54 protein-coding genes (2 of these 54 cut by a window edge) are annotated in these 56,203 nt (G+C 68.4%); 18 read left to right on the top strand and 36 right to left on the bottom strand.

The window, feature by feature from the left end:
* Nucleotides 1-888: the 5' portion of a glycoside hydrolase family 6 protein gene (locus AB0I34_RS14170; RefSeq protein WP_360444831.1), read on the bottom strand. It extends 96 nt beyond the left edge of the window; 888 of the gene's 984 nt are visible here — the first part of the coding sequence; it begins with the start codon at nt 886-888; its stop codon lies beyond the left edge, outside the window.
* Nucleotides 889-961: 73 nt separating this feature from the next.
* Nucleotides 962-1,366 (bottom strand): ribonuclease, encoded by a 405-nt coding sequence (locus AB0I34_RS14175; RefSeq protein WP_360444834.1) that lies wholly within the window; start codon nt 1,364-1,366, stop codon nt 962-964.
* A gap of 214 nt (nt 1,367-1,580) precedes the next feature.
* Here AB0I34_RS14175 and AB0I34_RS14180 point away from each other — a divergent pair, with 214 nt between their 5' ends.
* Both AB0I34_RS14180 and AB0I34_RS14185 read left to right on the top strand, forming a co-directional pair.
* A complete protein-coding gene (locus AB0I34_RS14180) occupies nt 1,581-2,513 on the top strand; it encodes a GNAT family N-acetyltransferase (protein ID WP_360444837.1) in 933 nt (310 codons plus the stop codon).
* Nucleotides 2,514-2,635: 122 nt separating this feature from the next.
* The gene (locus AB0I34_RS14185) at nt 2,636-3,091 is read left to right on the top strand and encodes a hypothetical protein (protein WP_360444840.1); all 456 of its coding nucleotides are present in this window, start codon (nt 2,636-2,638) and stop codon (nt 3,089-3,091) included.
* Between the two features lie 18 nt (nt 3,092-3,109).
* Here the strand turns inward: AB0I34_RS14185 and AB0I34_RS14190 are convergent, their stop codons facing one another.
* From AB0I34_RS14190 to AB0I34_RS14255, 14 genes are all read right to left on the bottom strand, one after another.
* Entirely contained in the window at nt 3,110-4,306 is a 1,197-nt protein-coding gene (locus tag AB0I34_RS14190; RefSeq protein ID WP_360444843.1) for an epoxide hydrolase, read from the bottom strand.
* 66 nt (nt 4,307-4,372) lie between these two features.
* Nucleotides 4,373-5,242, bottom strand: a complete 870-nt coding sequence (locus AB0I34_RS14195; RefSeq protein ID WP_360444846.1) for an NADP-dependent oxidoreductase — start codon at nt 5,240-5,242, stop codon at nt 4,373-4,375.
* Entirely contained in the window at nt 5,154-5,843 is a 690-nt protein-coding gene (locus AB0I34_RS14200) for a Crp/Fnr family transcriptional regulator (RefSeq protein WP_360444849.1), read from the bottom strand. Before AB0I34_RS14200 ends, AB0I34_RS14195 begins: the two co-directional genes overlap by 89 nt.
* A 57-nt stretch (nt 5,844-5,900) precedes the next feature.
* Entirely contained in the window at nt 5,901-6,638 is a 738-nt protein-coding gene (locus AB0I34_RS14205; RefSeq protein ID WP_360444852.1) for an FHA domain-containing protein, read from the bottom strand.
* Nucleotides 6,635-7,912 carry a VWA domain-containing protein gene (locus tag AB0I34_RS14210; protein ID WP_360444855.1) on the bottom strand — a complete coding sequence of 426 codons (1,278 nt, stop codon included), beginning with the start codon at nt 7,910-7,912 and terminating at the stop codon, nt 6,635-6,637. The genes AB0I34_RS14205 and AB0I34_RS14210 overlap by 4 nt, the downstream gene beginning before the upstream one ends.
* Nucleotides 7,913-7,927: 15 nt before the next feature.
* On the bottom strand, nt 7,928-8,995 hold the full coding sequence (locus tag AB0I34_RS14215) for a PP2C family serine/threonine-protein phosphatase (RefSeq protein WP_360444858.1): 1,068 nt from the start codon (nt 8,993-8,995) through the stop codon (nt 7,928-7,930).
* Nucleotides 8,980-11,361, bottom strand: coding sequence for a tetratricopeptide repeat protein (locus AB0I34_RS14220; RefSeq protein WP_360444861.1), 2,382 nt, complete (start codon nt 11,359-11,361; stop codon nt 8,980-8,982). Before AB0I34_RS14220 ends, AB0I34_RS14215 begins: the two co-directional genes overlap by 16 nt.
* The gene (locus AB0I34_RS14225; RefSeq protein WP_360444864.1) at nt 11,358-12,482 is read right to left on the bottom strand and encodes a hypothetical protein; all 1,125 of its coding nucleotides are present in this window, start codon (nt 12,480-12,482) and stop codon (nt 11,358-11,360) included. Before AB0I34_RS14225 ends, AB0I34_RS14220 begins: the two co-directional genes overlap by 4 nt.
* A complete protein-coding gene (locus tag AB0I34_RS14230) occupies nt 12,479-13,468 on the bottom strand; it encodes a glutamate ABC transporter substrate-binding protein (RefSeq protein WP_360444867.1) in 990 nt (329 codons plus the stop codon). The genes AB0I34_RS14225 and AB0I34_RS14230 overlap by 4 nt, the downstream gene beginning before the upstream one ends.
* Entirely contained in the window at nt 13,465-14,805 is a 1,341-nt protein-coding gene (locus AB0I34_RS14235) for a hypothetical protein (RefSeq protein WP_360444870.1), read from the bottom strand. Before AB0I34_RS14235 ends, AB0I34_RS14230 begins: the two co-directional genes overlap by 4 nt.
* Nucleotides 14,802-16,196: an AAA family ATPase gene (locus AB0I34_RS14240; RefSeq protein WP_360444873.1), complete on the bottom strand. Its 1,395-nt coding sequence runs from the start codon at nt 16,194-16,196 to the stop codon at nt 14,802-14,804. Before AB0I34_RS14240 ends, AB0I34_RS14235 begins: the two co-directional genes overlap by 4 nt.
* Nucleotides 16,193-16,768: a hypothetical protein gene (locus AB0I34_RS14245; protein ID WP_360444876.1), complete on the bottom strand. Its 576-nt coding sequence runs from the start codon at nt 16,766-16,768 to the stop codon at nt 16,193-16,195. The genes AB0I34_RS14240 and AB0I34_RS14245 overlap by 4 nt, the downstream gene beginning before the upstream one ends.
* Nucleotides 16,769-16,807: 39 nt before the next feature.
* On the bottom strand, nt 16,808-18,079 hold the full coding sequence (locus tag AB0I34_RS14250; RefSeq protein ID WP_360444879.1) for a toxic anion resistance protein: 1,272 nt from the start codon (nt 18,077-18,079) through the stop codon (nt 16,808-16,810).
* 147 nt (nt 18,080-18,226) lie between these two features.
* Nucleotides 18,227-19,018 carry a thymidylate synthase gene (locus AB0I34_RS14255; protein WP_360444882.1) on the bottom strand — a complete coding sequence of 264 codons (792 nt, stop codon included), beginning with the start codon at nt 19,016-19,018 and terminating at the stop codon, nt 18,227-18,229.
* Nucleotides 19,019-19,080: 62 nt separating this feature from the next.
* Here AB0I34_RS14255 and AB0I34_RS14260 point away from each other — a divergent pair, with 62 nt between their 5' ends.
* Complete coding sequence (locus tag AB0I34_RS14260; RefSeq protein ID WP_360444885.1) at nt 19,081-19,719, top strand: peptidyl-tRNA hydrolase; 639 nt, start codon at nt 19,081-19,083, stop codon at nt 19,717-19,719.
* On the opposite strand, the gene AB0I34_RS14265 is transcribed toward AB0I34_RS14260, so the two are convergent.
* Genes AB0I34_RS14265 through AB0I34_RS14280 form a run of 4 tightly spaced genes read right to left on the bottom strand, consistent with a single transcriptional unit; the run spans nt 19,698 to nt 21,755 of the window.
* Complete coding sequence (locus AB0I34_RS14265) at nt 19,698-20,288, bottom strand: dihydrofolate reductase family protein (protein ID WP_360444888.1); 591 nt, start codon at nt 20,286-20,288, stop codon at nt 19,698-19,700. The two genes, AB0I34_RS14260 and AB0I34_RS14265, sit on opposite strands and share 22 nt — an antisense overlap.
* A gap of 2 nt (nt 20,289-20,290) precedes the next feature.
* Nucleotides 20,291-20,896 (bottom strand): dihydrofolate reductase family protein, encoded by a 606-nt coding sequence (locus tag AB0I34_RS14270; protein WP_360444891.1) that lies wholly within the window; start codon nt 20,894-20,896, stop codon nt 20,291-20,293.
* A 3-nt stretch (nt 20,897-20,899) separates the two neighbouring features.
* Nucleotides 20,900-21,367: an SRPBCC family protein gene (locus tag AB0I34_RS14275; RefSeq protein ID WP_360444894.1), complete on the bottom strand. Its 468-nt coding sequence runs from the start codon at nt 21,365-21,367 to the stop codon at nt 20,900-20,902.
* 49 nt (nt 21,368-21,416) lie between these two features.
* A complete protein-coding gene (locus AB0I34_RS14280) occupies nt 21,417-21,755 on the bottom strand; it encodes a metalloregulator ArsR/SmtB family transcription factor (RefSeq protein WP_360444897.1) in 339 nt (112 codons plus the stop codon).
* A gap of 124 nt (nt 21,756-21,879) precedes the next feature.
* Between AB0I34_RS14280 and AB0I34_RS14285 the strand changes: the two genes are divergently transcribed.
* Both AB0I34_RS14285 and AB0I34_RS14290 read left to right on the top strand, forming a co-directional pair.
* Nucleotides 21,880-22,104 (top strand): hypothetical protein, encoded by a 225-nt coding sequence (locus AB0I34_RS14285; RefSeq protein ID WP_360444900.1) that lies wholly within the window; start codon nt 21,880-21,882, stop codon nt 22,102-22,104.
* Nucleotides 22,104-22,601 (top strand): Clp protease N-terminal domain-containing protein, encoded by a 498-nt coding sequence (locus AB0I34_RS14290; RefSeq protein ID WP_360444903.1) that lies wholly within the window; start codon nt 22,104-22,106, stop codon nt 22,599-22,601. Before AB0I34_RS14285 ends, AB0I34_RS14290 begins: the two co-directional genes overlap by 1 nt.
* 34 nt (nt 22,602-22,635) lie before the next feature.
* Here AB0I34_RS14290 and AB0I34_RS14295 read toward each other — a convergent pair whose 3' ends face one another.
* From AB0I34_RS14295 to AB0I34_RS14320, 6 genes are all read right to left on the bottom strand, one after another.
* Entirely contained in the window at nt 22,636-24,159 is a 1,524-nt protein-coding gene (locus tag AB0I34_RS14295; RefSeq protein WP_360444906.1) for a multicopper oxidase domain-containing protein, read from the bottom strand.
* Nucleotides 24,156-24,581 (bottom strand): hypothetical protein, encoded by a 426-nt coding sequence (locus tag AB0I34_RS14300; RefSeq protein ID WP_360444909.1) that lies wholly within the window; start codon nt 24,579-24,581, stop codon nt 24,156-24,158. Before AB0I34_RS14300 ends, AB0I34_RS14295 begins: the two co-directional genes overlap by 4 nt.
* The gene (locus AB0I34_RS14305) at nt 24,578-24,973 is read right to left on the bottom strand and encodes a hypothetical protein (protein WP_360444912.1); all 396 of its coding nucleotides are present in this window, start codon (nt 24,971-24,973) and stop codon (nt 24,578-24,580) included. The genes AB0I34_RS14300 and AB0I34_RS14305 overlap by 4 nt, the downstream gene beginning before the upstream one ends.
* 168 nt (nt 24,974-25,141) lie before the next feature.
* A complete protein-coding gene (locus AB0I34_RS14310; protein ID WP_360444915.1) occupies nt 25,142-25,486 on the bottom strand; it encodes a hypothetical protein in 345 nt (114 codons plus the stop codon).
* A gap of 174 nt (nt 25,487-25,660) precedes the next feature.
* Nucleotides 25,661-25,876 carry a hypothetical protein gene (locus AB0I34_RS14315; protein WP_360444918.1) on the bottom strand — a complete coding sequence of 72 codons (216 nt, stop codon included), beginning with the start codon at nt 25,874-25,876 and terminating at the stop codon, nt 25,661-25,663.
* Between the two features lie 115 nt (nt 25,877-25,991).
* Complete coding sequence (locus AB0I34_RS14320; protein ID WP_360444921.1) at nt 25,992-27,029, bottom strand: LacI family DNA-binding transcriptional regulator; 1,038 nt, start codon at nt 27,027-27,029, stop codon at nt 25,992-25,994.
* Between the two features lie 185 nt (nt 27,030-27,214).
* On the opposite strand from AB0I34_RS14320, the gene AB0I34_RS14325 reads away from it, so the two are divergent.
* The 5 genes from AB0I34_RS14325 (at nt 27,215) to AB0I34_RS14345 (ending at nt 33,840) form a co-directional block, all read left to right on the top strand.
* On the top strand, nt 27,215-27,961 hold the full coding sequence (locus AB0I34_RS14325; protein ID WP_360444924.1) for a copper homeostasis protein CutC: 747 nt from the start codon (nt 27,215-27,217) through the stop codon (nt 27,959-27,961).
* Nucleotides 27,958-28,215: a DUF4031 domain-containing protein gene (locus AB0I34_RS14330; protein WP_360444927.1), complete on the top strand. Its 258-nt coding sequence runs from the start codon at nt 27,958-27,960 to the stop codon at nt 28,213-28,215. The genes AB0I34_RS14325 and AB0I34_RS14330 overlap by 4 nt, the downstream gene beginning before the upstream one ends.
* Nucleotides 28,216-28,454: 239 nt before the next feature.
* Nucleotides 28,455-33,395 (top strand): DUF6531 domain-containing protein, encoded by a 4,941-nt coding sequence (locus AB0I34_RS14335; protein WP_360444930.1) that lies wholly within the window; start codon nt 28,455-28,457, stop codon nt 33,393-33,395.
* Nucleotides 33,337-33,519, top strand: coding sequence for a polymorphic toxin type 50 domain-containing protein (locus AB0I34_RS14340; protein WP_360444933.1), 183 nt, complete (start codon nt 33,337-33,339; stop codon nt 33,517-33,519). The genes AB0I34_RS14335 and AB0I34_RS14340 overlap by 59 nt, the downstream gene beginning before the upstream one ends.
* A gap of 6 nt (nt 33,520-33,525) precedes the next feature.
* Entirely contained in the window at nt 33,526-33,840 is a 315-nt protein-coding gene (locus tag AB0I34_RS14345; RefSeq protein ID WP_360444936.1) for a hypothetical protein, read from the top strand.
* 39 nt (nt 33,841-33,879) lie between these two features.
* On the opposite strand, the gene tuf is transcribed toward AB0I34_RS14345, so the two are convergent.
* Complete coding sequence (gene tuf, locus AB0I34_RS14350; RefSeq protein ID WP_360444939.1) at nt 33,880-35,067, bottom strand: elongation factor Tu; 1,188 nt, start codon at nt 35,065-35,067, stop codon at nt 33,880-33,882.
* Between the two features lie 293 nt (nt 35,068-35,360).
* The gene (locus AB0I34_RS14355) at nt 35,361-37,742 is read right to left on the bottom strand and encodes a hypothetical protein (RefSeq protein WP_360444942.1); all 2,382 of its coding nucleotides are present in this window, start codon (nt 37,740-37,742) and stop codon (nt 35,361-35,363) included.
* Between the two features lie 178 nt (nt 37,743-37,920).
* Here AB0I34_RS14355 and AB0I34_RS14360 point away from each other — a divergent pair, with 178 nt between their 5' ends.
* Nucleotides 37,921-38,790 carry a Gfo/Idh/MocA family oxidoreductase gene (locus tag AB0I34_RS14360; RefSeq protein ID WP_360444945.1) on the top strand — a complete coding sequence of 290 codons (870 nt, stop codon included), beginning with the start codon at nt 37,921-37,923 and terminating at the stop codon, nt 38,788-38,790.
* 18 nt (nt 38,791-38,808) lie between these two features.
* Here AB0I34_RS14360 and AB0I34_RS14365 read toward each other — a convergent pair whose 3' ends face one another.
* Complete coding sequence (locus AB0I34_RS14365) at nt 38,809-41,070, bottom strand: PQQ-binding-like beta-propeller repeat protein (protein ID WP_360444948.1); 2,262 nt, start codon at nt 41,068-41,070, stop codon at nt 38,809-38,811.
* Between the two features lie 96 nt (nt 41,071-41,166).
* Nucleotides 41,167-41,478 (bottom strand): helix-turn-helix domain-containing protein, encoded by a 312-nt coding sequence (locus tag AB0I34_RS14370; RefSeq protein WP_360444951.1) that lies wholly within the window; start codon nt 41,476-41,478, stop codon nt 41,167-41,169.
* An 89-nt stretch (nt 41,479-41,567) separates the two neighbouring features.
* On the opposite strand from AB0I34_RS14370, the gene AB0I34_RS14375 reads away from it, so the two are divergent.
* The 3 genes from AB0I34_RS14375 to AB0I34_RS14385 are packed head-to-tail and all read left to right on the top strand — an operon-like array spanning nt 41,568 to nt 45,227.
* Nucleotides 41,568-42,758: an MFS transporter gene (locus AB0I34_RS14375; RefSeq protein WP_360444954.1), complete on the top strand. Its 1,191-nt coding sequence runs from the start codon at nt 41,568-41,570 to the stop codon at nt 42,756-42,758.
* A 34-nt stretch (nt 42,759-42,792) separates the two neighbouring features.
* A complete protein-coding gene (locus AB0I34_RS14380) occupies nt 42,793-43,815 on the top strand; it encodes a hypothetical protein (protein ID WP_360444957.1) in 1,023 nt (340 codons plus the stop codon).
* Nucleotides 43,812-45,227 (top strand): hypothetical protein, encoded by a 1,416-nt coding sequence (locus AB0I34_RS14385; protein ID WP_360444960.1) that lies wholly within the window; start codon nt 43,812-43,814, stop codon nt 45,225-45,227. The genes AB0I34_RS14380 and AB0I34_RS14385 overlap by 4 nt, the downstream gene beginning before the upstream one ends.
* On the opposite strand, the gene AB0I34_RS14390 is transcribed toward AB0I34_RS14385, so the two are convergent.
* The 5 genes from AB0I34_RS14390 to AB0I34_RS14410 all read right to left on the bottom strand — a co-directional run bounded on the left by AB0I34_RS14390 (nt 45,204) and on the right by AB0I34_RS14410 (nt 51,667).
* On the bottom strand, nt 45,204-47,228 hold the full coding sequence (locus tag AB0I34_RS14390) for an AAA family ATPase (RefSeq protein WP_360444963.1): 2,025 nt from the start codon (nt 47,226-47,228) through the stop codon (nt 45,204-45,206). The two genes, AB0I34_RS14385 and AB0I34_RS14390, sit on opposite strands and share 24 nt — an antisense overlap.
* 39 nt (nt 47,229-47,267) lie before the next feature.
* Nucleotides 47,268-48,065, bottom strand: coding sequence for a phosphatase PAP2 family protein (locus tag AB0I34_RS14395; protein WP_360444966.1), 798 nt, complete (start codon nt 48,063-48,065; stop codon nt 47,268-47,270).
* A 123-nt stretch (nt 48,066-48,188) separates the two neighbouring features.
* Nucleotides 48,189-49,106, bottom strand: a complete 918-nt coding sequence (locus tag AB0I34_RS14400; RefSeq protein ID WP_360444968.1) for a carbohydrate ABC transporter permease — start codon at nt 49,104-49,106, stop codon at nt 48,189-48,191.
* The gene (locus AB0I34_RS14405) at nt 49,103-50,044 is read right to left on the bottom strand and encodes an ABC transporter permease subunit (protein ID WP_360444970.1); all 942 of its coding nucleotides are present in this window, start codon (nt 50,042-50,044) and stop codon (nt 49,103-49,105) included. The genes AB0I34_RS14400 and AB0I34_RS14405 overlap by 4 nt, the downstream gene beginning before the upstream one ends.
* Nucleotides 50,045-51,667 carry an extracellular solute-binding protein gene (locus tag AB0I34_RS14410; protein WP_360444972.1) on the bottom strand — a complete coding sequence of 541 codons (1,623 nt, stop codon included), beginning with the start codon at nt 51,665-51,667 and terminating at the stop codon, nt 50,045-50,047. It lies immediately after the preceding gene.
* A gap of 47 nt (nt 51,668-51,714) precedes the next feature.
* On the opposite strand from AB0I34_RS14410, the gene AB0I34_RS14415 reads away from it, so the two are divergent.
* The 4 genes from AB0I34_RS14415 to AB0I34_RS14430 all read left to right on the top strand — a co-directional run bounded on the left by AB0I34_RS14415 (nt 51,715) and on the right by AB0I34_RS14430 (nt 55,521).
* Nucleotides 51,715-52,791, top strand: coding sequence for a sialidase family protein (locus AB0I34_RS14415; RefSeq protein ID WP_360444974.1), 1,077 nt, complete (start codon nt 51,715-51,717; stop codon nt 52,789-52,791).
* Nucleotides 52,792-52,805: 14 nt separating this feature from the next.
* Nucleotides 52,806-53,741, top strand: a complete 936-nt coding sequence (locus AB0I34_RS14420) for a dihydrodipicolinate synthase family protein (protein WP_360444976.1) — start codon at nt 52,806-52,808, stop codon at nt 53,739-53,741.
* 25 nt (nt 53,742-53,766) lie between these two features.
* Nucleotides 53,767-54,477, top strand: a complete 711-nt coding sequence (locus tag AB0I34_RS14425; RefSeq protein ID WP_360444978.1) for an FCD domain-containing protein — start codon at nt 53,767-53,769, stop codon at nt 54,475-54,477.
* Nucleotides 54,478-54,633: 156 nt separating this feature from the next.
* Nucleotides 54,634-55,521: a hypothetical protein gene (locus AB0I34_RS14430; RefSeq protein WP_360444980.1), complete on the top strand. Its 888-nt coding sequence runs from the start codon at nt 54,634-54,636 to the stop codon at nt 55,519-55,521.
* Between the two features lie 111 nt (nt 55,522-55,632).
* Here the strand turns inward: AB0I34_RS14430 and AB0I34_RS14435 are convergent, their stop codons facing one another.
* Nucleotides 55,633-56,203, bottom strand: partial view of a DNA repair helicase XPB gene (locus AB0I34_RS14435; RefSeq protein ID WP_360444982.1) — the 3' portion only. Its footprint extends 1,070 nt past the window's final position; the window shows 571 of its 1,641 coding nt (coding positions 1,071-1,641); its start codon lies beyond the right edge, outside the window; its stop codon occupies nt 55,633-55,635.

A 56,203-nucleotide genomic window follows, 5' to 3' on the forward strand; every position in this document is an offset into this window, starting at 1 on the left:
TGTGGTGAGCCAGAGCAGCAGATCGGCGGGGGTGCCGGTTGTCGGGCTGGACTCGTCTGGTGCGGCGCCAACCTGCGGCGGGGCGCCCAGCTTTCGGCCGGTGGGGTTGCACCAGGTGCCGTTGGAGCCGTTGCCGTTGCGGCTGGTGTCGATGACGAACTCACCGGCGCCGCCAAGCGCCGCCTTGATCGCGGTGCCCCTCGCCGCGGATTCCTCGGTCGTGTAGTAGTTCGACGTGTTCAGCGCGAAGCCGCGGATCTTGCCGATGTCGACCAGCCGCAGCCGCCGTGCCATCTCCTTGGTCTCGAGCGTGGTCGCCGTACCGGCGTCCATGTAGGCCCAGGTGTTCGGGTTCTTCGTCGCGAACTGGTTGGCGGCGTACTTGAGCAGCGCGATCCGCGCCGGCCGGTCCTTCCTCGACAGGCAGTCGAGCCGTGCCAGCGCGTCCGGCTCAATCACCACGATCGCCGGCCGGGCACCGATCCCGTCGGAGAACTGGCTGATCCAGGTCCGGTACGCCGACGGCGACTCGGCCCCACTACTCCAGCGACCACCGCAGTCGCGGCCCGGGACGTTGCCCGCGACAAGCACCGGCAGCTTGTCCAGCGTGTCGGCGGCCGCGGTGTACGCCGTCACGGCCTGCTTGACGTCACCGCTCGTACGACCGAACCACCGCGCACCCGCCTGGTCTGCGATCCTGGTCTTGATCTCGGTCGCACCTGGGTGCCGTCGTACGTAGCCGGCCGCGCTGGAATCCGGATCGACGAAGAAACCGCTGGTCAGCTTGAGTGGGTTGCCGGTCGCGACGGCCAGCCCGGGTGCGGGCCGGCCGCCGGCGACCAGTCCGACGGCGAGCAGGCCGATCACGACCGTGCGCAAGGTCGACATCGAGGATGAGTCCTTCCGTCAGGGGCGGGATGGTTACTCAACGTGTCGACGACAGTACCGTCGCAGGTGGGGACTAGCTCTCTTCGTCGACCTCGCAGAACGACGCGTAGTGGTCGGCGGTGTAGTAGACCTGCGCGGGGTCGGTGGTCGCGCCGCCACCGATCAGCCGGCGCGCGCCGCGGTCGGGCGATCCAGGCGTCTTGACGGTGTACTCGTGGTAGTAGCCGGTCGACTCGTCCGGCAGGATGCCTTCCCGGTTCTGGAACACGGTGCCGTCCTGGCTGTACGGGAACGGCCCACCGGAGTGGATGAGTTCGAGCGTGTCGGAAGCCTGCGACGGCAACGAACTGAGCGCACAGTCCGGAACAGCGGCGACGGACTGCGCAGGGACGGTCTGGGAGTGCGTCGGTACGGCGTACGCCGTGGAGCCGAGGGTGGTCGCGGCGACGAGGGTGAGGGCGGCGATGAGGGTTCTCATGCCCGGAGGCTTCCCTGCTCAGGCGACCGCGGTACATCCCAACTGTGAATAACAGTTGGACTATGACCCCGTACTGGCTCTAGTGTCTGGCCCGGCGAGAGTACATTCCGCAGCGGAAGGAGCGACCGATGAGCACACCGACTTGTTTCCCGGCGCGACCGATCCGCTCGCACAGCTCGCACTGAGCGGAAGCGCGCCTCCTGCTGGAGGATCTGTGACCATCCGCACCATCGTCGAGGCTGACCTCGACACCATCCGCACTCTGATCGAGCAGAAGTCCGTCAACACCGTGACGGCCGAGCGCTACGGCGAGTACGTTGCCGAGGGCATGTATCGCGACGACTGGACCTGGGTCGCCGAGGAGAACGGCGAGATCCAGGCGCTCGCCATCTGGTGGGGCGCGCCCGACGAGGACCACCCGTTCAGCATCGACGGCCTGTACTACGCCGGCGACGGCGACCCGGTGCCGGTCTGGACGGCGCTGATCGAGCAAGGCATCAAGGCACGGCCGGCCGATGCCGAGCCGCCGGAGTACCACTTCTTCCTGGACAGCGACTGGCAGGACCAGCCCGACGTCGTCGCCGCGCTGGAGCCGCGCTCGCGTGCGGTCGCCGCGGTCGGGCTGACTCAGATCACCGACCGGCTGCGGTACGAGTGGAAGCCGGAGTACGGACTGCCTGAGCGGTCTACCCGAGTGCGGTTCGAACCGGCCGATGACGAGGCGTTCGTCCAGGTGTTCGCCCGCGTCAGTGAAGGCAGTCTCGACGCCGCGACCGCGCGGGAGATCGCCCGGCTCGGGGTCGAGGGCGCGGCCCGCGACGACCTCGCCGTGTACAAGTCGATGCCGGGTGAGCGGAGTTGGTGGCGGCTCGCGTACGACGCCGACGGCAAGCTGATCGGGTTCGCGATCCCGTCGGCCAATGCGGGCGGCCCGGTCGTCGGCTACCTGGGTGTGGTGCCCGAGCACCGGGGGCACGGGTACATCGATGACTTGCTTGCCGAGATCACCCACCTGCTGGCCGAGACCGGCGCCGAACACATCCGCGCGGACACCGACTTCGGCAACGTCCCGATGGCCAAGAGCTTCGAACGCTTGGGATACCGGAACTTCGCGGTCCGCAGAGTCCTGTCCTTCCCGGAGGTCTGAGCGCTGCCCCTCGGCGCTCCCAACTGGGTGAGCCGAGGGGCAGACGGCCGCCGTTCCGGCCCCTATGCTCCCTGACATGTCAGAGAGCCCCGGTGCCTGCCCGGAGTCAGGGAGGCCCGGCGATGCGTGACATCGCGCTCATCCTGCACGTCGTCGCGGGAGTGGTGGCGGTGGTGTTCGGCCCGCTCGCGATCGTGCTCACGTTGCGGCGGCATGGGCTGACCTGGGCCGGTGAGGTCTACCACTGGGCGATCGCAGTGGTCTGCCTGACCGCACTCGTGCTGGTGCCGTACGACTGGTCGCAGTTGTGGGTGTTCTGGCCGATCTCGGTCGCGACGTACCTGTTCGTGTACCTCGGCCAGCGGGCCGCCGAAGCACCCGGCGGACTGTGGTACCGCGGTGTGCTGCGCGGCTACGGCGGTGGCTGGATCGCCTTGTGGACAGCGATTGTGGTGGTGAGCCTGCCGCATCAGGCCTGGTCCTGGGTGCTCCCGATCGTGGTCGGCTCCGCCGTCGTCGAATGGCTCTGCTTCAAGCCGTCGCCGGGCTGGACCCACGAGGCCCAGCCCGGCAACTGAAGGCGTCTTCCAGCTGCTTCAGCGAAGTGGTGTGAAGAACGATTGCAGGTCGGAGGTCAGGAGGTCGGGGACCTCCATCGCGGCGAAGTGGCCGCCGCGCTCGTACTCGTTCCAGTGCTCGATCTTGCCGGCCGGGTCCGCCAGGCCGCGGATCGCGCTCTCGGCACCGAACACCGCGACTCCGGTCGGAGGCCCGCTGACCTCGTGGCCACCCCAGCCTTCCGAATCACCTTGTGCCTGCTGCGCGACCATCGCCTTCCAGGCCCGCATGCCGTCGTACACCGCATGTGCCGACGATGCGCCGGAACCGGTGAACCAGTACAGGCTGATGTTGGTCAGCAACTGATCCCGGTCGACCGCCTCGGTCGGCAGCGGGTGGATCGGGTCGGTCCACTCCGCGAACTTCTCCACGATCCAGGCGAGCTGCCCGATCGGCGAGTCGTTCAGCGAGTACGCCAGCGTCTGCGGCCGCGTCGACTGCAGCACCAGGTAACCGAAGCCCTCGTCCAGCATCGTGTTGAACCGCTCAGCCCGCGCTCGGTCCGACTCCGACAACCCGTCCAGCGGCAACGGGTCCCCAAACGGCGTACCCGCGGTAACTCCCGCCAGGTGTACGCCGACCACGTGCGCCGGATCCACCATCGCCAGCATCCCCGCAACACCCGATCCGGCATCCGTGCCGTGGGCGCCGTACCGCTCGTACCCGAGCCGGCTCATCAGCTCGGCCCACATCTGCGCTACCCCGAACAGGTTGAATCCACCGGGTCCGAGGGGAGTGGAGAACCCGTAGCCAGGCAGCGACGGTACGACGACGTGGAACGCGTCAGCCGGATCACCGCCGTACGCCGCCGGATCGGTCAGCCGCCCGATCATCTGCTGGAACTCCACCGGCGACCCCGGCCACCCGTGGGTCAGGATCAGCGGCAACGCATCCGGCGACGCGGACCGCTGGTGGAAGAAGTGGATCCGCTGACCGTTGATCTCGGTCGTGAACTGCGGAATCTCGTTCAGCGCAGCCTCGGCGGCCCGCCAGTCGTAGTCGTTGGCCCAGTACTCGGCCAGCTCCTTCAGGTAGCTGACAGGAACCCCGCGGCTCCAGTCGTCCACCGGCGGCGTCGCGGGCCATCGTGCGTTGGTCAGCCGCGCCTTGAGGTCATCCACCTCCGCCTGCGGAATCTCGATCCGGAAGGGCCTGATGTCCGTGTTCGTCGTCATACCCCCACGCTACGAACCATTGCGGCGAGTTCCCTTCCGCAATAGAAGACCTTCTGAAGAAGAAGATCAGGGGATCAGGACCAGCTTGCCGCGGACGCCTCCTGCTCTCAGCAGGTCAAGGGCAGCGGCGGCTTCGGTGAGGGCGAGGGTCTTGGCGACGGTCGTGGTGATGCGGCCGGCGTCGGCGGCACGCGCGATCCCATCCAGGCGCCGGCCGTCGGGCTCGGCCCGGACGATTGTGGGCTCGATGCCACGCGCCGGGGTGAATTGACCGCCGGGGACCCAGAACTCCGGGACTGCCGTGACATACCTGCCACCGTCGCGGACAGCCCCGAACGCCGCACGGGCCCGCGGGCCGCCGACGACGTCCAGGGCGGCGTCGGCCGAGGCGGGCGCGGGCGTGGTCGTCGAGTCCGGCGTGTGGACGGTGATTCCCCGAGCGACAGCGAGTTCGGCCGCGAACCGTCCGACCGCACCACGCGCTCCGTTGACCAAGAGCGTCTGGCCGGCCCCGAGATCGAGGAGGTCCAGCGCCTGGTGTGCGGTGAGTGCGGCCAGCGGCAGCGTGGCGGCCTCGACCCAGTCCAGGTTCGCCGGCGCCGCGGCCACGTGTCCTGCCGGGAGCGTCACGTACTCTGCATAGCCGCCGACCTGCGTCCGGGAATGACCGGTGCTCGCGATCACCGCGGCCCCGGCCTCCCAGTCGCCCGCCTCGACCACACCGGCCACGTCGTAACCGGGGACGAGCGGCAGCCGGAGTTCGTCGTACCAGCGGTAGTTCCCGGCCACCATGCCGAGGTCGGCCTGGTTGACCGCCGCGGCCATGACCTTGATCAGGACCTCGCCGTCAGCCGGTCGCCTCACCGGAAGGGCGTGCGGCCGAAGGGCCGCTCCGGGGCCGACTCGATCGGTCGCCATCACGCGCATCGTCGTCATGTTCCCGACCGTAGGCACTGCCGGGCCGGTCGTCGTTGATCGAGATCAATCGCCGCCGGATCCGGCTCAGGGCCTCGGGTGTGACACCGACGTACGACGCGATCTGGCGCTGCGTCAGCCGGGTCGCGAGGGCGCCGTGGTCGGCCAGGAACTGCCGGTACCGTGCGGTCGCGTCGGTCAGCAGCAGCTCGCTCTGCCGCTGTTCGACGCGAAGGTAGAGCTCCTCGGTGAGCCGGGCGACGAGCCGCTGCCAGCCCGGGTTCGCCGCGACCATCGCGTCGTATCCGGACCGCGGGGCGACCATGAGCTCGGCCGGCTCGAGCGCCTCGATCGTGAGCTGCGAGGCCTCCTTGCGCAGCGCCGCGCTGTAGGCGCAGACAAGCTCGCCCTCCGCACGGAATCCCATCGTCCGCTCGGTCCCCGCCGGGTCGGAGGCATACAGCCGGAAGAGCCCTCGCTCGACGAATCCGACCCGGTCGGGCCGGTCGCCGGCCCGGACCATCAGCTCACCGCGTTCGACCCGCGCAGGCCGGAACACCTCGCGACCGCGCGCCGCCTCGGCCGCCGGGAGCTGAGCCAGGAAGCGCTCGAATTCACTCATGCGTTCACAACACCACCCACCCGCCGCACCCGACAAGCCAGGCGAGCACGAGCACCCTCAGGCTTGGCCGGCTTTTTCTTCCGGGGTGGACTTGCGGACGACGAGACGTGTCCAGGCGCCGACGTACACGCGGTCGTCCGGGTTCAGCTCACGTCGCTGCCCAGGGGAGATCGGGTCCTCGGGAAGCGGTCCGGACGCAGGCCCTACGTAGGTGCCGTTCGAGGACTGGAGGTCCTCGACCCACCAACGCTGACCGTCGGTCGTGAGTTGCGCTTGCCGGCGGCTGACGCCGGTGTCGTCTCCGCAGTCGACCTCGGGCGTGATGCCGCGGCTGCGGGATGGGCGGCCGACCAGCACGCTCTTGTCGTTCAGCGGGATCACGACCGGCAGGCCGGGCGACGGACACGGGTCGTCGCTCTGCTGTACGGCGTACCAGTCCGGATCGACCCACCGCTCAACGACCCATTCGGCGACCTCGGCAGGCGGCGCCGGGGGCATCGGCGGCACCGGCGCGCCAGGCGCGGACAGGTCGAGTGAGGAGGCAGCGCGCGGCATGGTGCCGGTGGTGAAGTCGTAGCCGCAGCTCTCGCAGAACAACGCGTCCGTGGCGGCCGGCTCCGAGCAGTTCGGGCAGGTCTGGGCGGCCGAAGCGGGCGCAGGCGCCGGCGCGGCGACGGCCGGAGCCGGCACCGAGGCCGCTGCCGGGGTTGCCGCGGTGCCGATCGGAAGACCGCAGACGTCGCAGTAGTCGGTCGAGGTGGACGGGTGTCCGCTCGGACAGTTGACCGTCGTCATTTCTTCACCCGGGTGGTCTTGGTGGAGGCCGTATCGAGTGCCATCTCGTCGGCCTTCTCGACGGTCCGCTTCAGCCGCACGGTCCCGGCCTCCTGGTCGTCGATGTCGACCACCTTGCGCAGCCGGGTCGTCGCTTCCTCGTTGCCGGTCTGCGCGGCCAACTGGACCGCGCGGCCGAGCTTGGTGGTCGCGGTCTCGGTGTCGCCGGCGGCCTTCGCGGCCAGGCCTTCCTGGATCGCGTCCGCCAGCTCGGTCTGCCCGGTGTAGTGCGCGACCTCGGGGCTGATCCGCGTGGTGAGCGCCTCGTCCGCGGACCACAGCGCCTTGACCAGGCCCTGTGCGACCACGTCGTCACCGATCACCAGCTGCACGCGGGCGGCCAGCTGCTCCTGCCCGATCCCCTTGGCGGCCAGCCGGATCGCCACGTGGTAGTCACGCGACTCGTCACCCCACGAGCCGGTCGGGTACGACCCGGTCAGCGGATTGATCACCGTACGGCGTGACGTCAGGTCCTCGACGGTCGGCGCGACCTGCCGGACGAACAGCACCTCGGCACCTTGCGGAGCCCAGACCCGTAGGTCGGCCTGTGCGACACCGCGGCTCATCGCATTCTGGATCAGCTTGGAGAACTCGGCCGCGAGTTGGTCCGGCGCCGGGATGATGTCGACCGTGCCGAGCAGCGCTTGAGCGATCCGCCGTACCTCGTCGACCTGCCAGGCCACGCCGACACCGCGGGTGTCGCACTGGAACTGGCCGGTGACCGCTTTGATCGTCTCGGTCAGTACCTCGGGCGTCTCGTGCTGGTTCTCGCCGTCGGTGAGCAGGATCGCGTGCTTCTGGGTCAGCGACGGTACGGTCGCGAACAACCGCGACGCGAGTCGCAGCCAGGTGCCCATCGCCGTCCCGCCATCGGCGTAGAACCGGGCCACCGCGTCCTTGGCCGCCTGCCGGGTGAACTGGTCCATCTTGACCATCACCGGCTCCGGCGACGGCGGGAACGCCAGCTGGGCCCGGTCGTTGCCGGAGATCACCGCGAACCAGACACCGTCGAGGATCTGGTCGAGCGCGGTCTGCGCGGCGAACCCGGCGGCCCGGACGCCGTCGGCGCCCATCGAGCCGGAGGTGTCGACGATGATGATCTCGCCGGCGTCACCGCTGCCGGACTGCCCGGCCGCACCGGCGCCGCTGCAGTTCACCGTGACGATCGCGTGTACGTCGGTTCCGCCGTCGGGCAGGAACTCGTTCTGGTAGACGGTGGCGGAGAACTCTGCCATCTCGGCGTCCTTTCCTTAGATCCGTGCGAGCGCGACGGTGATGTTGTCCTGACCGCCCTGGGCGTTGGCCCAGTCGACCAGGGCGGACGCGGTGGCCAGCGGCTCGCCACCGTGCGCCGCAGCGGTCTGACGTACGAGGTCGGCCAGCGGTGCCGCCTCGGAGCAGTAGTTCCACAACCCGTCCGAGCAGACCAGGATCCAGCCCGGTCCGGCCGGGCGGATTGTGGTGGTCCGGGGTGTGTGGTCTGGTGCGTCCTTGCCGAGCCAGCGGGTGATCGCGTGCGCGTGCGGACCGGATTCGGCCTCGGCACGGGGGATACCGGTCGCGATCAGCTCCGCGGCCCACGAGTCGTCCACGGTCAGTGGGACCGCTTCGTCCTCGTCCGGGAACCAGTACGCGCGGCTGTCCCCGACCGTGCCGGCCACCAGCAGACCGTCCTCCAGCGCGGCCGCCACGAACGTGCACGACGCAGGGTTCGGACTGTCCGGACTGGTGTTGTCCAGTACGGCGTCATTGGCGGCGTCGGCAGCCGCTTTGAGCCTGGCCACGATCGCATTGCTGTGCGACGACTCGGTGCCGATGCCCTGGGCGTGCCCGGCCACCAGCACCTCGCGTGCGGCGCGTGCCGCGGCCAGACTGGCGACGTCTGAGTCGAGTGACGAGCTCACACCGTCACAGACGACCAGTAGTGCCCGGCTGCCCGGCTCCGCGTCGGCCGCGATGGCCAGTGCGTCCTCGTTGCGGCTGTGCCGGATGCCGCGGTCGCACACTCCGGCCACCCACGGTGCGGGATGCTCGTCGAAGTGGTCGCGCGGCTTGCTCGCCTTCGTGCCGCAGGTCTCGCAGTACCCCTCGGCACCGATCGCACCACCACAGGACCGGCACGGCCCGACCGGCTCGGCCGCAGGGGCGGTGCTGATCTCGATCGTGGGCTCGGTGTCGGTGTCCAAGGCAGGACTGGCGGGGGCGGCCGTCGGGTTGAGCTCGGCGCCGCAGGCCTCGCAGAAGCGATCGGCCTCGGACACTTGCCCGCCACAGCTGGGGCAGACCGTCTGGGTCGTACTCGTCATCGCAACGTCCATCCTCGAACCTCGTTGGCCTGGTCGACCAGGGCGATTCGTTCCGGCCGGCTCTCGGCCTGGTCGGCCAACTGCCGGTAGGTGGTCTCGAGCCCGTCCCGCAGGGCCGGCTCGGTAGCCTCCCGTCCGTCGATCCGCAGTCCTTCCTGCGGACCGGACTGCTGGACCTCGGCCAGCGCGGTCCGGAACACGTCCGCGGCCAGGTTGGCCCGGTCGACCGGGTCGATGGTCAGCGCGTCGATGCTGTCCATCGCCTGAGCGAGCGCGGGCAGGCCACGCCCCGATCCTGCCAGCAGACCGGCCCGCTGGCGACGGGCGCGCACGTACGCGCCGCTGGTTCGCGGCACCAGGTCAAGTGCGGCCAGGGCTCCGTCGAGGTCGTTCCGCTGTGTGCGGATGGCGGCCAGACCGAACGCCGAGGGCGCGATGTAGTTGGCGTCCGTGCGGGCGCAGGTGAGGTAGAGGCCCTCGGCAACGTCGTACTCGCCGCTCTGCTGGCAGGCGATCGCCAGCGCCAGCTTCGGCCCGAGCTCACCCGGTACCTGGCCGTAAACGGCGTTGAAAGCCGACTGCGCACCGGGCGCGTCGCCGCGGGCCAGAGCGACCAGTCCGGCCATCCAGACCGCCCGCCACTCCCACGGGTCCTCGGCGAGCAGGTCGGACACCGCGGTGTCGACCATGTCGTAGCGCTCCTCGCCCACCTCGAGCGCCGCCTCCGCGATCTCCAGCAGGATCTGTGGCGACGACTCCGGCGCGTCCACCAGCACTTCGAGCCGCTTGGCGGCGTCCGGAACGCTCACAGTCTTCAGCCAGCCGGCCATCTTGTCGCTGTCGTCCGGCGCCAGCGACGGCAACTGCTGCCAGGGCTCAGCCTGGTCCACCAGCCCTGCCGACTTGTCACCAGGCGTGCCGAACAGCAGCGACGACGCCGAGTGCTGCGCCGCCTTGTCGCCCTGCTTGTCCGCGACGACCTCCCGCAGTACGCCGAGCAGCTGCACGCGGAACTCGTCGGCCGACTGGAACCGGTCCGCCGGGTCCTTCGCGCACGCCTTGGCCAGCAGCCGGTACACCGAGTCGTACTTCTGGAACAGCGGTACGTCGTTCACCGGCGGCAGCGAATCGACATACCGCGACTGGTAGCCGCGGAACTCCATCGCCAGCACGCACAACGTCCGGCCGAGCGTGAAGATGTCGGACGCGACCGACGGGCCGACCTCGGCCACCTCGGGGGCCTGGAAACCGACCGTGCCGTAGATCGCCGAGTCGAGGTCGTCGATCCGCCGGACACCGCCGAGGTCGATCAGCTTGACCGCGTCGCCGACCTGGATGATGTTGTCCGGCTTGAAGTCGCAGTACAGCAGTTCGAGGTCGTGCAGGTACGAGAACGCGGGCAGGATCTCCAGCAGGTACGCGATCGCCTGGTCGATCGGCAGCGCGTCGTACTGCCCGTGGTTCGCGGCCATCCGTTGCTTGAGCAACGTCTTCAGCGAGGTGCCGCCGACGTACTCCATCACGATGTAGCCGGCGCCGTCGTGGGTGACGAAGTTGTAGATCTCGACGATCAGCGGGTGCTCGACGCGGGCCAGGAACTGCTGCTCGGCGATCGCGGCGGCGACCGCGTCCGGGTCCTCGGAGTTGAGCAGGCCCTTCAGCACCACCCACCGGTCGGACACGTTCTTGTCCCGGGCCAGGTAGATCCAGCCGAAGCCGCCGTGCGCCAGGCAGCCGGCCACCTGGTACTGGCCGCCGACCAGGTCACCTGCGTGCAGCTTCGGCGAGAACGAGAACTTGCTCCGGCACTTCGGGCAGAAGCCCTCGGTCCGGCCGGGCTGGTCGCCGCGAGCGCGGCCGACCTCATGGCCGCAGCTCGGACAGTTCCGGCGGTCCTCGGGGACCATCGGGTTGACCAGGATCGCTTTGCTGGCGTCGATCGCGGGGATCGACGGCACCTGGGTCAGGCCGGCCCCGAGTCGCGCTCCGCGCAGCCGGGTGGACGACGTACCCAGTTTGCGGGTCAGCTTCGAACCGGCCGCGCCCGCGCGGGCCGAGCCGAGCGGGGTTGATGCGAGCCGGTTGGAGGCGCGCGAAACCGTTGAAGGGCTGCTGATCGGGTCCGGCATGTCCGGCGTGGTGACGCTAGCGGCTCCGGCAACAGCGGACGGGCTGACCGCACCAGAGGGTGCCGGTGTGCCACAGACGTCGCAGTAGCCGTCCACGAACGTGCCGGTGCAGCCGGGCTGTGTGCACGCGCCGGTCGACGGGGTCGGACTGGTCGCGGCTGCAGACGCGGGCGAGCCGCACACGTCGCAGTACCCGTCCTGGATGCTCCCGGTGCAGCCGGGCTGCGTACAGGCAATGGTCGTCGTCATTTCGTCCCTCCTGTGGCTTCCAGGTAGGCCTGATAAGCCGTCACCAGTGCACCCAGCCGGGCCAGCTCCACCGGTTCCGACTCGATTACCGCACGGCCGCGCCGGTACAGCTCGGCGAGATCTTCATTGCCTGGAGCAACACTCGCCGCCTTCACCTGGTACGCGTCCAGCCGGGCGGCCAGCTCGTCCCGACGCTCCAGTACGGCGCCGTACGCCGCCTGTGCCTGACCGAGCGCACGTCGTACGGCGTCCAGCCGGGCCAGGTACTTCTCCAGCTCGGACGGCGTGTTCGGCACCGGTCCGAGCGCAGTCACATCAGGTACGGCGAGACGCGGGGCCGGGGTGACCGTGGCGACCGCTTTGTCGGCGAGACCGCGCACCGCCTGGCCCTGTGCCTCCAGTTCGCTGCGCAGCGACCGTGCACGCGCGACATCGGCGGCGCGCTCCTTGCGGGTCGCCGCACCGACGATGAGGTCCCGCTCGCTCCGGGCCAGGTCGATCTCCAGCGGGCCGATCAGCCCGCCGATGTCCGCGCCGCGCTTGTTCCGATCGACCAGGTCGGTCACCCGGCGATCGAGGTCGTGGTGCTCCGCGATCGCGGCGTTGCGGGTGCCGGCCGGTTCGAGCTTGACGAGGTCGTTGATCCGCTCGACCTGGGCGCGCAACTGGCGCAGCCGGGCGGCCAGGTCGGCGTCACCCGGCTCCAGCGCCAGCTTGGCTCGCAGGCTGGACGCCAGTGCGTCGGACAACTTGCATGCCTCGGGCAACGAAACCGCGAGTGACCCGCCCGCGCCGCCGGTGTCCAGACCGCCCCAGATCAAGGTGCTGATCCGCTCGGTCTCCTTCGACCCGACCCGGCCGGAGTCCCAGGTGATCAGGATCAGCTCGTACCGATCCGACACCGCCTTCCAGACCGCCATCGCGAGTACGACGTCCGCACTCAGCGCGTCGGACTCGGGGGAGTGCAGCGCGGCCTGGTCGAGCTCATCCAGCTCGGCCTTCCGCCGGTCACGCCACGTCCCGAGCGCGTCGAGGAACGAGAGCAGCTCCGTCGCCGGAACGCTGCTCCCCATCTTCCCCGGCGGCGCCGGCGCCGAGGCAGTCGGCGTACGAACGGTCATGACAGGCCCTGGGTCCGGCCGTAGATCGGTGCCGGCGGATTCGTCTTGCCCAGCTTGCCGAGCCACTTGGTGTACGACTGCTGCCAGCGGCCGTCGGCCTTCATGTCCGCGAGCGCCTCGTTCACCAGCCTGACGAACTCGGGGTGCCCCTTCTGGAAGCCGAGACCGTACGGCTCGTCGCTGAACCGCTCCGGGAGAATCTTGGCGTACGGGTCCTGCGCCGCATCGCCGGCCAGCACCGTGTCGTCGCCGGAGATCCCGGCCGCCTTGCCCTGCTGGAACAGCACCAGGCAGCCGGTGTCGGAGTCGGCGGTGATCGGCTTGACCGCAGGGTTCTTGCGCTTCAGGTTGTCCAGACTGGTCGACCCTGCCGGCGCGCAGATCGTCTTACCGGACAGGTCGGCGACGCTCTTCGCCGTCGAGTCGGACTGCACCAGCGTCTTCTGGCCGGACCGGTAGTACTCGGCGGAGAAGGCGATCTGGTCCCAGCGGGCGCAGTTGATGGTCATGTTCCGGGCGACGATGTCGACCGCACCGTCCATCAGTAACGGGATCCGCTGCGGGCTGGAGATCACCCGCAGCTCGACCTTGTGCGGCTGGCCGGCTGCCGGCGGGCCGAAGATCGCGTCGGCGACCATGTTGATCATGTCGATGTCGAAGCCCTCGATCTGACCGGTGATCGGGTTCCGCGAGCCGAGGTTCAGGCTGTCCGCGGACACTCCGGCGATCAGGCGACCGCGCTTCTGGATCTTCTCCAGGATCGTCCCGGCCGGCATCGGGCTTCCGGGCGCGGGCACGTTGGCGTCCGGTGCGTACGACGCCAACGGGTCCTGGCCGTCTGCGCACGGCTTGGGCTCCGCGGGCGGTGCCGCGGTGGTGGCCTTCGGGGCGGGCTCGGCGGGGATCTGGGTGGCGTCGTAGTTGCCGGAGCTGCAGGCGGTCAGGAGGAGAGCGGCCACGACCACGACCGGGGTGAGTTTCTTCATCGGTACTCCTCCAGTCGCTGCGACATGCCCCACACGACCAGCAGTGCGGCCGCGATGCCGATCGGCAGGCCGAGCCAGCCGATCGGCGGCAGGCCGTTACGGGAGTCAGACAGGTTGGACGTGACCGCCGCACTGGTGTTCGTCAGTTCGTCGGCCGAGCCCTGGTCGAAGGCCTGGAAGGTCTTGACCGAGTTCGTCGGGTCCTTCGACGTACCGATGGCCAGGTCCACGGCGCTGTCCCACTGGCCGGCCGTGTCCCGCTTCCGGACCTCGGCGTGGACAGTCCGGTAGGCATCCCAGTCGGTGCGGATGCCGTCGGCGGCCGTACCCGAGAGCTTGCTCAGTTGCTCCTCGACCCGGCCGGCCGCGGCCTGGTACGCCTTGTCGAAGGCATCACCCGAGCCGCGGGCGATCAACGTGAGGCTCTCGTTCGATCGGGCGTCGTACGCCGCGATCCGGGCCCGGGACAGCGCCAGGGTGTCGGCGTAGGCATCGGCCTCGGTGTCGGAGGCGTCGCCGGCCGCGGAAGACAGGGCGACGCTGCCGACGATCACGGTCACCAGGACGAGGAGGGCGCCGGCCGCGATCGGCACGTTGATGTAGCGGTGCGTACGCCGGGCCAGCCAGCGGAGGGTGAGGCCGAACACGAGGAGCGTGAGGACGCCGCTCACGAGGACCCAGATGGTGCCGTCGCTGACGGCGCCGAACTCGTCGGCGGTCCGGTCCTCGTTGGCCTGGACCAGCGCCTGGACCAGCGGGAGCGAGTCGTTCTGCAGGACCGCGTTCGCGTCCCTCAGGTACTGCGATCCGATCGGGAGACCCTGGCGGTTGTTCGCCCGCGCCTGCTCGATCAGACCCTGGTACGTCAGCAGCGTCTTGTTGAGCGCGCCGAGCGCCTCCTGGTCCGCGGGTTGCGCGGTGGCAGCCTCGGCGATCAGGCCCGCGGCCGACGCCATCGAGTCGACGAAGTGCTGGCGCTGCGCCGGTGGCTCGAGGCCGCCGACCAGGAAGGCGTTCGTCGCGTCGGCGTTGGCGCTGACCAGGTTGGTGTGGATCTCCTGGATCCGGACGAGTTGGGCGGCGTTCTCCTCGGCGCGCTTCAGGGCACCGTCGGACTGACGGAACCCCTGCGCCGCGCACAGGCCGAAGACGACGCTGATGACCGCGGCCAGGATCAAGATGGCGCGCATCCGGCCGGGCGTGCCGTCGAACCACCGGGCGATCGCGTTCCGCCGGCTCGCCGTCTGAGAGGCCGGCGGCTGCACAGCCGGCGTACCGGACTGCTGGGCCGGCGGCGACCAGGTCGCGGGCTGCGGCGCACTCTGTGTCTGGGTCACGCCTCGTCTCCTTGCTCGTCCTGCTCGACCTGCTCAGGTACGTCGGTGTGGTCCTCGGCTTCGTCGCTGAGGTCCTCGGCGAGGATCTGACGCAGTTGGTCCTTGGTGGGTGCCGTCACGTCGCGCAGCCGCCAGGCATGCCGGCCGATCGCTGCCTCCAGCACGTTCCGGGCGAACCGCCCGTTGCCGAACGAGCGATCCCGCGGCGTGCCGGCCAGGATCTCCCGGAACCGTTCGAGTGCTTGCGGCACCAACTCGTAGTCGGCGCCCTCCGACAGCCCGGTCAGGATGTCGGTCAGCTCGTCGTCGCTGTAGTCGTCGAACGCGATCGTGGTCCGGAACCGGCTGGCCAGTCCGGGGTTCGCGGCGATGAAGGTCTCCATCGGCTCGGGGTAACCGGCAACGATCACGACCAGGTCGTCGCGCCGGTCCTCCATCTCCTTGACCAGTGTGTCGACCGCCTCACGCCCGTACTGATCGGCGCCGGTGTCTCCTGCGGTCAGGCTGTACGCCTCGTCGATGAAGAGCACCCCGCCCGCCGCGGACGCGACCACCTCGGCGGTCTTCGTCGCGGTCTGGCCCAGGTACCCGGCGACCAGCTCGGACCGGTCGACCTCGACCAGCTGCCCCTTCGACAGCAGGCCCAGCGCCTTGTAGATCCCGCTCACCAGCCGCGCCACTGTGGTCTTGCCCGTGCCAGGGTTGCCGACGAACACGAGATGCCGCGTGATGGTCGGACTCTTCAGCCCTGCCTCGGTCCGCAGCTTCTCCACCCGCAGTACGGCGACCTGCCGGTGCACCTCCCGCTTGACCCGCTCCAGACCGGTCAACTCGTCCAGCTCAGCCAGCAGCTCTTCCACTGTCTTCGGCGGCTCGGCCTCCTCCACAGCCGGCTGCGTCGCCGTCTGCGCAGCTGCCTGTGCTTGGCCCGCGGCGGGCGACGCCGGATTGCCGGTCGGGGGACTGGCCGGCGTCATGCCGACCTGCAGCGGGCGAGCACCTGCTGCCTGCAGCTGTGCCGCCGCCGCGACCGAGGCGTTGCCCACGACCCGCATCGTCGGCTCGCCCAGCGTGCACGCCGCCGATGCCACCCCCGCGAGTGCCTCCGCGTAGGCGACCTTCTCTGCCGAGCCGTCGGCGATCAGCTCGCTCAGCGCGCCGGTCGGCGCACCGCGCCAGCGACGGCCGCGGACTGCGGCGTCGAAGAAGTCCTGTGTCGTCGCGCCCTCGACCACCTTGCCCCAGTCAGCCGGTGCGCCCGGCGCCGACTCGGCCAGCGCGGCCGCGAGCGACAGCGCCTCGGAGCGGGCGCGGTCCTCGGCGACACCGGCCCGGCCGGCCACGGCCAGCAGCTCGGTCAGCGCCTCGCGGAGTCCCCCCTCGCCGCTCATGCCTCTCCTCGTCCGGATGGTGGTTGTAGTGGTCCGGTGATGTCAGGTGGCGGGGTCGAGGCCGTCGGACCGAGGGCCAGGCCGCCGCCGGTGGAGCCGGTGCCGAACTTCTCCTGCAGGAACCGGCCATGGGCGATCAGCGCCGCCGCGTCGGCCCGGTTCACTGCGTCGAACACCTTGTCCATCGTTGCGCCCAGGAGGTCCAACTGGTCGATCAGGATCATCAGCGACGTCTTGCCGCGGTCCACCGGCCGCGTATCCGCCCACTGCCGTGGCAGTCGTAGGTAGCCGCCGATCGCCTCCGGCAGGTAGTCCGTCGCGGTCGCCATCACGGAGTACGCCTGGGCGCTCCCACCGAGGTTCCCCAGCCGCGGGATCGTCTCCCGCACCACACGGACCACCCGTCCGACCCGCGACGCGACCACAGCTGGTACGGCGCCGTCCGCAACCAACTGCTCGACGCGGACCAGCGCCGCCAGCAGATCGTCGTTCGTCGGTGCGCGGGGGGTCGGGGCAGGCTCGGGCTCCTGCTTGCGGCCGGTCAGCCGCGCCAAGAAGTCACCGAGCGCCATGCAGTCCCCTCGCTAGCTGTCGTCCCCGGCGGCCGCGACTCAGCGGCCGAGGTCGAGATCGAGACTGCCGTGAACGACTCGCTGGTCCTGCTGGGCGACCCGCTCCAGGTAGCTCCGGGACTTGGTCACCTCGGTCTCCAGCGTGCCGATGGTGGCGGCCATGTTGTCCAGCGCCTCCACCTTGAACGTGTCGATCGCGTCCATGGTCGCGTAGATGTTCGCGAACGCGGCCTGCAGCTGCGGCAGCCCGATCGTCGCCGACGCGGCCTGCTGCTGGATCGCCACCGAGTTGTCCTTCATCATCTGCGAAGTGCGCTCGATCATGTTGCTGGTGGTCGTGTTCAGCGCACTGATCTGGTCCAGCACCAGCTTCTGGTTGCTCAGGGCCTGCGCCACGATGACCGCCGTACGTAGCGCCGAGACGGTGGTGGTCGACGCGCGGTCGACACCCTTGATCAGCTCGATGTTGTTCTTGATCACGATGTCGATGGCCAGGTAGTTCTGGATCGACACGGCCAGTTGGGTGAGCAGGTCCTGGTGCTTCTGCCGGACGTAGAACAACACGTCCTCGCGGAACGCCTTGGCCTTGTCGGGGTTGGTCGCATCCAGCTCGGCGATGGCCGCGGACAGCCTCGCGTCCAGCCGCTCGGCGACGTACACGTACTGGTTCAGCCGGGTCATCGCGTCCCAGAGTTGCTGCTTCTCCAGGTTCAGCGCGGCGTTGTCCTTGCCGAGCTCGTCCTGGCCGTTGCGCAGCGCGTGCAGGATGCCCTCGAGGTGGCTCTGCGCGCTCTGGTACTTGCGGAAGTAGTTCTCGAGCTTGTCCCCGAACGGAATCATCCCGAGCAGCTTCTTCGGCCCGGTCGCGTCCTTCGGGTCCAGGTCCTCGACCGTACGGCGCAGTTCGAGCAGCGTCTTGCCGACGGTCGAACCCTCGGACAGGCCGCCCTCCTGCAGCGCCCGCACCGGCGACTTGAGCAGCCGGTTCGAGCTGTCGGCGGCGGCGCGAATGTCGACGTCGCCCATGCTGCGGACGTCACTGGCCTTGGCCGCGAACTCGGGCGAGCGCGGCTCGGCCGACATCAGCGCGGTCAGGAAGGTGTCCACCTTCGCGTCGAGGCCGGGCAGGGCGGCAGCGTCAACGGCCGGCGCCAGGCTCGGTGCCGCGGTCGCGGCAACCGGCTGTGACGGCGGCGGCGCGGTCAGTATCAGCCCCGGCGCGGTCGCGGTCGGCGGCTGCAGCGGCGACATCGCCGGCTGCGCGGCGGCCGCGGCTGCCGGCGTACCTGGTGTGTTGTCGGCTTCGGTCATCGTCGTTCCCCTCCGGTGGCCTCCGCGCGGCGTCCCCGTCACCCGCGCGCACTGTCACCTCCGTGACGCGCACACAATCTACGCGGTTCCAGGCCCAAGTGACGGTCCCGTTGCGTAGTCGTTGTCGCTGACGGCTCAGCGACCTGGTCAGACGGCGATCGGGGCCTTGATGCCGGGGTGCGGGTCGTAGCCGGTCAGCTCGACATCGGCGATCTCGTAGGAGTCGATCGAGTCGCGCGGCGCCAGCTTCAAGGTCGGCAGCGCGCGGGGCTCCCGGGTCAGCTGCAGGCGGGCCTGATCCAGGTGGTTCAGGTACAGGTGTGCGTCACCGAGCGTGTGGACGAAGTCGCCGACCTCGAGCCCGGTCTGCTGGGCGACCATGTGGGTCAGCAGCGCGTACGACGCGATGTTGAACGGCACCCCGAGGAAGATGTCGGCGGAGCGCTGGTAGAGCTGGCAGGACAGCCGGCCGTCGGCGACGTAGAACTGGAACATGGTGTGACAGGGCGGCAACGCCATGCTGTCCACGTCCGCGACGTTCCACGCGTTCACGATGTGCCGGCGGGAGTCCGGGTTCGTCTTGATCGACTCGATCACGCCGGCGATCTGGTCGACGTGCCGGCCGTCCGGCGTCGGCCAGGACCGCCACTGGTAGCCGTACACCGGCCCTAGCTCGCCGTCGGCGTCGGCCCATTCGTCCCAGATCGAGATGTTGTTCTCGTGCAGCCACTTGACGTTGGTCGAGCCGCTGAGGAACCAGATCAGCTCGCCGATCACGGACCGCAGATGCAGCTTCTTCGTCGTCACCGCAGGGAATCCGGCGCGGAGGTCGTAGCGCGACTGGTGGCCGAACACGCTCAGCGTGCCGGTCCCGGTCCGGTCGCCCTTCTGCACCCCGTTGTCCAGCACGTGCCGTAGAAGATCCAGGTACTGCTGCATGCCGCCAACCTACCCTGATCGACCGACAAGAAGTTTGAAAGACTCACAGCGTGGAGCATGTGATGACGCTGGTGGTTCGAGTGGAGAAGAACGCTCGGCCGGCGCAGACCGACGCGCTGGAGACAGCGGCTCGCGCGGTCCTGGCGATCTTGGCTGACGACCGCTCGACCGGTGAGGGGGAGTGGGCCGAGGCGATGACCGCCTGGCAGGACGACCGGATCCGGAAGATCGTCAAACGCTGCCGTGGTGTCGAGTGGCGCCGGGCCGAATCCGTTCCTGGCATCACCATGACCGGTGTGACCGCGGAAGTCCGTGTCTTCCCGCCGACCCCGCTGGACGCCGTACCGTCGGAGCTTGCCAACCTGCAGGTGAGTGGCACCGACTTCGAGGACCCCGACGACCCAACGGCGCCTGAGCCCGGCGTGCCTGTCCTGTGGATCAATCCGGAATTGGAGATGTCCAGCGGCAAGGCGATGGCGCAGTGCGGTCATGGTGCGCAGCTCGCCTGGTGGGCGCTGTCGACAGTGGGGCGGAAGGCCTGGGCTGCTGCGGACTTCGCGCTGGCGGTGCGCACTGCGAGCGCTGCGCAATGGGAGAGCTTGCTGGCCAGTGGACTACCGGTGGTCCAGGACGCGGGCTTCACTGAAGTGGAGCCCGGGTCCCGGACCGTCATCGCGGATCATCCCTTGCTCACGCGGTAGTGCAGGTGGGTGACGCGGTCGCCCTGGACCACGCGCGGATCGTCGAGTATGACCTGCGGGCCGATGTAGTCGCCGAAGAACTTGCGGCCGGTGCCGAACAGCACCGGGACCAGGCTGTAGGCGATCTCGTCGACCAGTCCGGCCGTGATCGCCTGGCCGGTGAGGTTGCCACCGGTCACGCTGACGTCGCGGTCGACGGCGTGTTCCTTGGCCTGCGCGATCGCGTTCTCGATCCCGTTGACGAAGGTGAACGGCGCGTCCGGGAAGGGCCAGTCGGTCGGCGGCTCGTGGGTGACGACGAAGACGTGGTCGCCCACCGCCGGTACGCCGTTCCAGCCGTTCGTGATGTCGAACAGGCGTCGCCCGATCACGCACGACGCGATGTTCGGCCAGGTCGACTTCATGTAGTCCGCGCTGGCCTGGCTGACGTGGAACGGCCGCCCCTGGTCGGTGCCGTAGATCTCGACCGGACCGTTGTTGTACCAGTCGAACAACGGCCCGACGCCGTCCTCGGTGTCCGCGACGAACCCGTCCAGTGACACCACGGCGGAGGCTATGACGTTGCCCATGGCTACTTTCCCTTCAGGACCCGGTAGGTGAGGTGTTGTGCGGCCGGCGTGGACACCGCTTCGACCAGCTCGACCTCGACAGCCTGAGCCGGCTCGGCTGGGAACAACCTGGTCCCGCCGCCCAGCACGACAGATGCCACGTGCAACCGCAGTACGTCGGCCAGCCCGGCGGCGAGGACCTCGTAACAGACCTGCCCGCCGCCCATCACGAAGACATCCTTGTCCCCGGCAACTTCCTTGGCCTGTGCGACGGCTTCCTCCGGACTACCGACGAAGCGGAACCGGTCACCCAGCCGGGTCTTGGCCGGCGCGGAGTGGGTGACGACGAAGATCGGCGGATTGACCTCGCCCGTGGGCTTCGCGCCGTACCCCATCTCGTCGCTCCAGCCCTTCGGAGCGTCGATGACGTCGAACAGGTTCCGGCCCTGGATGACCGCGCCGGTGGCCGCGAACGCGGCGTCCAGTACGGCGTTGTCCTCGGCGTTGCCCTGGAAGACCCAGTGGTGCAGGGCCTCGCCGCCGTCGCCGAGCCCGTTGTCGATGCCGACATTGGGCCCGGTGACGTAGCCGTCCAGGGACACCGAGATGTCGATGACGACCTGGCTCATCGGTCAGGCCTCCTTCGCGAGCAGCTCGGCCAGCCGGTCCATCGAGTCGCGGATGCCGTGCTCCATGCCGTACTCGATCGTCTGGTCGCGGGCCTCGACCGACGGGAACACCGACTGCTGGTGCAGCCGCACGCCGGTCTCGGTCGGCTCCAAGGTCATCTTCTCGAGGCAGACCTCGCCGGGAGCGCCTTCCCACTCGAAGGTCTGGATGACCAGCTTGTCCTGCTCGACGGTGTGGAAGACGCCGCGGAAGGCGTACTCACCGGAGTCGTCGCGGTGGACGTAGCGGTAGCTGCCGCCGGGGCGTACGTCGTACTTCTCGACGGTCATCTCGAGGTTGCGTGGGCCCATCCACTGGGCGACCAGGTCCGGGTCGGTGCTGATCTTGAACAGCTGCGCCGGCGTGGCGTCGAACTCGCGGGTGACCTCGACGAACGGGGTACCTGCGGGGGTGTTGATCGTGGTGCTCATCTTTCCTGCTCCTTTGCGGTTCGCTCTCATCACTTCTCTTTGGTTTCCTTCACTGCTCCTGCTCGCGCACTGTCTGGAGCAAGGCGTCCATCCGGCGGAAGCGGCGTTCGGTCTCCAACCGGTACTCGTCGATCCAGCTCGTCAGTGCCTCGAGCGCGGCCGGCACCAGGTGGCAGGGACGGCGCTGGCCGTCCCGGGTCCGGGTGATCAGCCCGGCGGTCTCCAGCACCTGGATGTGGCGCGACACCGCCTGCTTGGTGATCGGGAACGGTTCGGCCAGTTCGTTCACGGTGGCCGGACCGCGGGACAGTCGCGCGATCATCGCTCGCCGGACCGGGTCACCCAGGGCGGTGAACGCCCGGTCGAGCTGCTCGTCGTCAACTGACATCTTTATCAACCGTCCCCTTGATCAACCGGTATGTTGAATATAGGGACAATCGGCGCCGGGCGTCAAGGGTCAGCGTTTAGCAACTTTGGTTGACAGGTCGAAGGTGTCAACCTAGGTTGCTTATATGACCGAGTTGGTGGATCCCGAGGACCCCGCGGCAGGTCTGGCCGCGGTGGTCGCGTTGCGCCGGCTGGCCGACCGGCTGGAGGACAGCCAGGTGGAGCAGGCGATGCGGGCCGGCTGGAGCTGGTCCGACGTGGCCGAGGTGCTGGGGGTCACCCGGCAGGCCGTGCACAAGAAACACGCCCGGCGGCTGGTCGCCGCGGGCGTCGCCCTGAGGAGGCGTTGATGGCGTCGGATGCGAAAGACGTGCGCGCGCTGCTGGTGCGCGAAGCCCGCACGGTGGCGCGGCGGGACGGTTCCCGGTCGATCGAGGCCGAGCATGTGCTGCTCGCGCTGGCCGCGACCCGGACCACGTCCGCGGCCCGGACCACGTCCGCGGCGCGGATGCTGGCCGAGGCCGGTCTGACCGAGGAGACGATCCGGACCGCCCTGGATCGCGAGTGGGAGCAGAGCCTGGCTGTCGCCGGGGTCGCGGTCCGGATCGGTTTGTTGCCCGAGGCAACGCCGGATGAGAGTCGCGACCCGCACATCGGCGACTCGACCAAGCTGTTGCTGAAGCGCGCGATGGACACAGGCACGGGTCGCCTCGGCCCGCTCCGGATCCTGGTCGGCATCCTCGACACCGAACGCGGCCGGGTCGCCCGTGCGCTCCAGGCCGCCGGCGTCGACCGCGCCGCCCTCCGCGCCCGCGCCGCCGAAGCCCTCGCCGCAGGCGACCACTAGGTGCCGCAGCTGACCAACGTCCCGGCCGAGACAGCTAGATCGTCTCGAAGGCGGCCATCATGGCCATGTCCTCGTGCTCGAGGTTGTGGCAGTGGATCAGGTACTTGCCCTTGTGGGCGGTGAACTTGACCAGTACGTCGACCACCTCGGCGGGCCGGATGTCGACGGTGTCCTTCCAGCCGCCGTCGTACTCGCCGGGGTCGCCGCCGCCACGCCGCAGCACCTGGAACGGCGCGAGGTGGACGTGTACCGGGTGGTGGACGTCGGTGACGAACGACCACACCTCGTACTGGTCGAGCTTTACCTGCGCCTGCATCACCTTCGGGTCGAACGCCTTGCCGTTGATCGTCCACCCCTTGTGCCCGCCCGCATCACCGCGCCGGAACCGCCACAGCCGCTTGATCAGGCCGGCCGGTTCGGGGACAGCGGCGTACGACGAGAGCTTGTCCGGGATGCGGCTCTCGTCGGCGGCCTTGCGGGTGACCTTGAACCGCATCACGTTCGCGCTGCCGTCGAGCTTGTTCACCAGCGTGACGTCGTCACCCGGCTGGTACTGCGAGAAGTCCACGATCACGTCGAAGCGTTCCGCGGGCGCGATCACCAGAGTCTTGTGTTCGACCGGCTTGTCCAGCAGTCCGCCGTCGCTGCCGATCTGGACGAACTTCGCCGGCCCCTGGTCGAAGGCGAGCTCGTAGCGACGGGCGTTGCTCGCGTTGAGGAAGCGCAGCCGGTAGCGGACCGCGTCCACCTCGTGCACCGGCCACGGCGCACCATTCACCAGCGTCACGTCGCCGATGACACCTTCCATGTACTGCGATTCGACGCCGACGCCGTCCTTGGCCACGGGGTAGAGGAACGCGCCGTTGTCGTCGAATGCGCGGTCCGCGATCACCAGCGGGATCTCGCGATCGCCTCTGGGTAAAGGCAAACGGTCCTCTTCGTCGTCGCGGACGATGTGCAGGCCGAACAGGCCGCGGTACACCTGTGGAGCGGTGTAGTCCATCGTGTGGTCGTGGTACCAGAGCATGGCGGCGCGTTGCGTGTTCGGATACGTGTACGTCCGGCTGCCCATCTTCATGTCACCACCGGTCATGGTGTGGTGCCCGGCGTGTTCTCCTTGGCCCCCGGCCGGCATCAGGAGATCGAGGGGCCAGCCGTCGCTCGCGGCCGGGGTGTGACCGCCATGCAGGTGGACGACGGTCGACACGTCGAGTTCGTTGACCTGCTCGATCACAGTGGTCCGGCCGCTCCGTACATCGAACGTCGGCCCGGGCAGGAGGCCGTCGTACCCCATCACCTCGGTCTTGAGACCGGGCAGGATCTCGATGCTCGCCTTCTTCTGAACGACGCGGTAGTAGTCGGCGCGGGCGTCGCTGCGGACCGGCTTCTTCACCGGTGGGATCGGGAGCGGGACCTGGAACGGCTCGGGGAGCGGTGCCTTGCTGCGGAGCAGTTCGCCCGCCTGCCCAGGGTTGGCCTCGAGGCCGCAGTTGGTCAGCGTCAGGGCGGCACCGGTGCCGCTGGCAACGGCCAGGAAACCACGGCGGGACAGCTTCACTTCTTGGCCTCCTGGCGACTCAGGCGTGCGGTGGGGCGGAACGACCAGACGGCCATCCAGACGATGCTGATGACGATGGCGGTGCCGAGGGGGACGTGGAGGGAGAAGTTCTGCTGGTAGCCGAAGATGGCCTGCGCGAACTCGGCGAAGAACAGCAGGACCGTGAACCAGGTCGGCCAGAACCGCCCGCCGCCGGGGCGCCAGTAGAGGACCGCGACGACGATCTGGATCATCGCCACCATCCAGATGGTCCCGCCGATCGCGGCGTGCGTGGTGATCGCATCGACGTCGCCGGACAGGAAATAGCCGGCGAAGATCGGCTGGGCGATCGCGAGTGCCGCGTGCAGGACGAGTGCGATCCGCAGGGTCCACAGAGTCGCGCCGGGACGCCGTACCGGCTTCTCGGTGGCGAGCGTGGTCACGCGTTGACCTCCGTCCGCTCGGTGCGGCGGCGGGCCGGGGTCCGCTGCCGGTTGATCCAGACGGCGAACGCGACCGTGCCGGCCACCAGGGCGACGCCGAGTGGGATGTGGACGGCCAGTTGGCGGCTGTAGCCCATCGCGATCTGGAGCACCTCGCCGGCCAGGATCAGCAGGGCCACCACCGGGGCGATCCCACGGCCGCCGGTGCGCCACCAGGCCGTTGCTATGAGCAACTGGAGGAGCCCGAGGCCGGCGAGGGAGAGACCGATCGGCTCGTGCATCCGCAACGCGGGGCCTTCGCCGTTGAGGTAGGCGCCCGCCAGGATGGGCTGCAGGCAGATCGCGACGGCCTGCAGGCCGGCGACCAGGCGGAGAGGGACAAGAGCCTTCATGTAGCCAGACAATAGTAGCCTGTCTACATGTAGTGCAATCAGGTATATCCCTGGGGTGCCACTCTGGGTGTGATCAGGTGAAGTCATGGACCTCACCGTCAAACCTCAAGGGTTCTTGAGGTCAAGCGGAATATGACCGGTCAGCGTGCCTTCGCTGGGCGGATCGCGTCAGGTGAGGTGGCCGAGGGGCGCGACCGAGATGCCGGCGCGCTCGCAGACCCAGTGCGGGTCGGGGCCGAGCTCGGGCTCGATCCGGAGCTCGTGATCGTGCAGGTCGTCGCACGCCGTACAACGCGGCCAGCGCACACCGGAGTCGACCAGGCGATCCTGCACGTCCTGCGCGACCAGGCCGGCGATGTGCTCGGCGCCGTCCGGCCACTGGTCCAGCCACCACTGGCGGCCGGCCACGGCGTCCTCGAGCACCGACACCATCACCGCGTCGTCGAACCCCCGCACGGCCAGGTCATGCAGGACCATGGCACGGGCGGTCAGCAACACCCCTGGCTCACTCATCGCCCTACAGAGTGCCAGACCACACCGACAAAACCCCACGCCCGGTGCCGGGCGTGGGGTTTCGTGGTGGCGGACCCGCAGCACTCACCAACCCGGCTGTCCGGGCTGTGCAAGCCCCGCGATGAGCGTGAACCGCCCGCGACGTGCCTGCTTGGTGAGTGCTGCAGGTCCGGGTCAGCCGGTGGTCGGGCAAGTCGGAGTCGGGTCGAGGCGCTCCGCGAGACCGAGCTGGCGCTGGGCGGCGGACCGAAGTACTGCGCTGAGCCGGACCGTGAGGCGGTGGCGTGCGACCGGCTCGTCGTACGGCTGCTGGGGAGCGTTCGGGAGTGCTGACTGCGCCAAGGCGCGGGCGTTCTCGACTGCGGTGTTGCCGGCGACGAAGTACGTCATGGTTCTGCTCCCTTCCTGAGAGCGTGTTGGGTCGGCCGGCGGCCGGGCGGCCGTCGGAAGTCGTGCGGTATCGGCCCGGGAACCCTCGTGGGTCCTGGGTGGTGATGTGTGGTTGTCAGGCCTTCGGGGCTGGTCCGCTGCTGGCGCGGACGATCAGCTCTGTCGGCATCAGGAGCTGTCGCTCGGTGACCGCCGGGTCCAGCAGGATCCTGCCGACCGCACGGCCTTTCTCCCTGATCGGTTGGTGGACCGTGGTCAGTCCAGCCGCTTCGGCCGCCGGGATGTCGTCGAATCCGGCCAGCGTCAGGTCCCGGCCCGGGACCAGTCCGCGTACCCTCATCGCCTCCAGTGCGCCGAGCGCCTGAACGTCACTCAGTCCGACGATCGCGGTCGGCCGGTCCTGTGAGTCGAGCACCCATTCGGCGCCCGTGCGGCCGGAACTGAACGCGTTGTGACCGCCGGAGACGATCCGCAGCCTGGCATCGGGCATCGCCTTCTGCAGGCCCTGGATCCGCAGCTCACAGTCGGTGTAGCCGACCTCGTCCACGCTGAGCTCGACCGGATTGCCGCCGGCCGCCTCGGCGTTGTCGACCAGCACGACCACGTCGCGGTGGCCGAGCCGGGCCAGGTGCTCGCCCAGCTGGGCGGCCGCTTCCACCTCGTCGATGGCGACCCAGGACAGATCCGGGTGGTCGCCTCGGTCGGTAGACACGGCTGGGATGCCGCGGTTCGCGAGGATGTCCAGCGCCGGGTGGGTGCCTGGCACGCAGAAGATCGCTGCCGCGTCGATGGCTGCCTGCTGTACTGCGTTGCTGCCGCCGGCGATGTCGGTCGAGCTGAGCGGCATGAGCAGCAGGCTGGTGCTGAACTCCTCGGCGACCTCGGCCAGACCGGCCAGGAAGCCGACCGCGTACGGGTCCGAGAACGCGTAGGCGAGCTTGTCGGTGAACAGCACTCCGACCGCCCCCGCCTTGCCGCTGCGCAGAGCCCGTGCAGACGCGTCGGGTCCGGAGTACCCCAGCTCCCGGGCGGTGTCCAGGATCCGCTCGCGCAGGGCGACGGACAGCTGATCCGGCTTGTTGTAAGCGTTGGACACAGTCGACGGTGATACGCCAACGGCCTTGGCCACCGTCTTCAGCGTGACTCCCGCCATCTCTCCGCCTCCTGGTCGTGGACTGTTTGGTGACAGTCTTCTGTATCGTTCTTCTAGATCGTTCTAGAAAAACGATACAGAAGGCCTTGCGAGAGTGCAACACCCTTTTCTCGACCTCCTGTCGTTGGCGCTCGTTGCCTGTGTCCATCCCGGCCCGTCGGCCCGGGTGCGGGATGATGGCGGGCATGGGTTCGTTGCTGGAGGTGATCGCGCTGCATCCGGCGGATGCGGAGGCGGCGCAGGAGGGTGGGGCGGACCGGCTGGAACTGTGCGCGTCGATGGAGGCCGACGGCTTGTCCCCGTCGGTGTCGACGGTCAGCGCGATCCGGCGGTCGACCGATCTCCCGCTGCGGGTGATGCTGCGACTGTCCGACTCCTTCGTCACCAACGGCGCCGAACTCAACCGCCTCACCGCGACAGCGCAGTCCTACCTCGCGGCCGGCGCGGACGGATTCGTGCTGGGCTTCCTGACCCCGGACAACCAAGTGGACGTCGAGTCTGTGGCGGCGTTGGCAAGCACTTTCGCCAGTACGCCGTGGACCTTCCATCGCGCGATTGACGCCGTACTGGAGCAGGCTCAGGCGTGGCGCGCGTTGCGATCGCTGCCCGGTCTCGACTGCGTACTCACGGCCGGATCAGCGCTCGGCGTCACGCACGGCCTCGACGACCTGTGCAAGCTCGCCAAGGAAGACCCCGCGATCGCCGGCGTGATGATGGCCGGCGGCTCGCTCCGTCCCGAGCACGTCCCGTGGCTCCACCAGTCCGGCGTACGGCGCTTCCACGTCGGCTCCTCCGTTCGCCAAGACGGCTCCTGGACCAAGGCCTACGTGAACTCCGGTTTCGTCCGATCTTGGCGCAACCTCTTGGACGCCCAAGACGCTCGCGGCCACCAGGACGATCGTGATCTTGACGCCGTGGATCCGCGCGAATGATCCTCATCGACCCACCGGCCTGGCCGGCCTGGAACCGCGTCTGGTCCCATCTCGTCAGCGACGAGTCCTACGAAGAACTCCACGCCTTCGCCAAAGCCGCCGGCATCCCCGCTCGAGGCTTCGACCGAGACCACTACGACGTCCCCAGCGACCAATACGAAGCCCTCATCGCCGCCGGCGCAGTACCAGTCTCCAGCCGAGAACTGGTCCGCCGCCTAACCACAGCAGGCCTCCGCCACCGCAAACGCCCCTGACCCCGATATGCATTGCAACTAGATGCAATGACAGGGAGTTCTCTTGACGTGACGCTGCGTGTGTCATCATTCTCGTACGGCGTCGGGTGAGGCTGGGGGCCATGGGGGTTCTGGGGCCGGCGCGTGACTGGGGATGATCATGCGTCGTTTGGCTGCCTTGCCGTTGTCTGCCCTTTTGGTCTCGCTACTGGGTTCCGCAGGCGGTTGCGTCACCCGGCGCGACTGAGTATCGCGACGCGGTGCCGGCGTCTGTCGGTCAGGCTGATCCTGTCTACCGCGCCAAACCGCCAAAGCCGGCGATGTCGTTGGCGCAGCGGCGTGAGCAGGTCGCCAAGGATGTCCCCAGGCAGGGTCACCGCTTCGATGTGCTGGAAGCCGGTTCGCGTTCGGCGTCGAAGACGGCGATTGACTGGTCGATCAGCAACGAGCGGTATGAGCCGTTCAGGAAGCCGGCGATCACTGCGTGGGGCAACGCTTATGTGAACTTCGACGGTCCGGTCAGGTCGTCGGTCTGGACGGTCGATGTTGCGCTGATCGATGTGGCGACAGGTGCGGAGATTGCTCTCCCGAGCTACGCGCTGGATTGTCCGAGTAGCTACTGCAAGTCAGCTGGCATCTGGTCCGACACCTTGTCGGCTGGTCTGACGCCCGGGAAGTTGTACAAGGGCAAGTTCCGGGTCCGGAATTCGAGCGCGACCTCGCCTTGGATGACGTTGAGTCAGTCCCAGCCAGCGTTGTTCACGCCGGGGATTCCGGGGGATCTGGCGGGGCAGTGTGCTTGTAATGCGGGCAGTCAGGCGTATCGGGGGGATCCGGTGAACACGGCGACGGGTGCGTTTGTCGAGTCGTTCACGGATGTGCAGGGGACTGGACCGGGTGTCCCGCTGCAGGTGTCGCGGTTCTACTCGTCGTTGTCGACGGCGGTTTCGTCGTTCGGTAAGGGGTGGAGTTGGGCGTATGACTCGTCGCTGACCGCGTCGGCGAATGAGGTGGTGGTGCGGTTCGCTGATGGCGCGACCATCAAGTTCACGAAGGACGCTGCCGGGGCGTGGCAGTCGCCTGCGGCCGTGAAACAGCGTCTGCGTGCGGTCGGGACGGGGTGGGAGCTGCGGACTTCGGACGGGACGACGTACGGGTACGACGCAGCCGGGCAAGTGGTTGGCATCGTCGACGCCGGCGGGATCGGTGTGTCGCTCGGCTATTCCGGTGGGAAGCTCTCGACCATCACTGAGCGGGGTGGGCGTGTCGCGACGTTGATCTGGGACGCCGACCGGATCGTGAAGATCACCCTGTCGGATGGTCGCGAGGTGTCTTACGGGTACGTCGGTGGTCTGTTGACGCAGGTCACGGACGTTCGCGGTAAGAACACCACGTACGTGTACGACGCCAGTGGCCGGATCGTCACCGTGACGGATGCGTTGGGGCGCGAGGTAACGAAGAACACCTACGATGCAACGACCGGGCGAGTGTCCAGCCAGACCAATGCGACCGGTGATGTGACCCGCTTCGAGTGGGACGAGACCTACGGTGAGTCGGACACGATCGATCCGAACGGCGGCGTGTGGACCGACGTGTACTCGGGCGGTGTGCTGACAGCGCACTACGGTCCGGATGGCAACTGGACCGAATACGCATACGACGGCCGGCTGAACAAGGTGAAGATCACCGACCCGAAGTACACCGAGACGGTGATGACGTACGACGTGCGGGACAACATGTTGACCCGGACGGCGCCGGCGCCGTTGTCGTATGTCGAGTCGTGGACGTACGACGCCGAGGACAACATCACCTCGGCCACGGACGGGCGTGGAAAGACGACGACGTTCACCTACGACACGGCGAATCGGTTGACGTCGTCGACGGATCCTGGTGGAGGCAAGACAGAACTCACGTACACCACGCTCGGGCAGTTGGCGACGCAGAAGACCCCGGGCGGGCACGTCACCACGATGGACTACGACACCGCCGGCAATTTGGTGTCGAAGATGAGTCCGATGGGGTTCGTGGAGCGGTTCGAGTACGACACTGCGGGTCGGGTGGTGTCGAGTCGAGATCCGCGTGGGGAGGATGGCACTCCGGAGGAGTACACGACTCACTTCAGCTACGATGCCGCCGGCAACGTCTTGACGACGACTGCGCCCGATGACGGTGTGACGACGAACGTCTATGACGAGGTCGGGAAGCTGTCGAGCGCGACGGTCGAGAACGCCACCGGGACGGTACTGTCGAAGGCTGGTTACAAATATGACGCGGCCGGGCGAACCATCGAGACGTCGGACGCGGCTGGCGTGACGTCGACGACCGGCTATGACTCGCGCGGCAACCGCAGCCAGTCCACGGACGCGGTCGGGGCGAAGACGACCTACACCTACGACTCGATGAACCGGTTGGCGTCGATGACGACGCCGCGCGGGTTCGAGACCGGTGCGGACCCGGCGGCGTTCACGTGGTCGTACACCTATGATGCCAACGGCAACCAGTTGACGAGCACCGATGGTGCGGGTCGGCAGAGCAAGCAGACCTTCGACGTAGTGAGCCGGGTCAGCACGATCACGTCTCCGTCCGGCGGGGTCACGGCCACGGCCTATGACGGCGCGGGCAACGTGCTCAGTTCGAAGGACCCGCTCGGGCGGATCACGATGAACGTGTACGACGCGGTGGGGAGGCTGCAGAGCACTGCGTTGCCGTCGCTGCAGCCGACGACCTTCACCTACGACCTGGACGGGCATCGGTTGTCGGCGAAGTCGCCCAGTGGTGGATCGCTCACGACCTGGACCTACGACGCCGACGGTCGCCAGCTCACCCAGACCGACCCGCGGGGCAACGTGTCTGGTGGGACGCCGGCCGATCACACGACGACCTTCGGCTATGACCCGGCCGGGAACCAGACGACCGAGACCGACCAGTTAGGCAAGGTCACCACCCGCGTGTACGACTCCAGCAACAACGTCACCAGTGAGCGTGACCCGCTGGCCAACACCACCAGCTACGCGTATGACTCGTTGCATCGGTTGACGTCCGTTACTGCTCCGGTGGCGTCGGCGACCACGACGTACGGCTATGACTCGGTCGGCAACCTGGTCGAGCGCAAGGACCCTCGCGGCGGGGTGACGAAGTACGGCTACAACCCGCGCGGCGACCTGACGTCGGTGATCGATCCGCTGGATCGCAAGCAGACCTTCGGGTATGACGCCGAGGGCAACGTCACCGAGATCATCAAGGCCCGCGGCTACGCGTCCGGGGATCTGCCGGCGTACACGATCAAGCAGGCCTACGACCTGCGCGGCCTGCGCACCTCGCTGACCACCGCGTCGACGGCGGCGAACGCCACCTTCGGGTACGACGCCGACGGGCTGTTGAAGACCTACACCGACGTCACCGGCACCACGACACTCACCAGGGACACCGCCGGCCAGTTGACCGGGGTGACGCAGCCGCAAGGCAACTACGGCTACACCTACACGTCCTATGGCGAAGTCCTGACTAGTACGCAGCCGGGCAACGTCACCAGCAGCTACGGCTACGACACCGACGGCCGGGCCACGACGCTCACCTCTGACGGGCAGACGACCAGCTTCGGGTACGACGCCGACAGCCACCTCACCTCGGTGGTGTATCCGGCTTCGAGCGGCTGCACCCAGACCCGCAGCTATGACCGCAACGGTGACATCGCCGCCGTGATCAACCAGAAGAGCGGCGTGGCGACGCCGCTGAGCCGCTACGACTACACCCGCGACGCCAACCACAACCCGACCGTCGTCAAGCGGACCCGGGGAACCACGGTCTACAACGAGGCCTTCGACTACGACGCCGCGAACCGGATCACCAAGAACTGCCTCAACACCACCACCTGCACAGGCGCCGCCGCGTACGTCGGGTACAGCTACGACGCAGCGGGCAACCGGCTCACCGAAGACCGCGCCGGCCTCACCAACCCCGGCACGACCGCCTACACCTACGACGCCGCGAACCAGATCATCAACCGCACCGACCCCGGCGGCGCGGTCTCCACCATGTCCTACAACGCTGACGGGCAACTCGAAGGCAACCGCACTTGGGACGTCCTCGGCCGCATCACCACCGAAACCACCGGGACCCAGACCACCAGCTTCACCTACGACGCGATGGGTCTACGCCGCACCGTCGCCAACACCACCGGCACCAAAAAACTCTCCTGGGACATCAACAACCCGATCCCGATGATCGGCGTCGAAACCCGCACCGACGGCAGCCTGTGGCGGCACCGCTACGCCCCCGACGGCACCGCGATCTACGTCGAACACCCCGGCAAGACCTACCCCAGGTCACTGCTGTTCGGTGACGCCTTGGGCAGCATCACCGACGTCCTCGACCAGACCGGCGGCGCCCGCTGGCGCTACGGCTACGAACCCTTCGGCGCCAAACGCACCACCGAAAAACTCAGCACCACCGCCGAAGACCCCTCCCTCGGCTTCACCGGCGCCTACCTCGAACCCACCACCGGCAACTACCACCTGAGAGCCCGAGACCTCGACCCCTCAGGCACCTTCCTGTCTCCCGACCCCCTCGCCCCCGACCTCACGGCCCCATATGTCACCGCCTACACCTACGCCAACCAACAACCGACCGTGCTGACCGATCCCACCGGCCTGAGACCAGACCCTCTGGGTTGGCTCGAGCGCCAGGGTGATCGGGCTGGCCATTTCCTTGGCGAGGTGGCCTGGGACTTCACCACAGACCGAAATCAGGCTGTGAGGGAGTTCGGCGTAGGCATGGTGGGAGGTGGCGCCAGGATCCTGGATCTGGCAGTGTTTGCGCAGAATCACGGGAGCTCCTACTACAGTGATCTCAGCGCCAGCGCATATTACGGGATGACAGATAGCGCGTTGGGAATCGACGGTAGCGAGGCGACAACCCAATTCGGGGAATTCTTCACACCTCTACCGAGCTTGGGAGTCGGTGCTGGGGTCTGTCGAGCTATTCTAAGGACAAGTAGACTGTCCGCGCTGTGGCCAGTTATCCCAAAACTGCCTAAGATCAATCTGGGACAGCAGGGTAAGCACATCATCGGACATCCGAACTATTTGCCTGGTAAGAGCGTGCTTACTGCAGACCCGAAGGAATTGGTTCGCCGGGCCGGTTATGGTACGCCGGTCGGTTCCAAATTGCGGGGAGAAGCTGGGTTCAAGGGAACGAATTGACTTCGGCAAGACGATCGGCATCTGGGTAGGCAAGGACGGGACACAAATGCAAACCACAGTCGGCATTCTGCACTATAAAGCGGATGGGTCGGTTCACATCGTGCCAGCGAAGCCGAATGGGTAGGGCGGTATGGACTTCCGGGTAGACGTGTTGTTGTCGTTTCAGCGGGCGCTATGGGACGAGGTGACGGGGAACCTGCGCGGGGTTGCCGTTCGGCCGACATCGCCGGTGATCGAGGCGCGTTTCCTCTATGACACGCTGCCCGGTGGGGTCGAGGATGAGATCGTTTCTGAGGTTGAGACGTATGTCGTCGCCGATTTCAACGCCCCGATCGACGTCAGGTTTCGCGCGGTGTACAGCCCTAGAGCAACCGCGCGCACGCTGGAAGCCGGTGAGGAATGGGTCTACCTGAGGCGCGAGCCGGCCGCGACGGGGCGCGAATGAAGATGGCCCCCAGTCTCCTAGGATACTGGGGGCCGTTGGTCAGTCGAGGAGTGCTGTGACTGTGCCGGCGGCTACGGTGTGGCCGCCTTCTCGGACTGCGAAGCCCAGGCCGGTGTTCATGGCGATGGGCTTCTCCAGTTCTACGGTCAGGTCGATGGTGTCGCCTGGCATGACGAGGGTGATGTCGCCCAGGTCGATGCCGCCGGAGACGTCGGTGGTGCGGAAGTAGAACTGCGGGCGGTAGTCCGCTCCGAAGGGGCTGTGGCGGCCGCCTTCGGCGGTGGACAGGGCGTGCAGGGTTGCCCGGAACTTCCGGTGCGGGTGCACTGTGCCCGGCAGGGCTACTACCTGGCCGCGGCGGACCTCGTCGCGCTTGATGCCACGCAGCAGCACGGCCGCGTTGTCGCCCGCGTCCGCGGACTCCAGCGACTTGCCGAACGTCTCGAGACCGATCGCCGTACTGGTGACTGTCGGACCGAGACCGACCACCTCGACCGGGTCGCCGAGCTTCAGCGAACCGCGCTCGACCGCACCGGTGACCACGGTGCCGCGGCCGCTGATGGTGAGGACGTTCTCGATCGGCATCAGGAACGGCTCGCCCAGCTCACGGTCCGGCACCGGGACGTAGGTGTCCACCGCGTCCAGCAGTTCGCCGATCGCGGCGGTCCAGCGCGGGTCGCCTTCCAGCGCCCGCAGTCCGGAGACACGCACGACCGGTACGTCGTCGCCCGGGAAGCCGTACTCCGACAGGAGTTCACGGACCTCCAGCTCGACCAGGTCGAGCAGCTCGGGGTCGTCGACGGTGTCCGCCTTGTTCAGCGCGACCACCAGGTACGGCACACCCACCCGGCGCGCGAGCAGCACGTGCTCACGCGTCTGCGGCATGGCGCCGTCCTGCGCGGAGACGACCAGGATCGCGGCGTCCACCTGGGCGGCGCCGGTGATCATGTTCTTCACGTAGTCGGCGTGCCCGGGCATGTCGACGTGCGCGTAGTGCCGGGTCGCGGTCTCGTACTCGACGTGCGAGATGTTGATCGTGATCCCGCGCGCGACCTCCTCCGGCGCCCGGTCGATGCCGTCGAACGCGACGAACCGGTTGACGGACGGGTCGCGCTCGGCGAGCACCTTGGTGATCGCGGCGGTCAGAGTGGTCTTGCCGTGGTCGACGTGACCCATCGTTCCGATGTTGAGGTGCGGCTTGGTCCGCACGAACTGGCTCTTGGCCATGAGTTTTCCTTTGCTGGTCAGAAGATTCGAAGAGCCAGGACCCTCCGGCAGGCCTCCCGCAGCTGTCACCGCACGGGAGGGGGCCGGTGAGCGGTCCACCCTCCTCCGCGGGTCCTGCTCAGCAGGAGGAGGGTCGGCTTCGCGCGCCGGTAAAGGCTGCTGAATCGACTGACGCAGCCCGCGTGGGAGCGCCCGTCAGGCCGGTGCCTGACAGGTCGTACTCGAGAACCACGCGGAACATGCGCATCACGGTAAACAGGAACGCTGCCCCCGGCAACAGAATTCCCGGGGGTCTAGTTGAGGGCGAAGAGGCGAGTGCCGTCGGAGAAGGCGGGGCGGGCGCCGGCTACGGTGACGGCCGGTTTGTTGCAAGTGACCTCTTCGGAGGCGGCGACCGAGGTCGCGGTGGGGCCGGCCAGGATCGGGCGGGGCTGGATGCCGGTGGTGCCGATCAGGACGGGGGAGCAGCTGCCGTTCGGTTGCGGCATCAGTGTGACGACACGCCCGTCCGGCAGCAGTCCGAAGCCGTCAAGCGGGTACTCCGGCTGCTGCAGTCTTGGTGGGACCTGCAGGAGGTGATGCCACTGCGGTGTGCCGTCCGCCGGGCTCACCGCGGACACGTCGTACGTCTGAGGCTGGCCGGGGTCGGTCGCGTTCCGGCAGGTGATCAGCACCAGTGATGCATGGGTGGCGGCGAGCTGTGCGTCGCACGAGGCCGGACCGAGTCGAGGCCGCGGCGTACCTGGCACTGGGGTCGTCCAGATGACGCGGCCCTCGCCGACGTCGACGGACCACTGGAACAGCGTGCCGCCCGCAGCGCCGGTCCAGATCAGTCCGGAGACCTCACGTGTGTCCGGTACGGCGACCAGGTCGCCGACCCAGGTGGTCGGGTCCAGCTCGGCACTCAGGTCGAACCGCAGACCCAGGTCGACCTCCCACCGCTGGTCGCCGTCGTTGAGATCCAGTCCGCGTACGACGGCGCCGTTCCCACCGCATGCGTCAACGACCACGGCCAGGTCGCCGATGAGCTCGCCCTGCGTCACGGTGCACCGCAGTTGCGTGCGCCAGTGCGTCGGACCGCTCACGCCGTGGGCCACGACGTAGTTCCCCTCCGCCACCAGCAACTGGTTCGCGTCGACCGCGAGAGCCACGCCGTCCGTGTGGACCTCGGTCAGCACCTCTCCGCTGACCGCGTCGAGTACGGCGTACGTCGGCAGGTCGATGCCCGCCGGTGCACGGTTGCCGGCGTACGGGAGGTGCGCGGCGATGGTCCGCCCGTCGCCGGAGATCAGGAGACCCTTGGAACCGCTGGAGGCGGCGTCGTTGACGTCGGCCCGCGAGTACCGCCAACGGATCTGGCCAGTGGTGGCGTCGGACATGACCACGCCGTCCGGCCGCAGTTCGGCGATGCCGCCCGCCGTACCGGCGATGGCACCGGCTGCCGGGACCTCACGGCTCCAGGCGAGGGTTCCGTCGAGCTGCACCGGCATCTGGTCGGGCTTGGTCGTAGTCGTCGTGCTGACCGTGTTGGCGGTCTCCAGCCGGGCCTGCACGAACGGCTCGCCGGCCGACACGACGATCCAGGCCAGCATCGCGCCACACACCACGGTCGCACCGATGCCGAGCAGTCGCGGTGGAGCTTGTGAGTACGGCGGCGCACGCCGCAGACGTCTCGCCAAGGCCAGCAGTGCACCGGCGACCACCAGCGCGGCGGACGCGAGCATCAGGTACGGCCAGCGCTCCGACATCGCCGCACCGGGCTGTGCGGCAGGCCAACGCCACCAGCAGATGCCGACGGCGATCAGCCCGACCACTCCGAAGACCAGAGCCGGGACGGTGACGAGACGCTGCTGCGTCCGCCGGAACCATGCACACGACAGTCCGGCGGCGAGCGCCGTACCCGCGATCGGTGTCCAGACCGGGAAGCCGGCCGCGTCGTCCGGACCGGCCGGCCACTTGGCGGCCGCGCCCAGGCCGCGGCCGAGCAGGACCGAGGCGGCGACGATGACTCCGAGGGCAGCACCGAAGTACACGATCGGGATCAACCCGCCGATCGGCCGGGCCGCCTTAGGGCCCAACGACTCGACCTCCCGATGGAGGTTCTCCCGGGCAGTCTGCTCCCAGTCGGTGTGGCCGCGGTCGGTCGCGTACAGCCGGGTCTCGGCCAGGCTCTGGAGGAACGACATCCGGCCGCGCGCGAAGTCCCGCTCGCCGATGTGCCCGTACTCCTGCCGGATGCCCTCGGCGTACTCGTCGTATCGCTGCGGCGACATGCTCAGGATGCGCAGGTCGGCGTCGCACAGGACGGCGCCGTTCGCGTCGTCCGGCTCGCAGTCGTGCTTGGCAGTCAGCCGGATCAGCCGGCCGACCTCCTCGACCCGCTCGGCGTCGACGCCGTACGCGGCCAGTTCGAGCTCGGCCAGCTGGGCCGAGACCTCCTCGTTCTCGCCGGGGTCGGCCTGCGGGTCGTAGATCGCATCATGGAACCAGGCCGCGAGCCGGACCGTGTCCGGGTCGTCCGCGGCGCCGGCCAGGAGGTCGACGGTCTGCAGCACCTCGGTCAGGTGCCTCTGGTCGTGATAATGACGGTGTTGCTCTGCGTAACGAGCCAGCAGATCGTCGCCCAACGGCTGCGCGTGCGGCAGCAGGCGATTCCACTGGTCGCGCAGGTCCATGGCTAAGGAGTCTCGCACCCGGTGGAGGCCTCGGCCGACCGATCCGGGGTTCCCGGATAGGGTCGTGGCCAAAGCGATATCGGCTCGTCACCTGACCGCTTCGATGGGTGCGTCGGGCATCGAATCCCATCGATGAAATTGCGGTGCAGGTCACATTTTCCGGCTCGGGAGGAACACCATGCGGTTCGGTCTCGTCGGCACCGGTCCCTGGGCTCGTCTGGCGCACGGACCAGGGCTGCGAGCCGCCTCCGGGGCCGAGCTGGCCGGCGTCTGGGGCCGGGATGCTGCCAAAACCGCCGAGTTCGCGGCCGAGTTGAAGGTTCCGGCGTACGGCGACTACGCGGAGTTACTGGAGACTGTGGATGCGGTCGCGTTCGCCGTACCGCCGAAGGTGCAGGCGTCGATGGCGCTGGAGGCCGCTGCGGTCGGCAAGCATCTGCTGCTGGACAAGCCGGTGGCCGACTCGCTCGACGACGCCCGGGCGCTCGCCGACGAAGCGGCCGACGAGGGGATCGCGACTCTGGTGTTCTTCACCGGCCGGTTCGATCCGATCATGCGGCAGTTCTTCGCGGAGGTGCAGGCTCAGGAGGGCTGGAAGGGCGGCTGGGCCCGCATGCTGGCGGCGATGGACCCGAACGCCGAGTCGCCATGGCGGCGTGAGGAGCGAGGTGCGCTCTGGGACGTCGGACCGCACGCACTGTCCAACCTGAGCGCACTGCTCGGACCGATCGTTGAGCTGAGCGCTGTCGGCGGCGCGGGCGGGCTGGTCCACCTGGTCGTCACGCACGAATCTGGCGCGACGAGCACCGCCAGCCTGACGCTGTCCGCCCCACCGTCCGGCTCCAGCTTCGAGACAGGCGTCTGGGGAGAGGCCGGTACGAGGCTGATGCCGGAGAGGTACACGCCGCCGCTGGAGGTGTACCAGGTGGCAGTCGAGGAGCTGGTCCAAGCGGCGGAATCAGGGGAGTCGCACCCGGTCGACGTCGCCTTCGGGGTCCGCGTGGTCGAGCTGCTGGCCTCCGCGGAAGCCCAACTGAGGCGGCGTTGACCGCCTATCGCTTCTGAATCAGCGTAGGGCGATGACGGTGTCGTTGCCCGAGGTGAGGACGAGGTTGCCGATGGCGCGGGCGTCGCGGCTGCAGGAGATGCCGGTCGGGAGGCGCACCTGCCGGAAGCCGAGCCGGCTGATCACGTTGGCCTGACAGCCGTCCACGCCGCGGCCGAGGGAGATCACCCGGGCGTCCGCGGTGACCGTGACCTTCACCCTCGGGCTGACCGGTGCGGTCATCTGCCAGGCAGTCTCCCCAGTGCCGGCGTCGATGGCCGTGACGACGGTCCTGCGGTTCTCCAGCGTGCTCGGGCCGGGGCAGTCCACGACGACCAGGTATCTGCCGGCTGCGTTGAGGAGCGTCCGGCACGCCCAGGTCCGTGGCACCGGCCAGCGCCACTTGATCTCGCCGGAGCGTGGGTCGATGGCAGTCAGAGCCTCGGGTACGTCGGAGTCCCCGGCAGGCTCGGCGACGACGACCAGTCCGGCGACGACCACCGGACGCCGGTACATGTCGGTCGACGGCTTGGACCACAGCTTCTTGCCGGACTTCAGATCGAAGCCGGTCATCTCGTCGCTCTCGTTGCCGCAGCTGTGGCCGAGGAACGCGACGACGGTGTCCATGGTCGCGACCGCGCCGATGTCGGTGCAGTTGCCCGGCTCGAACGTCCAGCGCTGGTGGCCGTCCGGGTCGACCCCGTGGAGCTTGTCGGAGCCGCGGGCGACGTGCTCGCCGGTCAGCAGCGGTTCGGACTGCTGGATCAGGTGGTCGCGGGTGCTGCCGGGCCAGGTGGCTTTCCGGCGACCGGTATTGGCATCGAGAAGGAGGTAGCCGATGTCGGCGAACTCGGCGAGCACGTAGTCGCCGTTGCCGGTCGCCGTGATGTTGGGCTTCTCGTCGGAGTCGGACCGGCTGTAGCGCCAGCGCAGTACGCCGGTGGCGGCGTCCAGCATCTCGACCACGCCGCTCTGCCGTGGGATGGCGATGCCGTACCTGGTGCCGATCGCCTCCTCCGCGCCGGACCCGAGCAGCGACTTGCTGACCCAGGCGACGGAACCGTCGAGGGTGGACGGTGACGCCTGGCCGGCTGGCTCGCGCGGACCGTCCACTCGCTCGTTGGAGGTCATCACGTAGTTGCGTGCCAGCGGCTGGATGATCAGCAGGAGGATGAGTGCGATCACCCCTGGTACGGCGAGCCAGGCGAGCTGCTGTCCGAGGTTGCGCGGGGGCAGGAAGCGGGCTGTCCGAGTGCGGAGGAGCGAAGCGACAAGTGCTGCCGTGCCGGCCACGAGCAGCAAGATCAGAGCGGAGATGAGCAGGGGCACTCTGAGGCCGACACCGACGGCTGGGTTGATGCTGGGGACTCGAGCCCAGGCGACGAGCAGTCCGGTCACGGCGGCGGCCAGGACTGCGCCGGCGGTGAGGCGTGAGCGCTGGCTGACGCTGCGGGCGCAGCGGAACAGCACTGGTGCGCTGAAGAACGCGACCACCGCCAGTACGACGGGAGGCCAGCCGGCCTCATCCTCTGCGGCCGGGACCTGCCAGGACGCGCCCGATGCGGCGATGGAGGCGACAGCGGCTCCGACTGCGGTGAAGGTGGCTGTGGCGGTGAGTGCTGCTTGTTGCCAGCCACGCCACGGTGCGGGTAGCTCGCTGTCGAGTCCGGTCAGCTCTGTCTCGAGGTTGACGCGGGCGACCGGACCCAGGCGTTGCCTGGCCAGTTGAGTCCGGTAGAGGTGGCCGTCGAGGAGCTCGCGGACCTCGTCGTACCGCCGCTCGAGCGCTACCTTCCGGTCGCCGGCGTCCCGTCGTACCTCTGCGGTGTGAACGGCGTACCGGCTGGGGTCGGAGGCGAGGACCGCGTTCACGGCGTCGAGCAGTACGTCGCCGTTCGCGTCGCGGCGGGGTGGCGCGTAGGAGTCGGGCGGGGGAGCGACGAGGTCGCCGGTGAGGCGGATCAGGCGGGCGACCTCGGCGATGCGGATCGGCGGCACGCCGTACTGCGGGAGCAGGTGCTCGGCCAGGCGGGCGGAGGCCTCGGCGTCCTCGGCCGGAGTGCCGCCGGGCTCGTGGACGGCGCGGTGGAACCAGGCGGCCAGGCGAACTGAGGTCGGGTCGGTGGACAGCTGGATGAGTGAGTCGAGGGCGGTCAGGACGATCTCGAGGTACTGGTCGCGATAGGCCCGGCGGGTGCGCTCGACGTACCTGCCGACCAGCTCGTCCGCCAACGATGCCGAGCCCGGCACCAGCTCGTTCCACCGCCCACGAAGCTCCACCACTGCCACAGTCTGCCAGCCCCACCTCCACAGCCAACGCTCGATCTCCCCACCAAGACCTCACGTTTCCAGCCCAGGCCCACCACATCCGTCGGTGGTCTAGCGGGGGGCGGTAAGTATGCCGGTGAGGAGGCCGGGGTAGAGGGTCTCGAGGTCTTCGCGGCGGAGGGTGCTGATGCGGCGGGTGCCTTCGGTGTGGGTGGACAGGACGCCGGCCTCACGCAGGATGCGCAGGTGGTGGGCGCGGGTGGAAGCGGTGACCGGGAGCTCGATCTCGCCGCAGGCGATGCCTTCGGGGGCGTCCGCGAGGGCACGGATGATCTGCAGCCGCACCGGCTCGCCGAGGGCCTGCAGGACCGACTCGACCCGGATCTCGTCGCGCTCCGGCTGCGGGAGCGCCTTCCTCGTCATGTGTCCATGATACGACGCCCATCGAAGTTCGATGATCTTCGTAGTACGATATCGGTCGAAATAAGAAACCCTCGTCCGGAAGGTCCTCGATGTCCGCACGGATCTACCTGCTCGGCGCCGGCGCGTTCGCGGTCGGCACCAGCGCGTACGTCGTGTCCGGTGTGCTGCCCGACGTCAGTTCCGAGCTTCATGTCTCGCTGACCGCCGCAGGCCAGCTCGCCACCGCGTTCTCCCTGGCGTACGCCGTCGGTGCGCCGATCCTGTCCACGCTGACCGGTCGGTGGGAGCGCCGTACTCTGCTCATCGCCGCGCTCGTCCTGGCCGCGCTGGGCAACCTGATCGCCACCGTCGCCACCAACTACCCCGTGCTGATCGTCGGCCGGGTGGTGGCCGCGTTCGGCGCCGCCATGTATACGCCGGCAGCCACTTTGTTCGCCACAGGTCTGCTGCCACCGGAGGAGCGCGGCAGGGCCGTCGCCATCGTGTTCGGCGGCCTCACCTTTGCTCTGGTCCTCGGAGTGCCGACCGGCAGTTTCCTAGGCCCGACACTCGGCTACAAGGGTGTGTTCGCCCTCATCACCGTCGTCGCCGTACTGGTCGCCATCGTCGAGCGTGCGGCGCTTCCGAAGGTTGATGCGCCCCCACAGGTCGGACTCCGCGAGCGGTTCGCCGGTGTCACAGACCGGCGCGTGCAGACCGTACTGGCCATCACGATCCTGGCCGTGCTGGCAGCCCTGAGCGTCTACATCTACATCGTCCCGTTCCTGAAGGAGACCGCTGGCCTGGCAGGCAACGCCACCAGCATCCTGCTGCTCCTGTACGGCGTCGGCGGCGTACTGGGCAACGTGACCGGTGGCCGGGCCACGGACCGGTTCGGAAGCATCCGCACTCTGATCGTGCTGCTGGTCGGCATCATCGCCGTCGTCGCCACACTCGACCTCACCGCGAACTCGATCGGCGGAGCCGCAGCGGCTCTGTTCGTGCTGGGTCTGTTCACCTGGGCGTTCAACCCGCCGATCCAGAACCTGCTGCTGGAGCTCGGTGGCGGCCTGCTGATCTCGCTCAACGCCTCTGCGATCTACCTGGGTGCCGGACTGGCCGCGGTAGTCGGCGGTCTGGTCATCGACATGGTCGGCCTGCGATTCCTGCCGCCACTGTCCGCCGTACTGACGCTGATAGTGCTCGGCCTGGTGTTCACCCTGCGGCGCGACCCGGAGCTGGAGGAGATCGAGCACCTGGAGCCCGAAGAGGACTGCGTCCCGGTCACCGCGACCGACTGACGGTTCGCACCCGGGATAGAGCAGGATAGCGGCCATGCGTTTTCTGGCCGCCCTCCTGCTGCTCACGTCCACAGTGTCGGGCTCCAGTGACCCCGCAGCGGTCGTCGAAGGCTGGCGGACGTCACCCGTGTACGTCGATTCGTCGCAGCGCGCACTGGTCCCGGACGACGAGGCCGCGAAGCTGGCCGAGCGGGTCAAGGACCACAGCCCGGCCATCCGGATCGCCGTGCTCCCGGCGGAGGCGCTCAACGACGGCCGACGGGACAAGCAGGACTCGGCCCGGGCGTTCCTGGACTCGGTCGTCGACAAGCAGTCGGCGGACGGGATCTACGTGATCGTCTTCGGCGGGATGATCACCTGGGGGAGCGCGGTCGGCGTCGACACCCCGATCGCGAGAATCCTGACCGACGAACTGGGCAAGCACAGCCGGTCCGATCCGGTCGGCACGCTCAACGGAGTGCTGGACCAACTCGGCGCACCCAAGGCGCCCAGTGGTCCGCCCGGCTGGCTCTGGCCGTCGGTGATCGTCCTCGTCGTACTGATCGCCGGTGGCTTCGCACTGCTCTGGTGGAGGTCCCGGCCGGGCAAGGACGAAGGCCCCGCGCTGTACCGGCCGTCGTACGACGTCCTGCCGGACGAGGCGGACACGGTGGAGGAGCGCAGGCGGCTGGCCCGAGAGGACGTCACCCGCTTCGGGGAGGAACTGGATGCGGCGGACGTGCGTCTGGATGGCCATGGAGACGGTACGGCGACCACGGCAGACGTGCAGGCCGCGATGGACGCGTACGCCGCCGCCGGCCGCGTGGTCGACGGCAAGCCCGACGACGAACAGCTGCGTGGGGTGCGTGCCACGGTCGGCTACGGTCGCTGGCGGCTGGCGTGTGCACAAGCGCGGATCGCGGGGAAGATCGCGCCGCCCTGGCGAGCACTCTGCTTCTTCGACCCAGGTCACGGGATCTCTGTGACGGACTGGATGTACAAGCCGCCTCGTGGCCGGTCCCGCGAGGTCCCGGTCTGCGCCGCCTGCCGGGACCGGCTCTCGGGAGGAGCGCGATGAAACGTCTGCTGGGAGCGTTCGCGCTGGTCGCGGCCTCGGTCCTGCCCGCGCTGCCCGCGCACGCGGCCGAGGACCCTGACGGCTACATGAGCACCGTGGCCGGTCACCTCGGCGACGCCGGCATCTGGGTCGACCCGGACGTGAAGGAGCTGTCGCCGGCCGAGGCGTCGCAGCTCGACGCGGCGGCCAAGAGTGCCGCGGCACCGATCCGGATCGCTGTCATCCCGGCGGAGAAGATCAACATCTCGGAGAGCGGCTTTTCCGTGAACCTGGCCTGGGAGGGCGAGGAGATCGCGGACCAGCTGTACGACCGCGTCGGTGTCGAGGGTGTGTACGCCGTCCTGGTGGATGCGTCGTCGGAGTACGACGGTCGCGGGTTCCACGCCGTACAGCGGGCTGACCATGGGCCGACCTACCACGTCGAAGACGCCGTGAACCAAGCGGTGGACTGCTGTGCGCCGGACTACGAGGACATGCTGGCCAAGTTCATCGAGCGGGCTCAGCAGGTCGACAAGCCGTTCTACATCGACGCTGCGCCGTACGCCGGTGGAGCGGCCGGACTGGCCGGGCTCTGGTGGGGTCTGTCGGCACTCGGGGCTCGCAGGGCTCGCCGCAAGGACGAGAAGGAGCACCTGGAGCTCACCAAGCCGCTGCTGAACGAGGAGATCATCGCGCTGTCGCAGCAGGTGTCCGACCTGCCGACCACATCCGATCCGCAGCAGTCCAAGCTGTCCAAGGATGTGCTGGACGCGATCGAGAAGGCGCGGCACCGGCTGAACGAAGCCAAGGGTGATGACGATGTCCAGGCCGTGACGACGCTGCTCGGCTCGGCGCGGTACGGACTGGTGTGCGTGGACACGGTGCGCGCGGGCAAGCCCATCCCGGAGCCGACACCGCCCTGCTTCTTCGACCCGCGGCACGGTCCGAGTACGGCGTCCGTCGAGTGGCAGCCGGAGCGTGGAGCGGTCCGTGAGGTCCAGGTCTGTGCGGCCTGCAAAGAGCGGGCCGTCGCCGGGCAGGAGCCGCAGGTCCGGATGGTCGAGCAGTGGAGTGGCAACCTGCGGCCGTACTGGATGGTCGGGGAGAAGATGTCGGCCTACATCGACGGCTACTGGTCGCAGGGTGACGAGCGACAGTGGTGGTTCCCCGACGACGACGCTCGCCGGACGAGGGACCGGATGCGGGCTCGCTGGCGCTCTCGTCGCCCCGGTGCTCGACTGGGCCGATGGAGCTCCGACGTCGGGAGCTCAGTCAGCACCTGGTCGGCGTCCTCGGGCTCTTCGGACAGCGACAGCTGGTCCAGCGGTTCCAGTAGCCGTCGTCGCAGCTCCTGGTCGTCCCGCACACGCTCGAGCGGTGGCGGGTCCTCCCGGCGTTCGTCGAGGCGCTCAGGCGGCTCCCGCGGTTTCTAGGACGGCCGGCATGTCCTCGCTGTGCAGTACGGCCAATGACGTGACCGCACGGGTGAGGCAGACGTAGAGGCGGCGCAGGCCGGTGCGCTCGTCGGCCTCGCCGGCCACGATGCCGGCCGGTTCGACCAGAACCACGTGGTCGAACTCGAGACCCTTGGCCAGTGACGCCGGTACGACGTCCAGATGCGCGTCGGCATCGTCCTCGTCGCCGAGCACGGAGAACGGGACCTGCAAAGCCAGCAGGGCCTTGCGGGTGGCCGGCACCAGCGCGTCCGGCACGATCAGACCGATCGAACCGAGCCTGGCCGTCACTTCGCCGACTGTGTCCATGGCTGCGGCGAGACTGTCCTGCACGCGGGTGATGGTGAGTTCACCGCGTGCCCGTCGTACGGCTGTCGGCGGTGTGAGGTGCGGAGCGATCGACGGGAGCAGGCGGGCGGCGTACTCGATCACCTGACCGGGGACGCGGAAGCCGGCGGTCAGCTCCTCGGTGTGGGCGCCGGACTTGCCCAGGTGCTTCAGCGCTTCGTCCCAAGACGGTGTGGCCCACGGAGTGGTGCCCTGCGCGATGTCGCCGAGGACAGTCATCGAGCCGGTCGAGCAGCGACGACCGACTGCCCGCAGTTGCATCGCCGACAGGTCCTGCGCCTCGTCAAGCACCACATGGCCGAGTGACGGCGTACGGTCGACCAGATCGGCCACCTCGTCGATCAGGGTGGCGTCCGCCACCGACCACTTCGCCGCACCGGCCGAGCGCGGTGCCTTCTCCCAGAGGAGCAGCTCCTGCTCCTCCGGAGTCAGGATGCCGTCGGAGTGCTCGGCCAGCAGTGACGGGTCTGTGAAGAGCCGGAAGAGCAGCTTGGCTGGGTCCACAGCCGGCCAGAGTGCCTCGGCGTACTGCTTGACCGGACGGCTGCGTGCGACCGCGTCCTGCACCCGGTCGTCCGGGGAGTCGCCCGCCGCCTCCATCCGCAGCAGCACGGCGTGGGCCAGCCGCTGCGGCAGCATCGCCCGGCCGGCGCCGTACCGGACTCCGCGCGTCCGGAGCTCGTTGACCAATTCCTCCGCCTGGTACGTCGCCACCCGCCAGCGGTGCGCGCCCCGCGGCACGACCAGCGCCTCCTTCGGCAGCTGCACCTGCGACCACACGGCCCGGTGCAGTACCTCCGCCATCCGCACATCGCCCTTGAGTACGTCGACCGCCGCGGGACCCGGCCCGGCCACGCGCACCCGTCCGACCAGCTCCTCGACGGTGGTCTGCTTCGCCTCGATCTCGCCCAGTGCGGGCAGTACGTCGCCGATGTACCGCAGGAAGCTCGCGTTCGGCCCGACCACGAGCACACCGGACCGGCTGAGCTGATCGCGGTACGCATAGAGCAGGTACGCCGCCCGGTGCAGCCCGACCGCGGTCTTCCCGGTCCCTGGCGCTCCCTGGACGCAGATGGTGTCCTCGACCCCGGCCCGGACGATCACGTCCTGCTCCGGCTGGATCGTGGCCACGATGTCGCGCATCGGGCCGGAGCGCGGGCGCTCGATCTCGGCGTCCAGGATGTTGCTGTGCTGCTCGGCGGCCGTCGACGAGGTCAGGTCCTCGTCCTCGAACGCGGTCATCTCGCCGTGCGTGAAGCCGAACCGCCGCCGGATGCCGACCCCCATCGGCTCGGTCTTGCTGGCGCGGTAGAACGGCACCGAGATGTCCGCCCGCCAGTCCACCACCAGCGGCTCGCCGAGCTCGTCGTTCACATGCCGGCGGCCGATGTGGAACGTCTCGTCGGTCGGCTCCAGGTAGTCCAGCCGGCCGAAGAACAGCGGCACCTCCGGGTCGTCCTCCAGCTCCTTCATCCGCCGCCAGATCGCGGCCTTCAGGAACTCCTCGTTGACCCGGTCCGCGCTGTGGATCTCCAGCGCGCCGGTCTTCTCCCGCATCAGCGCGAGCGCGGTGCGCGAGGTCTTCAGGTAGTCCTTCTCGGCCTGGAGGGTGTCGGACGAATCGGGGGGCATGCGGAACCTCCGGCAAACGGTGGGGGAAGCCCAGCCACGTTACTTGAGCACCCGCCGTGGGGGAACCGAATTACGGGCCCTCGGCCTGTCGTCGTGGAGGCCGGGGCGGAGCAGCAGCGGCAGCGTGACGGCGAGCAGGAGCAGGACGACGATGCCGTCCAGCCAGTAGTGGTTCGCGGTCACCACAACCACCCCGAACGTGATGATCGGGTGCGCGAGCCAGAGCCAGCGCCACTTGGTCCGGGTGATCAGGATCATCGAGAGCGCGATCAGTGCGGCCCACCCGACATGCAGGCTCGGCATCGCGGCGAACTGGTTCGCCATCCCGCCGGACCGCTCCACGCCGTACACGGACTGACCGAACGCGAGCCCGGTGTCGACGAACCCGGGCATCATCCGCGGCGGTGCCAGCGGGAAGATGATGTGCCCGGCCAGCGCGAGGCCGGTCAGGGCCACGATCGTCCAGCGGACGTGTGAGTACGCCTTCGGCCGCCAGATGCTCAGCCAGAGCAGTACAGCGGCCGTCAGTGGTGCGTGCACGGACGCGTAGTACAGATTCGCGCCCTCGACCAGGTGCGGAAGCTTCAGCGCCGCGTGCTGGATGGAGGCCTCGTTCGGCAGGTGCAGCCAGTTCTGGATGGCGAGTACGTCGTGTGCATGGTCGAACGCGGAGCCGGTGTGTTTGGCCGCGATCTGGCGTCCGGCGGTGTAGACGAGAAACAAGGTCGCCAACAGGACTGCTTCGCGTACCACCCGCCAGACGACCGGGCCCGTCCCCGATCGCCGGTTCTCGTTCTCCCCACCCAGTCCCACCCGCTCCAGCGCCTGCGTCCCCATACCTGTCGACGGTACCTGCCGTCTGCTCAGGATTGGCCCAGGCGTAACCCTGGCGTTTGCCCTGGGCAACCCCTGGTCATGCTCAGGGCGACCGTTCGTGACGCATCCGTCACGCCGTTGCGATCATCCCTTCACAGCGCCGGTCAGCACGCCCTTCGCGAAGTGCCGCTGCAGGAACGGGTAGATGATCAGGATCGGCACGATCGAGACGACCAGGATCGCCATCTGGATCGACGCCTGCGGTGGGAGCAGTTCGGTGCCGAGCTCCGCGGTCCCCAGTTGGGTGTCGTTGATCACGTACGTCCGCAGCACCAGTTGCAACGGCCACAGCTTGCTGTCGTTCAGGTACAGCAGCGCGGAGAAGAACGCGTTCCAGTACGCCACGGCGTAGAACAACCCGATCACTGACAGCACCGCCTTGGACAGCGGCAGCACGATGTGGACGAAGGTCTTGAGCTCACCCGCGCCGTCGATCCGGGCGCTCTCGGTGATCTCGTTCGGCAGGTTCATGAAGAACGCACGCAGCACGATCACGTTGAACGCGCTCACCATCGTCGGCACGATCAGGGCCCAGATGCTGTCCAGCAGCCCGGCGCCTTTGACCACGAGGTACGTCGGGATGATGCCGGGGGAGAACAGCATGCTGAACAGGACCACCAGCAGGATCGGCCGCCCGGCCGCGAACCCCGGCCGGGACAACGCGTAGGCGAGCAGACACGACACGGTCAGGCTGAGCAGCGTGCCGACCACGGTGACGAAGATGCTGATGAACAGCGCCTGGGTCACCACGCCGCCGGCGAACAGCGACTCGTAGGCGCCGAAGTTGACCGAGTCGGGGAACAGCACCAGGCCGCCGGACTCGTTGATCTGCTTGTTCGGAGCGACGCTGGTCGAGATCACCCCGACGAACGGGAGGATCACCACCGCGCAGAACACCAGCAGGACCAGGCCCTTGAACACCCGCATCGGCCAGGACGGCATCGGCACGCCCTGCACGATCTTCCGGGGTGCGCTGCTTCGGGGAACGATCGTTTGCGTCATCGGCTGTACACCCCCTGCTCCCCGAAGATGTGGGCCACCTTGTTCGCGGCCAGCACCAGGGCGACGCCGACCAGGCCCTTGACCAGACCGACCGCGGCCGCCACGCCCCAGGCACCACCGAGTACGCCGTTGTTGTAGACGTACGTGTCGAGTACCTCGCTGACATCCCTGCCGACCGCTTGCTGCTGCAGGATGATCTGTTCGAAGCCGACCGTGAGCGAGTCACCAAGCCGCAGGATGAACAGCAGGATGATGATCCCGCGCAGCCCCGGCAGGGTGACATGCCACAGCTGTTTCATCCGGCTCGCGCCGTCCACGCTGGCCGCCTCGTACAGTTGCGAGTCGATCTGGGACAGCGCGGCCAGGAACAGGATCGTCGCCCAGCCGGTGTCCTTCCAGATGATCTGCGAGGTCAGCAGGACGTGGAACAACTCCGAGTTCCCGATGATGTTCAGCGTGCCCAGGTCGTGTGATCGCAGGTAGTTGTTCAGCAACCCGCTGCCCCCGAGCATCTGCTGGAACAGTGCGACCACGATCACCCAGGACATGAAGTGCGGCAGGTAGAGGATGCTCTGCGCGATCCGCTTGATCCGCTCGGAGAACAGTGAGTTCAGCAGCAGGGCGAGCAGGATCGGTGCCGGGAACACGAAGACCGACTGCAGGCAGGTCAGGATCAGCGTGTTCTTCAGCGCCCGCAGGAACGCCGGGTCGCCGTTGAAGATCACCGCGAAGTTCGCCCAGCCGGACCAGTCGCTGCCACTGATGCCGAGGAACGGCTGGTAGTCCTTGAACGCGATCACGTTGCCGAGCAGCGGCACGTAGTGGAACGCGATGATCAGCGCGATCCCGGGCAGTGCGAACAGCAGCAGGACCCGGTCCCGGAGCAGGCGGCGCCCCAGACTGAGCTGTTGTGATCGCGGTGTGGAGCGCTGGAGCATCTACTTCCCTGCCGCCGCGGTGTGGGCCTGCTCGAGCTCGGTGCGCATCGTGTCGCCGCCCGAGGACCGCCAGGTCTGGACCGCCGCCGTCCAGTCCGACACCGGCTTCTTGCCCTGCACGATCTGGTTCTCCAGGTCGGTCATCGTCTTCGCGAGCTGCGTCTGCTTCTTCGACTGGGTGTCGGAGTACAGCCCGTACGACGCGTCGTACGTGAGCCGCGAGGCGACCTTCGTCTGGATCTTGTGCTGGTTCTGCGGTACGTCGGGCTTGCCGGCCCAGTACAGCGCCAGGGCGGAGTCGCTGATGTACTGCACACCGATGCCGGTCTCGACCACACCGACCTTCGTCGGCACCGGGTCGGTGCCCTGCAAGGTGTAGTGCCGGCCGACGACGCCGTACTTGCGGAACAGGTACTCCTCGGTGCCGAACGGCGCGGCCATCCAGTTCGCGATCTTCAGCAGGGTGTCGGCCGAGTGCTTGCTGTTCTTGCTGAACGACGTGACGTTGTTCAGCGCCGCACCCATCCAGGGCGCGCCCGCGCCGCCGTCGAAGCCGGGGACGTCGAGCATGTTCACCGCGAACGCGGGCCCGGCGGTGTTGTCGGAGTAGTACTGGTTCCACGCGACGAAGCTGTCGTAGTCGAACGCGGCGATGCCGCCGTTGAACCACTGCTTGCGGGCGCTGGCCTTGTCGTTGAACGCGTCCGGGTTGATCACGCCGGCGGCGACCATCTTGCGGCCGGCCTCGAGTGCGTCGAGTTGCGCCTCGTGCTCGTACATCGACGTGAACTTGCCGCCGTCCTGTTTCCAGACGTTCGGGATCGCGAGCATCTGCCGGATGGTCGACAGCGGTACCCGGGTCCAGGCCCACTTGTTCTGCTTGGCCGCGGTCAGCTCCTTGGCCAGGTCGAAGAACTCCTGGAAGTTCTTCGGCGCCGGATCCTTGATCCCCTTGGCGGCGAGGAGGTCCGCGCGGTACAGCGGCAGCGAGGTCCGCGACATGCCGCGCGGCACCGGGACGCCGTAGATGGCGCCGTTGAAGACGCAGCCCTTCCAGTACTCGGTCGGGATGTTGGCCAGGAACGGGTACTTGCTGACCGCGTCCCCGGACAACTGCTCGGTCAGATCCATGCACTTGGCCTTCACCAGGCCGGGAATCTGCACGGTGTCCACCGGGATGTTGATGATGTCGGGCAGGTCGCCGCCGGCGATCCGGGTCGCGAACTTGTCCTTGTACTCGTCGTTGGACGCCATGCTGATCTGCAGTTCGGAGCCGAGTCGTTCGTTCAGCTTCTGCCAGAACTGGTTCTTGTCCACCGACGGCGGGATCGCGCCAGGGATGTTGGTCAGGAACGTGATCGGCTTGCCGTCACCCGGCGCCTCGCTGATCGCCTTGACCGGGTTGGCCGGGTACTTCAGGAAGCCGTCCAGGACGACGTCGGTGCCGGGCAGATCCGGCTTGATCGCGCCGTACCTGGTGTAGGTCGGCAGTTTCACCGCCAGGTTGGCGGCGGCGGTGCCTTTCTTGTCCGACGCGCACCCCGCCAGCAGCGGCGTACCGGTGACCGCGACAGCGGCGGCGGCCAGACCACCGCCGAGGAATCTTCTTCTGCTGACTGGCATGAGGCCTCACTTCCATCGGAGGGCCACACCATGACATAGTACGTCCTATGTCTTCAAGAGTCGGCGCGCTGGAAATCGCTCCTACGGTCGTCTTCGATCCCGCGGGCAGCGGCTACCACACGTTCCGGATCCCGTCGGTCCTGGCGCGAGGCGAGCTGGTGCTCGCGTTCTGCGAGGGACGGCTGCACGGATCCGGCGACGCGGGCGAGATCGAGGTCGTGCTGCGACGCTCACTCGACGGCGGGCGGACCTGGCTGCCGCTGCAGGTCGTCTCGGCGGTGCCTGGTAAGACGTGCGGCAACCCGGCGCCGGTGATCGACCCGGCCAGCGGCGACATCGTGCTGGTCACGGTGCAGAACGGTGCCGACGCGGTCGAGATGTCGCTTGCCCGCGGCACCGATCCGGAGTCCGGCCGGCGCGTGTTCGTGCAACGGTCCGCGGACGACGGCGCGACCTGGAGTCCGACCGAGGAGATCACCGCGCAGGTCAAGCCGTCCGACTGGGGCTGGTACGCGACCGGTCCATGTCACGCGATCGCGCTGACCAGCGGCCGTCTCGTCGTACCGGCCAATCACTCCTTCGTGCCGGCGGAACCTGTCGACGATCTGATCCGGCTGAACGGCGGGCACTGCATCGTCAGCGACGACGGTGGGCACACCTGGTCGGTTGGATTCGTGGATCGCAACGACGGACCGGAGATCAACGCGAACGAGACGGCGGTCGCCGAACTGCCCGACGGCCGGTTGTACTTCAACGCGCGCAACCACCAGGGCACCGGCCCGGCCCGTGTCCACGCCTGGTCGTCCGATGGCGGTACGACGCTCGATGCGCCGTACGCCGGGATCCCGGAAGTCACGGCGCCGGGGATCCAGGGGAGCGTCCTCACCTTGCCCGACGGCAGGCTGCTGATGTCGACGCCGGTGAACCCGTCGAGCCGCCGAGAGCTGACCGTCTTCGTCAGTGCGGACTCCGGTCAGTCGTGGCTGCCCGGTCTGGTCGTGCACCCGGGCATGGCCGGGTACTCCGATCTGGTGCTGCTGCCCGACGGCACGGTCGGCATCTTCTACGAAGCCGGTGAGACCTCGTCGTTCGCGACCCTGCGCTTCGCCACATTCGCCCTCTGACGTTGGGAGACCCCTTGACCGACTCCGCCCAGTTGACCGGCGTCGTACCGCCGCTCGTCACGCCGTTCACCCCCGAGTACGACGTCGACACGGCCTCGCTGGCCCGGTTGATCCACTACCAGCTGACCGGGGGTGTGGACGGGGTGTTCGTGCTCGGTACCTCCGGCGAAGGAACGTTCCTGACCGACGAGCAGCGGCAGGTGGTCCTCGAGACCACCGTGGCGGAGGTTGCCGGGCAGGTGCCGGTGCTGGCCGGCGTCATCGACACCTCGACCGCCCGAGCCGGTGCGCATCTGTCCGCGGCGTTGAAGGCCGGCGTCGATGCCGTGGTCGCGACGGCGCCGTTCTACGCCGCCACGCATCCGGCCGAGATCGAGCAGCACTTCACGCGGTTGGCGACGATCGCCGGGAACGTCCCGATGTACGCGTACGACATCCCGCCGCGGGTCGGGACGAAGCTGCCCGCATCGTTGATGATCTCGCTGGGAGAGCGCGGGATCATCGCCGGAGTGAAGGATTCCAGTGGCCAGGAGACCAGCCTGCGGCAGTTGGTGCTGGACCGGCGGGACGCCGGGCTGACCGGGTTCGCGATCATGACAGGGTCCGAGCTGACGGTCGACTCCGCGTTGGCGTTCGGCGTCGACGGCGTCGTACCAGGGCTGGGGAATGTGGATCCGTCCGGGTACGTGCGGTTGTTCGACGCGGCGTCGGCGGGGGACGCGGCGACGGCTCGGGCGGAGCAGGATCGGCTCTTCCGGTTGTTCGAGATCATCACCGTGGCGGACCGTTCGCGGATGGGCGCGAGCTCGGCCGCGCTCGGTGCGTTCAAGGCGGGGCTGTACCTGCTCGGGGTGATCGACTGCCCGCTGACCGCCTTTCCCTCGATCCCGCTGAACGACGAGGAGATCGCCGCGATCCGCCCCCTTCTGGACCGTGCCGGATTACACTGACGGGTCCTAGACGAGGAGGCCGGCGGTGACAACGGGTGGGCTCAGCCGGGCACGCGGTGCGGCGGGGAATCAGTCCTTCATTCGAGACCAGATGAAGTCGTACATCCTGGAACGCGGACTGAAGGCGGGTGACCCGCTACCCAACGAGCAGGAGCTGATGGCTCAGCTCGGTGTCGGCCGGCACCCGTTGCGCGAGGCGATGAAGGCACTCCAGGCGGTCGGGATCATCGAGATCCGGCACGGCTACGGGACGTACGTCGGCGAGGTGTCGCTGCAGTCGCTGGAGGACGGGCTCGCGTTCCGGATGTCGCAGTCGATGGCCGGCGACCTCCGCGACGTACAGAACGTGCTGGAGGTCCGCCAGGCCATCGAGGTCGGCATGGCCGACGACGTGGTCGCCCACTTCAGCGCCCACGGCTACGACGACCTCGAGCCGATCGTGGGACGGATGGAAGCCAAGGCTCAGTCCGGCGAGTACTTCCCGGACGAGGACTGGGCCTTCCACCAGGCTCTCTATGAACCACTGGGCAACGCGCTGGTGATCGACCTGCTCAGCGTCTTCTGGCGAACGTTCGCCCAGGTCGACGCACGCCTTCCGGGCGCCCGCTACACCCCCGCCGACGCGGCCGCCTGGCACCGGGATCTCCTCAACACCTTGCGAACCGGAGACCCCGAAGCCTTCGCCCGCTCCATGAAGAAACACTTCAACGGCATCCACACCCGCCTGGAGGACTAGGCGACGTACAGCTCGACAGGATGTGTCGTCTGCTGACAGGCCTGCAGCGGGTGGGCTGAGCGTGCGTTGGTTCGCTGGACGGTGACACCTCCTGTCGAGCTGTCCGTTGTGGATAAGTCACGGCACGGTCTGGCCGAGTTCGGGCATCATCCCGGGATGGAATCGCCCGGTGAAGTCCTTGCGCGCCTCGGCGGGTGGGCCACCGGCTCCGAGTTGTCGGCTGTGACATCTCGACGGGCTGTCACAGCTGCGCTCGAGCGTGGTGAGGTGCAACGGATCGCGCAGGGCATCTACGCCGTGCCAGGGCTGCCGGCGGACCTGGCGGCCGCGCTCGCGTATGACGGCGTGCGCTCGTATCTGAGTGCCGCGACAGCCTGGCAGCTTCCGCTCCTGGTGGCGCCGGAGAAGCCGCATGTCACCGTTCCGCCCAACCGGCGTCCGCGTCCGGGGCCACCGGCCGTTCTGCACTGGGCGGCGTTCGACGCGGACGAGCGGCGGAACCGGACGACCTCATTGCTTCGGACGGTGGTCGACTGCGCCCGCGTCCTGCCGTTCGCAGAAGCGCTCGCCGTTGCGGACGCGGCTCTCGCCACCGAGTGCCTGAGCCAGGAGGAGCTCCTCGCCGCCACCGTCGCGATGCGCGGGCCGGGCTGCCCGAACGCTCGCCGGATGGCGGTCGCGGCGACCGGTCTGTCCGGCAGCATCCTGGAATCCATACTCAGGGCGCTGCTCATCATCGAGGGCATCGACGGTTTCGAGCCGCAGGTCCTGGTGACCAATGGATGGTTCCGGGCCCGGGTCGACCTAGGGCATCGCCTGGCCCGGGTGGCACTCGAAGCGGACGGCTTCGAGTTCCATGGGTCCCGACGAGATTTCACCGCCGACTGTCACCGGTACGACGAGCTGGTGGCAGCCGGGTGGTTGGTGCTCCGCCTCACCTACGAGCAGATCATCGGAGACCCAGCGTGGGTTGTCGCCACGGTCCGCGCCGCGTTGGCGCAGCGGTGCGGTGCAAACGGACAGGAGGTGTCACCGGCGGCATGAACTGGTGACGCTCGTCGGACCCGCTCGGTCGAAGAATTGAGCGGACACCTCCTGTCGAGCTGCACAGCGTTCGGCGTCCACAGTCCCCTCCCTCTCCTCCTCCTTCTTTCGTCAGGCGAAGAGGTTCTCCGCGTCGACGATTGTGTAGGCGTAGCCCTGTTCGGCTAGGAAGCGCTGGCGGTGGGCGGCGAACTCGGCGTCTACGGTGTCTCGGGCGACGATGGAGTAGAAGCGGGCGGTGCGGCCGTCGCCCTTGGGGCGGAGGACCCGGCCGAGGCGCTGGGCTTCTTCCTGGCGGGAGCCGAAGGTGCCGGAGACCTGGATCGCGACGGACGCTTCGGGCAGGTCGATGGAGAAGTTGGCGACCTTGCTGACCACCAGGCGGTTGATCTCGCCCTTGCGGAAGGCGTCGAACAGCCGCTGCCGTTCCCGGACCGTCGTCTCGCCCTTGATCACCGGGCATTCCAGCCGCTCACCGAGCTCGTCCAGCTGGTCGATGTACTGCCCGATCACCAGCAGCGGCTCGTCGGAGTGGTGCTCGGCGATCCGCCGTACCAGCCGGGATTTCGCCGGGGTCGACGCGGCCAGCCGGTAGCGGTCCTCCGGCTCGGCGGTCGCGTACACGAACCGCTCGGTCTGCTCCAGATCCACTCGCACCTCGACGCAGTCGGCCGGCGCGATC

Source organism: Kribbella sp. NPDC050281 (assembly GCF_040655855.1).
Lineage (GTDB): Bacteria > Actinomycetota > Actinomycetes > Propionibacteriales > Kribbellaceae > Kribbella.

Coding starts and splice junctions, on each gene's coding strand:
- AB0I34_RS14175 (WP_360444834.1), bottom strand. CDS start 1,366: ATGAGAACCCTCATCGCCGCCCTCACCCTCGTCGCCGCGACCACCCTC.
- AB0I34_RS14185 (WP_360444840.1), top strand. CDS start 2,636: ATGCGTGACATCGCGCTCATCCTGCACGTCGTCGCGGGAGTGGTGGCG.
- AB0I34_RS14190 (WP_360444843.1), bottom strand. CDS start 4,306: ATGACGACGAACACGGACATCAGGCCCTTCCGGATCGAGATTCCGCAG.
- AB0I34_RS14195 (WP_360444846.1), bottom strand. CDS start 5,242: ATGACGACGATGCGCGTGATGGCGACCGATCGAGTCGGCCCCGGAGCG.
- AB0I34_RS14200 (WP_360444849.1), bottom strand. CDS start 5,843: ATGAGTGAATTCGAGCGCTTCCTGGCTCAGCTCCCGGCGGCCGAGGCG.
- AB0I34_RS14205 (WP_360444852.1), bottom strand. CDS start 6,638: ATGACGACGGTCAACTGTCCGAGCGGACACCCGTCCACCTCGACCGAC.
- AB0I34_RS14210 (WP_360444855.1), bottom strand. CDS start 7,912: ATGGCAGAGTTCTCCGCCACCGTCTACCAGAACGAGTTCCTGCCCGAC.
- AB0I34_RS14215 (WP_360444858.1), bottom strand. CDS start 8,995: ATGGACGTTGCGATGACGAGTACGACCCAGACGGTCTGCCCCAGCTGT.
- AB0I34_RS14220 (WP_360444861.1), bottom strand. CDS start 11,361: ATGACGACGACCATTGCCTGTACGCAGCCCGGCTGCACCGGGAGCATC.
- AB0I34_RS14225 (WP_360444864.1), bottom strand. CDS start 12,482: ATGACCGTTCGTACGCCGACTGCCTCGGCGCCGGCGCCGCCGGGGAAG.
- AB0I34_RS14230 (WP_360444867.1), bottom strand. CDS start 13,468: ATGAAGAAACTCACCCCGGTCGTGGTCGTGGCCGCTCTCCTCCTGACC.
- AB0I34_RS14240 (WP_360444873.1), bottom strand. CDS start 16,196: ATGAGCGGCGAGGGGGGACTCCGCGAGGCGCTGACCGAGCTGCTGGCC.
- AB0I34_RS14245 (WP_360444876.1), bottom strand. CDS start 16,768: ATGGCGCTCGGTGACTTCTTGGCGCGGCTGACCGGCCGCAAGCAGGAG.
- AB0I34_RS14250 (WP_360444879.1), bottom strand. CDS start 18,079: ATGACCGAAGCCGACAACACACCAGGTACGCCGGCAGCCGCGGCCGCC.
- AB0I34_RS14255 (WP_360444882.1), bottom strand. CDS start 19,018: ATGCAGCAGTACCTGGATCTTCTACGGCACGTGCTGGACAACGGGGTG.
- AB0I34_RS14260 (WP_360444885.1), top strand. CDS start 19,081: ATGACGCTGGTGGTTCGAGTGGAGAAGAACGCTCGGCCGGCGCAGACC.
- AB0I34_RS14265 (WP_360444888.1), bottom strand. CDS start 20,288: ATGGGCAACGTCATAGCCTCCGCCGTGGTGTCACTGGACGGGTTCGTC.
- AB0I34_RS14270 (WP_360444891.1), bottom strand. CDS start 20,896: ATGAGCCAGGTCGTCATCGACATCTCGGTGTCCCTGGACGGCTACGTC.
- AB0I34_RS14275 (WP_360444894.1), bottom strand. CDS start 21,367: ATGAGCACCACGATCAACACCCCCGCAGGTACCCCGTTCGTCGAGGTC.
- AB0I34_RS14280 (WP_360444897.1), bottom strand. CDS start 21,755: ATGTCAGTTGACGACGAGCAGCTCGACCGGGCGTTCACCGCCCTGGGT.
- AB0I34_RS14285 (WP_360444900.1), top strand. CDS start 21,880: ATGACCGAGTTGGTGGATCCCGAGGACCCCGCGGCAGGTCTGGCCGCG.
- AB0I34_RS14290 (WP_360444903.1), top strand. CDS start 22,104: ATGGCGTCGGATGCGAAAGACGTGCGCGCGCTGCTGGTGCGCGAAGCC.
- AB0I34_RS14305 (WP_360444912.1), bottom strand. CDS start 24,973: ATGAAGGCTCTTGTCCCTCTCCGCCTGGTCGCCGGCCTGCAGGCCGTC.
- AB0I34_RS14310 (WP_360444915.1), bottom strand. CDS start 25,486: ATGAGTGAGCCAGGGGTGTTGCTGACCGCCCGTGCCATGGTCCTGCAT.
- AB0I34_RS14315 (WP_360444918.1), bottom strand. CDS start 25,876: ATGACGTACTTCGTCGCCGGCAACACCGCAGTCGAGAACGCCCGCGCC.
- AB0I34_RS14320 (WP_360444921.1), bottom strand. CDS start 27,029: ATGGCGGGAGTCACGCTGAAGACGGTGGCCAAGGCCGTTGGCGTATCA.
- AB0I34_RS14325 (WP_360444924.1), top strand. CDS start 27,215: ATGGGTTCGTTGCTGGAGGTGATCGCGCTGCATCCGGCGGATGCGGAG.
- AB0I34_RS14330 (WP_360444927.1), top strand. CDS start 27,958: ATGATCCTCATCGACCCACCGGCCTGGCCGGCCTGGAACCGCGTCTGG.
- AB0I34_RS14340 (WP_360444933.1), top strand. CDS start 33,337: ATGGTACGCCGGTCGGTTCCAAATTGCGGGGAGAAGCTGGGTTCAAGG.
- AB0I34_RS14345 (WP_360444936.1), top strand. CDS start 33,526: ATGGACTTCCGGGTAGACGTGTTGTTGTCGTTTCAGCGGGCGCTATGG.
- tuf (WP_360444939.1), bottom strand. CDS start 35,067: ATGGCCAAGAGCCAGTTCGTGCGGACCAAGCCGCACCTCAACATCGGA.
- AB0I34_RS14355 (WP_360444942.1), bottom strand. CDS start 37,742: ATGGACCTGCGCGACCAGTGGAATCGCCTGCTGCCGCACGCGCAGCCG.
- AB0I34_RS14360 (WP_360444945.1), top strand. CDS start 37,921: ATGCGGTTCGGTCTCGTCGGCACCGGTCCCTGGGCTCGTCTGGCGCAC.
- AB0I34_RS14370 (WP_360444951.1), bottom strand. CDS start 41,478: ATGACGAGGAAGGCGCTCCCGCAGCCGGAGCGCGACGAGATCCGGGTC.
- AB0I34_RS14375 (WP_360444954.1), top strand. CDS start 41,568: ATGTCCGCACGGATCTACCTGCTCGGCGCCGGCGCGTTCGCGGTCGGC.
- AB0I34_RS14380 (WP_360444957.1), top strand. CDS start 42,793: ATGCGTTTTCTGGCCGCCCTCCTGCTGCTCACGTCCACAGTGTCGGGC.
- AB0I34_RS14385 (WP_360444960.1), top strand. CDS start 43,812: ATGAAACGTCTGCTGGGAGCGTTCGCGCTGGTCGCGGCCTCGGTCCTG.
- AB0I34_RS14390 (WP_360444963.1), bottom strand. CDS start 47,228: ATGCCCCCCGATTCGTCCGACACCCTCCAGGCCGAGAAGGACTACCTG.
- AB0I34_RS14395 (WP_360444966.1), bottom strand. CDS start 48,065: ATGGGGACGCAGGCGCTGGAGCGGGTGGGACTGGGTGGGGAGAACGAG.
- AB0I34_RS14400 (WP_360444968.1), bottom strand. CDS start 49,106: ATGACGCAAACGATCGTTCCCCGAAGCAGCGCACCCCGGAAGATCGTG.
- AB0I34_RS14405 (WP_360444970.1), bottom strand. CDS start 50,044: ATGCTCCAGCGCTCCACACCGCGATCACAACAGCTCAGTCTGGGGCGC.
- AB0I34_RS14410 (WP_360444972.1), bottom strand. CDS start 51,667: ATGCCAGTCAGCAGAAGAAGATTCCTCGGCGGTGGTCTGGCCGCCGCC.
- AB0I34_RS14415 (WP_360444974.1), top strand. CDS start 51,715: ATGTCTTCAAGAGTCGGCGCGCTGGAAATCGCTCCTACGGTCGTCTTC.
- AB0I34_RS14430 (WP_360444980.1), top strand. CDS start 54,634: ATGGAATCGCCCGGTGAAGTCCTTGCGCGCCTCGGCGGGTGGGCCACC.